This is a genomic window from Streptomyces sp. NTD91, assembly GCF_059510455.1.
The window spans coordinates 57,672-113,769 of sequence record NZ_JCAJZW010000012.1 but is presented as its reverse complement, the minus strand read 5'-3'; the positions used below and the strand labels follow the sequence as shown (position 1 = coordinate 113,769).

The following is a 56,098-nucleotide window of genomic DNA, read 5'->3' as shown; positions in this document are numbered from 1 at the left end:
TGTTCGTCACACCGATCGCGGGCCGGCTGGTGGACCGGCACGGCGCCGACGCGGTGAACCTGGTCTGCTTCCTGACGGTCCTCGTCGCCGCGGCCGCGCTCCCTGCCGGCGCCCTCGGCCGCACCCCCGGGCTGCTGTCGCTGGTGGCGGGCACGCTGCTGCTGGACGTCGGCATGCAGTCCGGCATGGTCGCCAACCAGGTGCGCGTCTACGCCCTCGCTCCCGACGCCCGCAGCCGCCTGAACACGGCCTACATGACCTGCGCCTACCTGGGCGGCAGCCTCGGTTCCTGGCTCGGTGCCCGCGCCTACGGGTGGTGCGGCTGGGCGGGGGTCTGCGCGCTGGTCGCGGTGCTGACCGGGCTGGGCCTGGTACGGCACCTGGGAGCGTGGGCCGGCGCTCGGACGGCGGGTCGCGCCGGGGCCGAGGAGACGGCCCGGCGGCGCCTGCGCGCAGCCGCCCACGGCATCCGGCCGAAAACCGCACGCCCGCCCGAATCCGACGTTACCGTTCGGTAGGACATCGTTCCCCGAGTCTCCCGGAGGCCGCGCCCATGACGTACGACCGTTCCCCCGGTCTCGTGGAGACCCGCCGTGCGCTCGCCGACGGGGAGGTCACCTCCCGTGCCCTGGTGGAACGGGCGTTGGCCCGGATCGAGGCGACACAGGGGACGCTGAACGCCTTCCGGATCGTACGGGCCGAGGCCGCGCTCGCCGAAGCGGACGCCGCCGACCGGGAGTCGGCCGTCGGGACACGGCGTCCGCTGCTCGGGGTGCCGGTCGCGGTGAAGGACGACATGGACGTGGCCGGGGAGCCGACCGCGTTCGGCTGCGCGGGCGCCTTCCCGGCGGCCGCCGAGGACGGGGAAGCGGTACGGCGGCTGCGCGCGGCCGGTGCCGTGATCGTCGGCAAGACGAACACCTGCGAGCTGGGGCAGTGGCCGTTCACCGAGGGCCCGGCGTTCGGGGACACCCGCAATCCCTGGCACACCGGTCACACGCCGGGCGGTTCGTCCGGGGGGTCGGCCGCCGCCGTCGCGGCCGGACTCGTCCCCGCCGCGCTCGGCTCCGACGGCGCCGGGTCCGTGCGCATCCCCGCCGGGTGGACCCATCTGATCGGCATCAAGCCCCAGCGCGGCCGTATCTCCACCTGGCCGCGCGGCGAGTCCTTCCAGGGCATCACGGTCAACGGCACCCTCGCCCGGACGGTCGCCGACGCGGCGCTGCTGCTGGACGCGGCGAGCGGCAACCACGCACGCGACCCGCACCGTCCGCCACCGCTGACGGTGGCGGACGCGGTCGGCCGCGATCCGGGCCGACTGCGGATCGCCCTGTCCCTGAAGCCGCCGTTCACCGCCGTGCGGACCCGCCCGCACCCGGAGATCCGTGCCCGGGTCACGGAACTGGCCGAGCAGCTGGCGCGGTTGGGTCACGACGTGGAGGAGGCCGATCCGCCGTACGGGCAGATCGGGCTGACATTCGTGCCGCGGGCCACCGTCGGGATCGCCGAGTGGGTCCGGGACACCCCCGACCCGGCGCTGCTCGATCCGCGCACCCGGGACGCGGCCCGGCTGGGCCGGTTGCTCGAGGGGGTTCCGCTGCGGGCGGCGCGGCGCGCGGAGGCGGTGCTGCACCGGCGGATCGGCCGGTTCTTCGCCTCGTACGACCTGATCCTCGCGCCGACCACGGCCGCTCCCCCGCCCCGGATCGGCGACCTGTACCGGTTGCCCGGGCTGGCCACGGACCGGGCGATGATCGCCGCCTGCCCGTACGCCTGGCCGTGGAACGTGCTGGGCTGGCCGGGTGTGAACGTACCGGCCGGGTTCGTCGGCGACGGCCTGCCGGTGGGCGCACAACTGCTCGGCCCCGCCCACAGCGAACCGCTGCTGGTGTCCGTCGCCGCCCAGTTGGAGGCCGGGCTGCGCTGGCACGAGCGGTGGCCGCCGGAGCAGGGACCGGCGGCACGGGCCGCCTGACGGTTTCGTGGTCCGGGTCGGGGCCGGGTCAGCGGCGCGGCCGGGACGGTCCGGGCCGCGCCGTCACGCCGTGAGCAGAGCGATGCCCAGGGCGATCAGGGCCGCGACCTTGAGCAGTTCCAGCCCCACGTACCAGAGGTGGCTGCGGGAGCGGGGCAGTTCCTCGCCCGCGAGGACCCGGTCGGACCGGCGGTTGAGGCGGGGCCGGACGACGGCCAGCTGACCGAGGAGCAGCACCGCGACGACCGCGGTCAGCGCCGTGATGCCGGCCGGGGCGCCGCCCACGGCGATCGCGACGATCACGACGACGGCCAGCACCGCCTCAACGGCGTTCAGCGCACGGAAGACCAGCCGCCCTATGCCCAGGCCGATCGGCACGGTCACACCCGGTGCACGGAACTTCAGCGGGGCCTCCAGGAAGGAGATCGCCAGCACCATGCCGAGCCAGACAAAGGTGACCGCGCTCGCGGTGGCGGCGGACGTGACGTTCATCTGTGTGGGCCTTTCTCCGCCGGGGGCCGGCGGTGGAGCGGGTACGTACGAGGACTTCGGGTCGGCGCACCGGGAGCGCGCGCCGCGGTACTAGGGCGTGTTTCGAAAGTCCCGTCCGGTCCGCGACGCCTGGCACGGCACCTCGCCGCGTTGTCGGGATCGTCCACGTACGCCCGGTACGAGGACGACCCTCCGCCTTGCGATGCACCGCACCGGACGCCGCGGACCCCGCCCTCCGGGCGGACGACGCCACTTTCGAAACACGCCCTAGGCGGCGTCCGCCTCGGCCAAGTGGGCGACGCAGGAGTCCGGTTCGACGAAGGGCTCCAGGCCGGTCGCTGTCAGTGGGGCGTCCAGCCGGGCCAACGCGCCCTGCATCAGGCCCAGATGGAGTGGGCACACCAGTTTCCCGTGCTCCTCGGCGAGTTCGAGGAAGGGGCAGTGCCGCAGCCGGATCCGCCGGGGCGGTCCGCCGGTTCCGTCCGCCGTCTCGGCCTGCGGGGCGAAGCCCAACTCGTCGAGCAGGGCGAGGAGCGCGGCCACCGGCCGGTCCGCCGCCGGCTCCTCGTGCGGGGGCCGAGGCCGCACCAGGAGACCGCCCCAGGCCCGGCCGGTCTCCCGCGTCTCCTCGCGCGCCGCAGCCGGGTCGGCGGACGCCCAGCGGCTGAGCAGCATGCGCGCGAGGAGCCGGTAGGCGCGCATGCCGCCACGGTCCATCCCGGGCACACGGAGTAGACCGTACGGGGCCGGCCTGGCCCCGGTGACGGTTCGGTCCGGTGTTCGACCAGGTCCTCGGCGACCAGGGTGTCCAGATGGAAGCGCACAGTGTTCGGGTGGACGCCCATCCGCTCGGCCGTCTCCGCGACGCCGAGCGGCGAAGGGGCGGCGCGCAGCACGTCCAGCACCTCGCGGCGGCGCGAACTCTCCCGCCTGGTCACCTTTGGAAGCCCTCCCGCCTGCCTTCATTTTTCACGAATGCTACATGTATTAATTGTAGGGTGAGCCGGGGGGTCAGCAGCGGGTACGGTTCCGCGAGAAGGCGGACGAGTCGAGGGGAACAGCAGATGACGTCGCGGTCCGCGAGGAACACCGGGCCGACCGGCGGCGGCACGGCCGATGCTCGCGTGCTGTGCGACGCCCGGGAGCTGGCCGAGTCTCCGCCGCTGCCGGGCGGAGTGCTGTGGAAGCTGGCCGAGAGCGGACGGCAGCTCGACGCCAACCTGGTCCGGCTCGCCCCGGGCGACCGGATCTCGGCGCACACGGAGAGCCGGCTGGACGTGCTGGTCCTGGTGGTCTCCGGGGACGGCGCGCTCGACACGGGCCCGGCCGACGAGCCCCAGCCGCTCACCGCGGGCGCCCTGGTCTGGCTGCCGCACGGCGCGTCGCGCAGCATCAGCGCGGGCGACACGGGCATGACCTACGTGACCGTCCACCAGCGCCGCCCGGGCCTGCAGATCGGCACCCGCCCCGGCGCCTGACCGGCCACGGCACCCGGACCGGACCACTGGGGTGGGCGGGCATCGCCCCTTGCGCGTCACCCACTAGGGTTCCCCCGTGATCACGTCTACCGATGAGAACGTCCCCGGCCGGTACGGCCCCCACGCGACCGCCGAGGCGGACCCGCGCCAGGTCGGCCGGGTGCGCACCGAGTACTCCCCGGCCCATGACGGTGACCCCGATCCCGGCGAGATCGTGTGGACCTGGGTGCCGTTCGAGGAGAACGACGGCCGGGGCAAGGACCGCCCGGTGCTGGTCGTCGCCCGGGAGGCGACCGGCACGTTCCTCGCCGTACAGCTGTCCAGCAAGCGGCACAACGGCGTGACAGGGGGCGCGGCGACGCCGCTCGAGCGGCCCCGGGGCCTGCCCCGGTGGGTCGCGATCGGCAGCGGGCCGTGGGACCGGTCGGGCCGGGACTCATGGGTGGACGCGGGCCGGGTGCTGCGGCTGCACGAGGAGGGCATGCGCCGGGAGGCGTGCGCGCTGGACCGGATGCGGTTCAATCTCGTCCGGCAGCGCCTGCACGAGCGCTACGGCTGGACCTGACCCGCGTGCGGCGCGCCTGCCGTGAGTCCGCGCGACTCCGGGAACGCCTGTGCGAACGCCGCTCGCACCACCGTGCCCCGTGTCCGGTCCAGCACCCCGAACACCACCTGCTCGAAGGTCCCGGCGAACCGGCCGCCGGGCCCGAGCAGCGCCCGGAACGCACCCGCGACCTGCGCCGGGTCGTTCCGGAACACCCCGCAGCCCCAGGCGCCGAGCACCAGTCGGCCGTAGCCGTGGGCGGTGGCCGTCTCCAGCACCCGCTCGGCCCGCACCGCGAGGGTGCCGGGCAGTTCGGCGACCCGCTCCGGCGCGGTGCGCCGTACGACGCCCGCGTTGGGGGCGGCGGCGGTCAGGAAGCCCACGGGATGCGGCTCGGCCAAGCAGCCGGCCCCGGTCGTCGCGGAATACCGGGACGGCCGGTGAGTGGATCACCCGGTCGGTGTAGAACGGGTCGCGGTGGGCGCGGTGGTGGTCGTAGGAGGAACGGGCCGTCAACAGGCAGGTGTGGAGCGCGGATGCCCTGCACAGGGCTTCCTCCTGGGCCTGCGCGCCGTTGAGATGGCCGCCGCCGGGATTCCGGGCCGAGGCGAAGTTCAGCACGGCGACCGGTGCGCCGGACAGCCGCCGGGCAGCCTCCAGGCTGCTCTCCCCGGTGACTTCGAAGACGGTCTCACCGGTGGCGCCGCAAGCGGTTCCGGCGGCGGACGCCGTGTCGGCCACGGCGAGCGTTTCGGTGCCGGATCCACCCGTTTGCCGTACCGACACCGGTTCCGGACCGAACATCCGGGTGCCGGCCCGCGCGGCCTCGATCCGCGCGGCCAGGGACACCTCACGGCCGTCCGGCGCGCGATAGCCGCCCGCCGCCACGATCCGTTCCGTCTCGGCCGCGATCCCGCGCAGGCGCGCGCTCATGGCGCCACCCCCGTGGGCGCCATGAGCACCGCCTGCGCGGTCTCCCCCGTCGTGCTCATGCACGCATCCTGAGTGATGCTGGTGGTGCCGTGCAACGGAGTTTCGCGCCCCCGGAACGCACCGAGAACGCCTACGGGAAGGGAGATGACCGAACCGTGACGTCCGCGGGGGCGCCCTTGTGCCGAAAGGCTCGAGGGTCTTGGGTGGAACGCACGCCTGCCCGGCCCCACGTCCGAACCGGGCCGGCGACATGGTGGAATCTCAGGAGGATCCCGACATGTCCGATTCACGGAGTGGCGGTGGCGACGGTACGAACCACCGGACCGCCGTCACCGAAGCCGAGGTGGAGGCCCTGGTGAGGGGCATCTGCTTCAAGACAGGACCGCCGCGCGCGCTCGGTGTCGAACTGGAGTGGCTGGTCCATGAGTTGCGGATGCCGCAACTCCCTGTGACACCCGAACGGCTCGAAGCGGCGTACGCGGCGCTGCGGGCGGTGCCCCTGCACTCGCCGCTCACCGTGGAACCCGGTGGCCAGCTGGAGCTGAGCTCGCCGCCCGCCGCCTCCCTGATGGAGTGCGTCGCCACCGTCTCCGCCGACCTGGACGCCGTACGCGCCGTCCTCGCGGAGCAGGGGCTCGGCCTGGTCGGCGTCGGCCACGACCCCTGGCACAGCCCGCGCAGGTTCCTGCGCGCCCCCCGCTACGACGCGATGGAGACCTGTCTGGACCGCACCGGTCCCGCGGGTCGCCACATGATGTGTGCCTCGGCCTCCGTGCAGGTGTGCGTGGACGCCGGTCACGAGGAGCCGGGCCCGCTCGGGCACCGGCGTCGCTGGTGGCTGGCCCATCAGCTGGGGGCGGTCCTGGTGGCCGCGTTCGCCAACTCCCCCCTGCTCGGCCGCGAGCCCACGGGCTGGATGTCCACCCGCCAGCTGATGTGGATGGAGATCGGTGCCGGCCGGGCGGGCGCTCCCCCGCTGGACGGCGATCCCCGAGCCGCCTGGGCGCGGCACGTGCTGGACTCGCCGGTGATGTGCGTACGCCGGGACGGCGGGCCGTGGGAGGTGCCCGACGGGCTCACCTTCCGTGAGTGGACCCGTTCCCGCTCACCCCGGCCGCCCACCCGGGCGGACCTGGAGTACCACCTGACCACGCTGTTCCCGCCGGTGCGGCCGCGCGGCCACCTGGAGTTGCGGATGATCGACGCGCAGCCCGGCGACGACGGCTGGATCGTGCCGCTCGCGGTGACGGCGGCGCTGTTCGACGACCCGGCGGCCGCCGAGACGGCGTACCGGAGCGTGAAACGCCTCGCGGAGCGGGCCCTTGACCTGCCCGCCCCGCACAATCCGCTGTGGACCGACGCGGCCCGGCTCGGCCTTGCCGACCGGGAGTTGTGCGAATCCGCCGCCGTGTGTATCGCGGCGGCGCTGGAGGCCCTGCCCCGGCTCGGCGCCACCGCCGAGGTGATCGGCGCGGTGGCCGCGTTCCGGGACCGCTACGTCGCCCGGGGCCGCTGCCCGGCCGACGATCTGCTCGACGTGCAGGCCGGCCGCGGGACGCCCGCGCACCCGCCCGGCCGTACCGCCCACGGGAGGAAGGACATCCGCACATGACCGCCCCCGAGACCGACGCCGCGACGACCGAGGTGGACAGCGAGACGCTGCGGGAGCAGGTGCTGGCCTCCCTCACCACCGCCCGTGACCGCACCACGCTGCTGACCACCTGTGTCGAGGATCCGGACCTGACCGCCCAGCACTCGCCGCTGATGTCTCCGCTGGTGTGGGACCTCGCACACATCGGCAACCAGGAGGAGCTGTGGCTGCTGCGGGCGGTCGGCGGCCGGGACGCCATGCGGCCCGAGATCGACAGCCTGTACGACGCCTTCGAGCACCCGCGCGCCGAGCGGACCTCGCTGCCGCTGCTGCCGCCCGCCGAGGCCCGGCACTACGCCGCCGAGGTGCGCGGCCGGGTCGTCGACCTGCTGGCGGGCGCGGACTTCCACGGCAGCCGGCTGACCGAGGCCGGGTTCGCCTTCGGGATGATCGCCCAGCACGAACAGCAGCACGACGAGACGATGTTGATAACCCATCAACTCCGGAAGGGCCCGCAGGTCCTGACGGCCCCGGACCCGGAGCCCGTCCCGCTGTTCACCGGCTCGGCCGAAGTCCTCGTCCCCGGCGGCCCGTTCACCATGGGAACCGACACCGAGCCATGGGCACTGGACAACGAACGCCCGGCCCACGTCCGGGAGGTCGCCCCCTTCTGGATCGACACCACTCCGGTGACGAACGCGGCCTACCAGGCGTTCATCGAGGACGGCGGCTACGACACCGAGCGCTGGTGGACCCCGGAGGGCTGGGCGCACGTCAGGCAGCACGCGATCACCGCGCCGCTGTTCTGGCGGCGGGACGGAGACCGCTGGCTGCGGCGCCGCTTCGGGATCACCGAGGCGGTTCCGCCCGACGAGCCGGTGCTGCACGTGTGCTGGTACGAGGCCGACGCCTACGCCCGCTGGGCCGGGCGCCGGCTGCCCACCGAGGCGGAGTGGGAGAAGGCCGCCCGGCACGACCCGGCCACCGGCCGCTCCCTGCGCTACCCGTGGGGCGACGCCGACCCGGCGCCACACCACGCCAACCTCGGCCAGCGGCACCTCGGGCCCGCGCCCGCCGGCAGCTATCCCGCCGGTGAATCCCCGCTCGGCGTCCGGCAGTTGATCGGGGACGTGTGGGAGTGGACGGCGAGCGACCTCCTGCCGTACCCCGGCTTCCGGGCGTTCCCGTACAAGGAGTACTCGGAGGTGTTCTTCGGCTCCGAGCACAAGGTGCTGCGCGGGGGCTCGTTCGCCGTGGACCCGGTGGCCTGCCGGGGCACGTTCCGCAACTGGGACTACCCGGTCCGGAGGCAGATCTTCTCCGGGTTCCGCACCGCCCGCTCGGAGACCGTCTGATGTGCCGTCACCTGGCCTATCTGGGCCCGGAGGTGCCGCTCGGGCAGATCCTGACGGAACCCGAGCACAGCCTGCTGCGCCAGTCGTGGGCGCCCCGGCGCCAGCGCTACGGCACCGTCAACGCCGATGGCTTCGGGGTCGGCTGGTACGCCCCGGACGACCCCGTACCGGCCCGGTACCGGCGCGCCGGGCCGATCTGGGCGGACCTGTCCTTCGCCGACCTGGCCCGGGTGGTGCGCTCCGGCGCTGTCCTCGCCGCCGTGCGGGACGCGACGCTGGCGGGCGCGGACGACGAGGCCGCCGCGGCACCCTTCGCCTCGGGCCGGTGGCTGTTCAGCCACAACGGCGCGCTCGCGGGCTGGCCCGGCTCGGCGGCCCCGCTGCTCTCCGCCCTGCCCCCGGCCGACCTGCTGTCGCTGCAGGCCCGTACCGACTCGGCGTTCGTCTGGGCGCTGGTCCTGCACCGGCTGCGCTGCGGTGACGAACCGGACCTGGCGCTCGGCGAAACGGTTCGCCGGCTGGCCGGAGTCACCCCCGCCTCCCGGCTCAACCTGTTGCTGACGGACGGGACGACGATCGCCGCCACCGCCTGGGGCGACACCCTCTGGTACCGCACGGAGCCCGGCCGGAGCACGGTCGTCGCCTCCGAACCCCACGACGACGACCCGCTCTGGCAGGAGGTACCCGACCGCACCGTGCTCACCGCGAGCCGCGCCGGCGTGCTGCTCGCACCGCTGGATGATCCGGCGTCCTCCCCCACGCTCGACTCCGCTCGAGCGGGGGCGCCCCCATCGTCGAAGGAGCCCTGTACGTGAGCCCCTTGCTCGTCACCCGCACACTCCCCGAGGACGCGACGGACGCCGCGCTGCGCGCCGACGTCCTGCACGGCCTCACCGTCCAGCCCAAGTGGCTGCCGCCCAAGTGGTTCTACGACGCACGCGGCAGCGAACTGTTCGAGCAGATCACCGAACTGCCCGAGTACTACCCCACCCGCGCCGAGCGGGAGATCCTCGCCGGCCGGTCCGGTGAGATCGCCACCGCGAGCGGCGCCCGCACGCTGATCGAGTTCGGCTCGGGCTCCTCCGAGAAGACCCGCTTCCTCCTCGACGCGCTCACCCCCGCGGCCTACGTCCCGGTCGACGTGAGCGAGAGCGCCCTCACCCAGGCCGGGCAGGCACTCGTCGACGACCGACCGGACCTCGAGGTGCACGCGCTGATCGCCGACTTCACCGCCCCGCTGGCCCTGCCCGCCACGCCGGGCCCGCGACTGCTCGCCTTCCTCGGCGGCACCATCGGCAATCTGCTGCCCGCCGAACGCGCCGGGTTCCTCGCCTCCGTACGCTCCCTGCTCGCACCGGGCGACGGGCTGCTGCTCGGCACTGACCTGGTCAAGGACGAGCGGGTGCTGGTCCGGGCGTACGACGACGCGGCCGGGGTGACGGCCGCGTTCAACAAGAACGTGCTGGCCGTCGTCGACCGGGAACTGGGCGCCGACTTCGATCCGGACGCCTTCGACCACGTGGCGCTGTGGGACGCCGAGCGGGAGTGGATCGAGATGCGGCTGCGCTCCCGTACCGCGCAGACCGTGAAGGTGCCCGCGCTCGACCTGGCCGTGGACTTCGCGGCCGGGGAGGAGCTGCGCACCGAGGTGTCCGCGAAGTTCCGCAAGGAGGGCGTGTCCACCGAACTGGCCGCCGCCGGGCTGGAGTTGACCCACTGGTGGACGGACGCGCAGGGTCGCTTCGCGCTGTCGCTGAGCGTGGTGCGATGACTCAGACGTCCGGCGCGAGCTCCTGGGTGATCCTCGTGGAGGCCCGGCGGGCCTCCGTCGCCGGGTCCGCCCCGCTCAGCACCCGGGTCATGTACTCCTTGATCGGGTTGTCGGCCTCGACGTCCGCCCACTGAGGGGTGCTGGGGGTCGCCCGGCCGTGGGCCGCGCCCGCGGCCATGGCGGCGACCCCCTCCTCCCCCGCGACCGCGCCCGCCAGTGTGGTCTTGTTGGGCACGTAGTTCATGGTGCGGGCGAGTTCGGTGTCCCACTTGGCGCCGACGAGGGCTCCGACGACGGCGGTCGCGGCGAACTGGTCCTCGGTGTTCGCGGGGACGACGAGGTCGGAGCCGCCGGTGAACACGGTGCCGGGCCGTGCGGCGGTCTTCCCGGGCACCGGGAAGAAGCCCAGCTTGCCCTTCAGGTCCGGATTCTGCCGCACGACGGCCTGGGCGAGCCCGGGTACGGCGATGATCTGCGCCACCTTGCCGCCCGCGAACACCCCGGCCTGGGGCGGGTGTTCCTCGTCGGCGCCTACGGGGCCCCGGCCCAGCGCCTGCAGCCGCCGGTAGAAGTCCATGCCGCGCAGCGCGGCCGGGCTGTCGAGGGCGCCCTGCCACCGGTAGTCCTTGCGCCGCGCGAGGTCGCCGCCCTCGTCCCAGATGAACCCCGACAGCGTGTACCAGTCCTGGCCGGCGAGATAGATGCCCTGGTCGCCTCCGGAGTCGAGCTTCTCGGTGTCGGCGAGCCATTCGTCGCGGGTCCGCGGCGGGCGGGTGATGCCGGCCTGCTCGAACAGGTCCTTGCGGTAGATGACGACCCGGTTGGCCGCGTACCAGGGGATGCCGTACTGCCCGTCGGCGTCCTCGCCGGGATCGGCGAGGGCCGGCAGCCACTGGTCCTTGCCCCAGTCGCGCATCGACTCCATCGTGAGGTCGGCGAGCCTGCCCCCGTCGGCGTACAGCGGCACCTGGGTGTTGCCGACCTCGATGACGTCGGGTCCGTGGCCGGAGTCGTCCTTGAGCACCGCGCGGACCTTGTCGACGACGCCGGTCCATTGCTGGATGCGGATGTCCAGGCGCAGGTCCTTGTGGGTGCGTTCGAAGTCGGCGGTGAAGCGCCTGAGGAAGTCCTCGGAGGCGCTGTCCTTCATGAGCCACACGGTCACGGTCTTGCGCTCGCGCCCGCCGGGGAGCATCCCGCAGGCGCTCACGAGGGAACAGGTGACACACACCATGGCGATCAGACGACGTCTCACGAGGGGTCCTTGTTCTGTCTGGCAGGCGAGTGCGCACAGGCGTGGGGGGCCCGACGTGGGGGGACGAGCGGTACCGCTCGTACGGGTGTGCTGGATTTTGGTATGGACCAATGCGGAGGGTCAAGGGGGCCGGGGCTACCCGCGGTACCGGCGCGGACACCGTGCGGACGGAGCGGGGATGGGGCACGGTGGAGTACGGCGTGACACGAGAGGAGCACCCTCATGACGAACCACACCTACCGGGTCACCGAGATCGTCGGCACGTCGCACGAGGGCATCGACCAGGCCATCCGCAACGGCATCGCGCGCGCCGACCGGACCCTGCGCAACCTCGACTGGTTCGAGGTGACGCAGGTCCGCGGGCAGCTCGAGAACGGACGGATCGAGCACTACCAGGTGGGGCTGAAGGTGGGCTTCCGTATCGAGGACCAGACCTGAGGGCCGCCCTCAGGTGCGGCCCTCCCGTTCCTGGGCTTCCTGAAGCGCCTCGGACTTGGCGGCCCAGCGGGCCCGTACGACGGTGAACCCGGCCCGCTCGGCGTCGTCGCATACCAGTTCGTCGTCGTCCACGAGGACCCGGATCCCGCGGCTGCGGGCGAGCCGGCGGAGGATCTCCAGCTTGGTGAACCGGGCGGGCCTGCGGTCCGCGTCGCTCCGCATGTGCACCCGCCCCTCGGGCAGCCCGTGGGCCGCGAGCCAGTCCAGCGTGTCGCGCCGGCACCGTTCGGGGCGGCCCGTGAGATAGACCACCTCGCACTCCCGGGCGCTCTCCAGGGCCAGCGCGACGCCCTCGGCGAGGGGCGGATCGGCGGGCGCGGCCGCGAAGAAGGCGGCCCAGTTCTTGGGTCTCGCTTCCAGGAAGTGCTGCCGGTGGGCGGTGTCGGCCAGGGTGTTGTCGAGGTCGAACACGGCGAGCGGACGCCGGGTGCTGTCGGTCACGGACTCACCCTAGAGGGTCTGTCCGACGATTCGCGTCGGCGCCCGAAGGGCGGCCGCGCGGCGCTCAGGTACGTGCTCCAGGTGTGCCGGCCCCGGCCCGCGTACTGGACCGTACTTGGGTCTGGGGGCCGGTAGGGCGCGTGGGGGCACCTCCCACGCCGCCCGGGCAGTGGGGGGAGCGTGCAGGGCATCGCGCGGCGGACGGGAATGGTCAGACAGGCCCTAAAGCCGCGCAGGCGACGTTCGGCCGTCGAGGAGCGGCGTCCGGTGCGTGCTCCCGGTGTGCCGGCCGGAGGCCCTCGTACTGGACGTACGGAGCACGTGCCGGGCGTCGCGACGGGGCGAACGTCGCCTGGTGCGGCACCGGCCGTCACGGGGTCCGGCGGGGAATCCCCGGCCCGACAGGGCGTTGAAGCCTGTGTGAGCAGCACACTGATCGCCCGGACCCCGTTCTCCGTCCTCGACCGCTCCCGCACCCGCAAGGGGCGTCCGCCCGGCGAGGCGCTGCGGGACACCGTCGCGCTGGCGCGGGAGGCGGAGGCGCTCGGCTACCACCGGTTCTGGGTGTCCGAGCACCACGGGGTGCCCGGCGTCGCCGGCTCCGCGCCGACCGTACTGGCCGGCGCCGTCGCCGCGGCCACCCGGACGATCCGGTTCGGCACCGGCGGGGTCATGCTGCCCAACCATCAACCCCTCGTCGTCGCCGAGCAGTTCGGTGTCCTGGAGTCGCTGTTCCCCGGCCGGGTCGACATGGGGCTCGGGCGGTCCGTCGGCTTCACCGACGGGGTGCGCAAGGCCCTCGGCCGGGACAAGGAGGTCGCCGAGGACTTCGCGGCACAGCTGGGCGAGCTGCTGGCCTGGTTCGAGGGCGGCTCGCCGACCGGGGTGCACGCCCGCCCCTCGGAGGGTCTGCGGGTGCCGCCGTTCGTGCTGGCCATGGGCGAGGGCGCGCGGATCGCGGCGCGCGCCGGGCTGCCGATGGTGATCGGCGATCTGCGCGGCCGCGAGCGGATGCTGCGCGGCATCGACCAGTACCGCTCGCTGTTCCGCCCGTCCCCGTGGGCGTCCGAACCGTACGTCGTGATCTCCGGCACGGTCGCGGTCGCCGGCACCGAGGAGGAGGCGCGGCGGCTGCTCGTCCCGGAGGCGTGGGCGATGGCGTACTCCCGCACCCACGGCACCTTCCCGCCCCTCGCGTCGGCCGAGGAGATCGAGGGCCGCCCGATGACCGCGAAGGAACGTGACCGCTACACCTCCGCTCTCGCCGGGCACATCGCCGGCACCGGGGAGCAGGTGGCGCACGAGCTGGAGACGGTACTGGGGGAAACCGGCGCCGACGAGGTCCTCGTCACCACCAGCTCCTACGACCGTACGGCTCTGGTGGACTCCTTCCGGCGGCTCGCCGCGCTCTTCGCGCCCGGCCGCTGACGGGCTCCGAGATGCGCATCCTGCCGCGCGCGGGGAACCTGGCAGGGGAAGCCGCAAGCGACGAGGAGGGCTGCCATGTCCTTCATGGACAAGATCAAGGGCATGTTCAAGGGTCATGAGGGCGTGGCCGACAAGGGCATCGACAGGGGCGGTGACTACATCGACCAGCGCACCGCGAACAAGTACCAGTCGCAGGTCGACACCGCTCAGGACAAGCTGAGGGACGAGTTCGGTACCCGCCCGAACCGGGACAACCCGCCGCAGTCCTGATGCACGGGGGCGGATAGAGTCTCCCCCCTATGCGCAGCCCACATGATCCCTGCGTCCGTGTCCGAGGCGCGTGCGAGCACAACCTCAGGGGCGTCGACGTGGACATCCCACGGGACGTACTGGCCGTGTTCACCGGGGTGTCCGGCTCGGGAAAGTCGTCCCTGGCGTTCGGCACGATCTACGCCGAGGCACAGCGGCGGTACTTCGAGTCGGTCGCGCCGTACGCGCGCAGGCTGATCCACCAGGTCGGGGCGCCCAAGGTCGGCGAGATCACCGGGCTGCCGCCCGCGGTCTCGCTGCAGCAGCGGCGCGCGGCCCCCACCTCGCGCTCCTCGGTGGGCACGGTCACCAATCTCTCCAACTCCCTGCGCATGCTGTTCTCCCGCGCCGGGGAGTATCCGCCGGGCGCCGAGCGGCTCGATTCGGACGCGTTCTCGCCGAACACCGCGGCCGGCGCCTGCCCTCGGTGCCACGGCCTGGGCCGGGTGCACGACACCACCGAGGAGTCGCTGGTCCCGGACCCCTCGCTGTCCATCCGTGAGGGCGCCGTCGCCGCCTGGCCCGGCGCCTGGCAGGGCAAGAACCTGCGCGACATCCTCGACGCGCTCGGGTACGACGTGGACCGGCCCTGGCGCGAGCTGCCCGCCGGCCAGCGGGAGTGGATCCTGTTCACGGACGAGCAGCCGGTCGTCACCGTGCACCCCGTGCGCGACGCCGACCGCATCCAGCGGCCGTACCGGGGCACGTACACGAGCGCCCGCCGGTATGTGCTGAAGACCTTCTCCGACACCAAGTCCGCGTCCCTGCGGGCGAAGGCGGAACGGTTCCTGACCAGCGCCCCCTGTTCCCTGTGCGGGGGCAGCCGGCTGCGCCCGGAGGCGCTCGCGGTGACCTTCGGCGGCCGGACCATCGCCGAACTGGCCGCGCTGCCGCTGACCGACCTGGCCGCCCTGCTGCACGGCCCGGACGAGACCGCACGGGTCCTCACCGAGGACCTGAAGTCCCGCATCGCACCGGTGGCCGAGCTGGGCCTCGGCTACCTCAGCCTCGACCGCTCCACCCCCACCCTGTCGGCGGGCGAGCTGCAACGACTACGGCTCGCCACGCAGTTGCGGTCCGGGCTGTTCGGCGTGGTGTACGTGCTGGACGAGCCGTCCGCCGGACTGCACCCGGCGGACACCGAGGCGCTGCTGGCCGTGCTGGACCGGCTGAAGGCCGCCGGCAACTCGGTGTTCGTGGTGGAGCATCATCTGGACGTCGTGCGCGGCGCCGACTGGCTGGTGGACGTGGGCCCCGGCGCGGGCGAGCACGGCGGACGCGTGCTGTACAGCGGGCCGCCGGCCGAACTGGCGTCGGTGGAGCAGTCGGCGACCGCCGCGTACCTCTTCGACGAGTCACCGGGGCCGGCGCGTGAAGTCCGTGCGCCCCGCGGCTGGTTGAAGGTGGGTCCGGTGACCCGGCACAACCTGCGCGCGGTGACGGCCGAGTTCCCGCTCGGCACCTTCACCGCCGTCACCGGGGTCTCCGGGTCGGGGAAGTCCACGCTGATCGGCGAGCTGACGGAGGAGTCGGCGGGCGTGGACCGCCTGGTCAGGGTCGACCAGCGGCCGATCGGCCGCACCCCTCGTTCCAACCTGGCCACCTACACCGGCCTGTTCGACGTGGTGCGCAAGGCGTTCGCCGGCACCGAGGAGGCACGGGCACGCGGATACGGCGTCGGGCGGTTCTCCTTCAACGTCGCCGGGGGGCGCTGCGAGACCTGTCAGGGCGAGGGGTTCGTCAGCGTGGAGCTGCTGTTCCTGCCGAGCACGTACGCGCCCTGCCCGGACTGCGGCGGCGCCCGCTACAACCGCGAGACGCTGGAAGTGGCGTACCGGGGACGGAGCATCGCCGAGGTGCTCGACCTGACGGTGGAGGCCGCGGCGGAGTTCTTCACCGGCGTCCCGGCCGCCGCCCGGAGCCTGGGCACCCTGCTCGACGTGGGCCTCGGTTATCTGCGGCTCGGGCAACCGGCGACCGAGCTGTCCGGCGGCGAGGCCCAGCGGATCAAGCTGGCGAGCGAGTTGCAGCGCGCCCGGCGCGGCCACACCCTCTACCTGCTGGACGAACCGACCACCGGGCTGCACCCGGCCGACGTCGAGGTCCTCATGGACCGGCTGCACGGGCTCGTCGACGCCGGGCACACGGTGATCGTGGTCGAGCACGACATGACGGTGGTGGCCGACGCGGACTGGGTGATCGACCTGGGCCCGGGCGGAGGTGACCGGGGCGGGCGGATCGTGGCGGTGGGTACTCCGTCCCGAGTGGCCCGGACCGGGGGCAGTGTCACGGCGCCCTATCTGGCGCGGGTCATGCCCTGAGCCGTGCGGGTGGTGCGCAGGCGGCGCCCTGCCGCGTCCGGGGCTGAAGGACGGCGCGCAAGGACCGGACCGGCGCACCACCCGGGCGTGTCCGCCTCCTGTGGCACGAGGACGGCGTGTGTCCGGTCCGGTCCGCCCACGCGCCCCGGCTGGGCGGCCCGGGCCAGGGACTTGCGGGTGGTGTGGCGGCCGGCCGGGATGACCGGGAGTATCTGCACCTCGGCGATCAGGCCCCGGGTGCGGGCAACCCGCCACAGGGAGGCGAACAGGGAGTCCTCGCCGACGAACGCAGCCGCCGTGCTCGGTCCGCCGTCCGCCTGCCGGTAGCGCAGGCCGACGGGCTGCACCGGCACGCCCGCGTCGAGCGCGGCCTGGAAGACGGCCCGGTGGAAGCGGCCGTGGGCGCGCCCGCACCAGGTGCTGCCCTCGGGGAACGCGGCCACGGCCGCGCCCTCGCGCAGGGCCCCGGTGATCCGGGCGACCGTCTCCGGCAGGGCCCGGATCCGGTCCCGCTCGATGAACAGAGCACCGCCCCGGGCGGCCAGCGCGCCCGCCACCGGCCACTGCCGGATCTCGGCCTTGGCGAGCATCCGGGCGGGGCGTACGGCGGCCAGCAGCGGGATGTCCAGCCACGAGACGTGGTTGGCGACCAGCAGCAGTCCGCCGGCCGGTGCGGCGGTGCCGGTGACGCGGACCCGGACCCCGACGGCCCACACGATCGCCCGGCACCACCGCCTGACCCACTCGGCGGGGATCCTCCCCCGCCGGCGGGGGCACCCCCAGCAGAGCGGGGACAGCGCGATCCCGGTCAGGACCAGGAGCACGACCGCCGTCAGCCGCAGCACGGCACGGGGTACGGCCGCCACGGCCCGGGCCTGCTCCACACAGCCGCCCGGGGTGCAGGGCGCGCTGGGCAGCCAGACGCTCATCAGGCCGGCACGAGGGAGAGGAAGTGCCGCAGATAGCGCGGGTCGACCCGGCGCATCGACAGCAGCACGTACAGGTCGGCCACCCCGAAGTCCGGGTCGTGGGCCGGCTCGCCGCACACCCAGGCGCCCAGGCGGAGATAGCCGCGCAGCAGGGCGGGTAGTTCCCCGGGCCCGGCGGGGGCCTCGGCGTTCGGGATCCAGGGCAGCAGCGGCCGCACCCGGAACTCCTCGGGGGCCAGGTGCTTGGCGCGCACCCGCTCCCAGGTCGCCGTCGCGAGGGTCCCGCCGTCGGCGAGCGGCACCGAGCAGCAGCCAGCGAGCCACTCGTGCCCGCGGTCGACCATGTAGCGGGCCATTCCGGCCCAGATCAGGCTGATGACGGCGCCGTCGCGGTGGTCGGGGTGCACACAGGAGCGGCCGACCTCGACCAGCCCGGGCCGGATCGCGTCGAGCGCCCCCAGTTCGAACTCGCCCTCCGAGTAGAGCCGGCCGGCGACGGCGGCCCGCTCCGGCGGCAGCAGCCGGTAGGTGCCGACGACCTGTCCGGTGACGGTGTCGCGCACCAGCAGGTGGTCGCAGTAGGCGTCGAAGGCGTCGATGTCGTGTCCCGGCTGCGGCGTGGCCAGCAGGGCCCCCATCTCACCGGCGAAGACGTCGTGCCGCAGCCGCTGCGCGGCCCGCACGTCGTCCTCGTCACGGGCGAGGGTGACGGTGTAGCGGGTCGGCGCGGCGGGCTGCGGGGGGCGGTCGAGGGTGGAAACGCCGGTCATGGCTCTCTCCTGGTCACGGGCCGGGTCGGCGACGGCGGCGGCGGGCGCTGCGTACGGCCCGCCGCTCCTGTTCTTCCGACGCCGGTTGGCGTGCGCGTGACGTGTGCCGGGAGAGGGGATGTGGGGATGTTGAACGCCGGGGTGCCGGCGCTGACGGGAAACCAGACGGGGCCGGTGAGCACCACCCCCGGCCCCGCCCGTTCGCCCGTGCGACGAACGTCCTCTTCCCCGTGGGGCGCTACCGCTTCCCCGCCTTACGGGTGGCCCGCAGCCACTCCCTGTTCATGTTCGTGATGGACATCAGCGGAATGCCCTTCGGGCAGGCGGTCGCGCACTCCCCCGTCAGCGTGCACCCGCCGAAGCCCTCCGCGTCCATCTGCGCCACCATGTCCAGCACCCGCGTCTCCCGCTCGGGCGCGCCCTGCGGCAGCACGTTGAGGTGGTTGACCTTGGCGGAGGTGAACAGCATCGCCGCGCCGTTGGGGCAGGCGGCCACGCACGCCCCGCAGCCGATGCACTCGGCGTGCTCGAAGGCGTAGTCGGCGTCGGACTTCGGCACCGGCGTGGCGTGCGCCTCCGGCGCGGACCCGGTGGGCGCGGTGACGTAGCCGCCGGCCTGGATGATCCGGTCGAACGCGGACCGGTCGACGACCAGGTCCTTGATCACCGGAAACGCGGCGGCCCGCCACGGCTCGATGTCGATCGTGTCGCCGTCCTTGAAGGACCTCATGTGCAGCTGGCAGGTGGTGGTGCGCTCCGGCCCGTGCGCCTCGCCGTTGATGACGAGGGAGCAGGCGCCGCAGATGCCCTCGCGGCAGTCGTGGTCGAAGGCGACCGGCTCCTCGCCGGACAGGATGAGCTGCTCGTTGAGGAGGTCCAGCATCTCCAGGAAGGACATGTCGGACGAGATGCCGTCCACCTCGTACGTGGACATGGCGCCTTCGGCGCCGGCGTTCTTCTGGCGCCAGACGCGCAGGGTGAGCTTCATGCGTAGCTCCGCTGGGTGGGGTGGACGTACTCGAAGACCAGGTCTTCCTTGTGCAGGACGGGAGCATCGCCGGTGCCGGTGAACTGCCAGGCGGCCGCGTAGCCGAACTCGTCGTCCTTGCGGGCGGCCTCGCCGTCCGGGGTCTGCGACTCCTCGCGGAAGTGGCCGCCGCAGGACTCGGTGCGGTGCAGCGCGTCGAGACACATCAACTCGGCGAGCTCCAGGTAGTCGACGATCCGGTTGGCCTTCTCCAGCGACTGGTTGAGCTCCTCGCCGGTGCCGGGCACCTTGATGCGCCGCCAGAACTCCTCGCGGATCTGGGGGATGCGCTCCAGGGCCTTGCGCAGCCCGGAGTCGGTGCGGGCCATGCCGCAGAACTCCCACAACAGCTCGCCGAGTTCGCGGTGGAAGGAGTCGGGGGTTCGGTCGCCGTCGACGGACAGCAGCCGCCGCAGCCGGTCCTCGGTCTCGGCCAGCGCCTCCTGGACCACCGGGTGGTCGGGGGCCACCGGGTCCTGGTGCGGGTTGCGGGCCAGGTAGTCGTTGATGGTGGCCGGCAGTACGAAGTAGCCGTCGGCCAGGCCCTGCATCAGCGCGGATGCGCCGAGCCGGTTGGCGCCGTGGTCGGAGAAGTTGGCCTCGCCGATCGCGAACAGGCCCGGGACGGTGGTCTGCAGGTCGTAGTCGACCCACAGGCCGCCCATCGTGTAGTGCACGGCCGGGTAGATCCGCATCGGCACCTCGTACGGATCCTCGTCGGTGATCCGCTGGTACATGTCGAAGAGGTTGCCGTACTTGGCCTCGACCGCCTCCCGGCCCATCCGCCTGATCGCGTCGGCGAAGTCCAGGTAGACGCCCTGGCCGCCGGGGCCGACCCCCCTGCCCTCGTCGCAGACGTTCTTCGCGGCGCGGGAGGCGATGTCACGCGGGACCAGGTTGCCGAAGGACGGGTAGATGCGCTCCAGGTAGTAGTCGCGTTCGTCCTCGGGGATCTCGTTCGGCGGGCGGGTGTCGCCCTTGGCCCTGGGCACCCAGATCCGGCCGTCGTTGCGCAGCGACTCGCTCATCAGCGTCAGCTTGGACTGGTGGTCGCCGGTGCGCGGGATACAGGTCGGGTGGATCTGTGTGAAGCAGGGGTTGGCGAAGTACGCGCCGCGCCGGTGCGCCCGCCAGATGGCGGTCGCATTGGAGTTCATGGCGTTGGTCGACAGGTAGAAGACGTTGCCGTAACCGCCGGAGGCGAGCACGACGGCGTCGGCGAAGTACGTGTCGATCTTCCCGGTGACGAGGTCCCGGGCCACGATCCCGCGCGCCCGGCCGTCGACGACGATCAGGTCCAGCATCTCGGTGCGCGGGTGCATCTCCACGTTCCCGGCGGCGATCTGCCGGCTGAGTCCCTGGTAGGCGCCGAGCAGAAGCTGCTGGCCCGTCTGGCCGCGGGCGTAGAAGGTGCGGGAGACCTGGACGCCGCCGAAGGAACGGGTGTCGAGCAGGCCGCCGTACTCGCGGGCGAAGGGCACGCCCTGCGCCACGCACTGGTCGATGATCTCCACCGAGATCTGCGCGAGCCGGTGGACGTTGGACTCACGGGCGCGGAAGTCGCCGCCCTTCACGGTGTCGTAGAACAGGCGGTGGATCGAGTCGCCGTCGTTGCGGTAGTTCTTGGCGGCGTTGATGCCTCCCTGCGCGGCGATGGAGTGGGCGCGGCGCGGGGAGTCCTGGTAGCAGAACTGGACCACGTGGTAGCCCTGTTCGGCCAGGGTGGCGCCCGCGGAGCCGCCGGCGAGGCCCGTACCGACGACGATGATCGTGTGCTTGCGCCGGTTGGCCGGGTTGACCAGCTTGGCCTCGAAGCGGCGCTTGTCCCAGCGCTCGTGGACCGGGCCGGCCGGGGCCTTGGTGTCGGTGACCGGCTCGCCCGTCGTGTAGTTCAGGTATTCGGTCATGTCAGCTCACCACTCCGGTCATGACGCCCACGGGTACGGCGATGAATCCGGCCGTGAGCAGCAGCGCGAGGACGTTGGCGACGGTCTTCAGGGCGCGGTCGCGGGCGCGGCTGCCGACGCCGAGGGTCTGGGCGGCGCTCCAGAAGCCGTGCCGGATGTGCAGGCCGAGCGCGAGCATCGCGACGATGTAGATGACGTTGCTGTACCAGTGGGAGAAGTCGTCGACGACGTTCTGGTACGGGTGCCCGCTGCGGAAGTGGCCCGGGTGCACGGTGCCGGTGGTCAGGTCCAGGAGGTGCCAGACGATGAACAGGCCGAGGACGATCCCGCCCCAGCGCATGGTGCGGGTGGCGTAGCTCGCCCGGGGCCTCGCGTGCACGTACTTGCTGGGCCGGGCCCTGATGTCGCGGCGGCTGAGCTGGTAGGCGGAGGTGGCATGGGCGACCACGGCGACGACCAGCACGATCCGGATGAGCCAGAGCGTCCACTCGTAGTGCATGAAGGGTTCGCCGACGGTGCGCAGCCAGTGGGCGTAGTGGTTGAACTCGCCCGCGCCGAAGAAGATCTTCAGGTTGCCGATCACATGGGCGACCAGGTACAGCAGCATGATCACGCCGCTGACGGCCATCACCGTCTTCTTGCCGACGGAGGAGTCCCACATCGTGCGCGCCATGGACGGCCGTCGGTCCGTCCGCGTTGCCAGAGCCATGACCAGCACGCTAGGGCCGAAGGACCCCATCGGTCCAAGACATGGTGTGGCTTGTTTCCATAGGTGGAAGCTATTCTCGCAGGATGCAGTTCCAGCAGCTCCAGTACTTCGTCGCCGTCGCCGAGACCCGGCACTTCACCCGCGCCGCCGAGCTGGTCCATGTCGCCCAGCCGTCGCTGTCGCAGCAGATCAAGGCGCTGGAGCGGGAGCTGGGCGCGGATCTGTTCCTGCGTGCCCGCGGCAACATCGCGCTCACCGACGCCGGTGAGGCGCTGCTGCCGCTGGCCCGGCGGATCCTGGCCGACGCGGACACCGCCCGGCACGAGGTGCAGGAGCTGGTACAGCTGCGGCGGGGCCGGGTGCGGCTGGGCGCGACGCCGAGTCTGTGCACGGGCCTGCTGCCGGACGTCCTGCGCGCCTTCCACGACCGCTACCCCGGAATCCAGCTGCTGATCGAGGAGGGGGGCTCGCACGACCTGGTACGGCACCTGGCGCGCGGAGCCCTCGATCTCGCGCTGGTCGTCCTGCCGCTGCCGACGCCGGCGCCCGCGCTGTCGACGGTGGAGCTGCTCCGGGAGGACCTCGTCGTGGTGTCCTCACCCGAGGCGACGGCCCCGGGGCGGGGCGGGCGGGTCGTGCACGTCGCCGACCTGGAGGGCGAGCGGCTGGTGATGTTCCGGCACGGGTACGACCTGCGGGAGCTGACCGTGGCGGCGTGCCGCTCCGCGGGGTTCGAGCCGGAGTTCGCCGTCGAGGGGGGTGAGATGGACGCGGTCCTGGGGTTCGTCCGAGCGGGGCTGGGCGTGGCGGTGGTGCCGCGGATGGTGGCGACGCGGGCGGGACTGGGGTTGCGGGTCACTGCGCTGGCCCGGCCGGGACTGCACCGGACCATCGCCCTGGCGCACCGCAGCGACGTCGCGCCGCCACGGGCCGCGCGGGAGCTTCAGCGGATGCTGCTCGAGCGGTGACCGGTGTCCGGGTGCGCATGCGCGTGGTGGCCGGCCACGGGCTCCCCAGGGGCGCGGGGAGCCCGTGGCCGGCCACGACGGATCCGTGGCCCGAAGGGGCCGGTCAGCCCGTGGCGTCGACCAGGGCCAGGTCGTGCAGCCGCTCCGGTGGGCCCGGGCGGGCGTAGTACCAGCCCTGGGCCGTGTCGCAGCCCAGTATCCGCAGCTGTTCGGCCTGGGCGCCGGTTTCCACGCCCTCGACGGTCACCGCGAGGTCGAGGCTGTGGGCGAGGGAGACGATCCCTTCGACGATCTTCAGATCGACGGGATCGGCGGGGAACCTCTGCATGCCCTGGGTGAAGGAGCGATCCAGCTTGAGCACCCGCACCGGCAGGCGGCGCAGGTTGGCGAGGTTGGAGTAGCCGGTGCCGAAGTCGTCCAGGGCGATGTCGACGCCCATCTCGGCGAGCCGGTGCAGCGGTTTGAGCAGGTCGTCGTCGGCGCCGATGAGCGCGGACTCGGTGACCTCCAGGCACAGGACGTCGGGGGTGACGCCCGCGCGCTCCAGGATGTCGACCGTGTCCTGCACCAGGCCGGGATGGCTGAGCTGGCACGGCGACAGGTTGACGTTGATGCGCAGCGGCCCGGCGGCTTCCTCCTGGGCGTGCCGTTCCCGCCAGGCGCGCGCCTGCCGGATGGACTCCTCCAGCACCCAGCGGCCGAGCGGGACGATCAGGCCGGTGTGCTCGGCGAGCGGGATGAAGCGGTCGGGGCCGAGGACGCCGTGCTGCGGGTGCAGCCAGCGGACCAGGGCCTCCGCACCCCGGACGCTGCCGTCCCCGAGGTGGACGAGGGGCTGGTACTCGATGAAGAACTCACCGCGCTCCAGGGCCGTCGGCAGGGCCGTGGTCAGGCCGTGCCGGGTGATCGCACGGGCGTCGGCCTCCGGGTCGGCGAGTTCGGACCGGTTGCCGCCCGCCGATTTGGCCCGGTACATGGTGATGTCGGCGCTGCGGAGGACCTCGGCCGCCGTACGCTCGCCCGCCGGGCCCTCGACGATGCCGAGGCTGCCCCGCACCAGCAGGTCACGCCCGTCGATGCTGACGGGCGTGACGAGGGCGTTCATGATGCGCTCGGCGAGTTCGTCGACCTCGCGCTCGGTGCCCGGCCCGGTGGTCAGGGCCACGAACTCGTCGCCGCCGAGCCGGGCGACCATCTCGCCGGGCGCGGTCGCGCAGGACTGCAGCCGGTCGGCGACCTCCACCAGCAGCCGGTCGCCGGCCGCGTGCCCGAGGCTGTCGTTGATGGTCTTGAAGCCGTCCAGGTCGAGGTAGCACAGGCCGAAGCGCTGGCCCTCGCCCGCGTTCAGCGCCTTCTCCAGGCGCTCGAAGAACAGGCTGCGGTTGGGCAGGCCGGTGAGCGCGTCGTGGGTGGCCTCGTAGCGCAGCCGCAGGTTGAGCAGGCGCCGCTCGGTGGTGTCCTCCATGAGCGCGAGCTGGTACTGCGGATCGCCGTCGGCGTCGCGCAGCAGGGAAACCGTCAGGTTGGTCCACAGGACCGTGCCGTCTGGGCGGTTGAAGGCCTTTTCGAGGTGGTAGTGCTCACGCTCGCCGCGGACGAGTTCGTCGTAGAGCTTCCACGTCTGCGGCGCGTCCTCGGGGTGCACCCAGTCCTGGACGCGGCGGCCGCGCAGGGTCTGGTCGGAGAGCCCGAACATGCGCAGCAGCGCCTCGTTGACCTGCAGCACGTTGCCGTCGAGGTCGGCGATTCCGATCCCTATGGCCGCGCCCTCGAAGACCGCCCGGAAGCGGGCCTCGCTGGCGTGCAGGGCCTGCGCCACCACCCCCTGGGCGCGCAGTGCGGCCTGGGCGATGGACTCCTGCTCGGCGAGGGTCCGCGCGCGCAGCGCCTCGGCGTATCCGGCGGCCATCGCGTGCTGCAACCGCGAGCAGCGCAGGCGCGGTTCTTCCTGGGGGCCGTCCTTCGCGCAATACAGCACCAGATAGGCGTCGACGCAGTCCAGGGTGCGGGTGAGCGCCTCGGGGTCGGTGCAGTGCGCGGCGACCAGGGCGGCGCCGATCGCCTTGGCGCGGTCCCCGTCGAAGCCGCGTGCCCGCAGCAGTTCGCTCAACCGGCGTGCGAGCGGGAGGAGTTCCTCCTCGAACTCCGCACGGGTCAGCGACGTCGAGGTCACCGGGTAGACCGCCCGGCTCCAGATCGTCGTGAACCGGCGCAGTCTGTCCTCCGGCCCGTCCGGCCCGGCGCTCACGCCGTACGCCCCACGCCGGCGAATCCGGAGAAGGCGAACGGGTCCTCGTCCTCCGGCGCCGACTCCGGCCGCCACTGCGGCATCGGCACCAGTCCGGGTTCCACCATGTCGTACCCCTCGAAGAACCGCGCGATCTCCTCGCGCGAGCGCATGATGAGTGGATTGCGAATGTCCTTGTATACGTCCACCGCACCCTCGGCCCGCTCGGCGGGCAGCGGGATTCCCTCGTACGAGGCATGGGTGAGGATCAGCAGGCTGCCGGGCGCGAGCGCGTCGCGCAGCTCGGCGACCGCAGCATAGGGGGCGTCCGCGTCTTCCACGAAGTGCAGTATGGCAACGAGGAGGAGGGCGACCGGGCGGTTCAGGTCGATCAGCCGCTCCACCTGGGGGCTGGCGAGAATCTCCCGCGGCTTGCGCAGGTCCGCGGCGACCACGTCGGCGTCGGCGTTGTCCGCCAGAACCGCCTGGCTGTGCGCGACGGCGACCGGGTCGTGGTCGACGTAGACCACGCGGGCGCCCGGCACGGCCGCCTGGGCCACTTCGTGGACGTTGCCGAACGTCGGGATGCCGGAGCCGACGTCGAGGAACTGGCTGATGCCCTCGGCGGCCGCGAACCGCACGGCCCGGCGCATGAACGCCCGGTTGGCCTGCATGACCTTCGGCAGGCCCGGCATGAACTCCATCGCTTTGCGGGCCGCTTCCCGGTCCACCTCGAAGTTGTGCGAACCGCCCAGGTAGAAGTCGTAGATCCGCGAGACGCTCGGCACCGAGATGTCGATGCTCCGGGGGGCCCAGGCGGGGCGCTCCATGTGTCTCTCCCAGGGTAGGCGACAGGGACAGGCGATCCGGTGTTCGAGCTGAGGCTACTGATCGCCCGCCAACGGAGCGACCCGAACCGGAAATTGCCCGTCCGTTCCCCGCCACTGCCTGCGCGTCGACTGTCGCGTGTGCCGGGGTTTGCCCGTGTTGCGTGTGCCGTTCGCCGGAGGCAGGACCACGCACAACGGTCCGCCCCCTCCGTGCGGTGCGGAGGGGGCGGACCTTCGGTGGCGCTCCGGGTCGGGCGGGGCGATCGACCCTGGGGAGGTGATCTAGTGGCCCGGCGCGCCGACCGGCTTTCCGTCGGGCGAGACGGCGTACCAGGTGCCGCCCACGCCCTGACCGTTGGTGTCTCCGGGGGCCTTGTCCCCGGAGAAGGTGTAGATCGGCCAGCAGTTGACCGTCATCTGCCGCACGCCGTCGGGACGGGTGAAGCCCATCAGGCCCTTCTTCTTGACGCCCTGGGTGTCGTCGGGCCTGACGATGCCCACGGCCGGCCACTTCTCCAGGCAGGCCCCGGTGCAGTTGGAGACGGACTTCGGCCAGGCCTTGTCCTTGAGGAAGCGGTAGACCGTCATGCCGTTCTTGTCGACGACGATGTCGCCGAGCTTGGGGTCCTTGCGGACGGACAGGCCGGGCAGGGAGGCCAGGGAGGCCTTCTTCCCGGTGGGGGCGAGCGCGAACCACTTGCCGCCCACGCCCTGGCCGTTGACGTCACCGGCCTTGACGTCCTTGGCGTAGCGGTAGGCGGGCCAGCCGGCGATGGTGAGCTGCTTGGTCCCGTCGGGGCGCGTGACCTCGCCCAGCAGCGCCTTGTCGATGCCGGCACCGGCCGTGGCGTCGTTGGCCGGCACCGGCGGCCAGGTGGTGGCACAGGCGCCCTCGCAGTTCGACTTGGGCGGACTCGCGGTGTCCTGGTCGAACCGGTACAGGGTGATGCCGGAGCCGTCGGTGAGGACCTTGCCCAGGTTGGCGTTGGTGGCCACGGTCAGCTTGCCCGCGGGGGCGGCCGGGGCCGGCGAGCCGGAGCTCTGGTTCCCGTCGGCGCCGTAGCCGTTGCCGGCTCCGGTGCCGGCGGTCGGGCTGCCCGCGGGCGCGGTGGCCCCTACGTTCTGCGCCGCCGAGGACGGGGTGCCGTTGTCCTGACCGCACGCCGTCGTCAGCGCCAGCACCGAGATGGCTGTGGCCACCATCGAGGCGGTCCGCCAGGAGGTCTTCATCTCCAACTCCCCATGTCTGCCTGGTTGTTGCAGCGCCTTGCCGCGCCGCCGCACGGTCATGGGTACGCAGCGAGGGGGCGGGAGCGTTCAACGGCGAGGGAAGTTCTTACGGAATTTCTTTGCGGGCCCTGTGATCCGTGCCGCCGGTGCGCGGCTCGCAGGGGCGCGCACATCCGGCCAGGCGCACGGCTCACCCTGTCAAACCATTGATCGCGACATTCCCTCCTTTCGGAGCAATCAGGGGCCACCACGGCGTACGACCGGTTCGCGCGACACATGATCTCCGCGTGCATGGACCCGAAGTGACCCGATGCGCGTCCGCCTCACGGCTGTTGGCCCTGATGACGCTGACCTGGACGCTGCTCGGCTGCCCCGTGGGCAGCGCGTCGGCCGACGCCTGTGCGTACGCCTCGACGGGCCCGGACGGCACGGTGGCGGCGGCCTACGCGGGGGACGACCACCGGCCGTCCCCGCCGCCCTGTCCGGCGCCCATCCCGCCCCCGTGCCCGCCCACGCCGACTCCGACACCGCCCCCGAAGCCGCCACCGCCGACGCCCCGGCCGGAACCGACACCGGGGCCGCGGTCACCCAGGCCCAGGCCGGTGCCGCGGCCCGCTCCGAGACCGCGCCCGCAGGCCCGGCCGGCCCCGGCACCGCCCGCACCGCGGCCCACCCAGACCCCTGCGCCCGTTCCACCGCCGAAGCCGAGACCGGCCCCGCGGCCCTCGGTGACACCGGTGACCTACCCGGCCTACCACCCGCGTCCCGCCGCACACGTCCCGCCCGGTCGTACCACGCCGGTCGCCTACGTGCTGCTCATCACCGTTCCGGCGATCGTCGCCGTCGCGGCCCTGCGCCCGCGCTGACGCGCAGGCCCCTCACCTCTGGAGGTATCCGTTGCCGGATTGGCTTGTTCTCGTCATCGCGATGCTCGCGGCCTGTGCCGTGGTGGTGGCCGTCACCGTCCTGCGGCACAAGCGGGCTCCCGAGGACGAGGACCCCAGCGAGACCCCGGACGTCATCGAGTACATGACGATGTGGATCGGCGTCGTGTACGCGATCGTCCTGGGTCTCGCCATCGCGGGTGTGTGGGAGGCCCGCGGCGCCGCGCAGGACCACGTGCAGTCCGAGGCGCAGGCCCTGCACGAGATCTCGGAGCGGGTCCGGGTGTATCCGCCGGACGTCCGCGACCGGATCCGCGCCGACGTCAACACCTATGTCGGCTATGTCGTCCATCACGAGTGGAGGACGATGGCCCACGACGAACGCGTCACCGACCACGGCGCCGAGCTGTTGCAGAAGGTCCGTCAGGACGTCACCGACTACCGGCCGAAGAGCGACTTCGAGGCGCAGGCCTACCAGCCGCTGCTGGACCAGATGACCGCCGCCGACCAGGCGCGAAACGCCCGCGCCGACTCCACCGGGGCCACCATGCCGCCGGTGGTGTGGTGGGGGCTGCTCACCGGGGCGCTGGTCACCGTGGGCATGGTGTTCGCGCTGCAGATCCGGCGCACGAGACGCGAACTGGTCCTGGCCGGGCTGTTCTCCGCGACCATCGCGTTCATGCTGTTCCTCATCTGGGAATTCGACTCCCCCTTCAGCCGCGGCATCGCGGTGAGCGCGGAACCGTTCGTCAGTCTCTTCCGAGGTGTCGCCGGGTAGTCGCCGGCCGTACGAGCGTTCGCCCCCGAACGGCGGCACACCCGCGTCCCATGGGGCCTGCCCCCGCACACGGGTGTGCGGCCGTTCCCCCACGGACGGATGCCGGAACGTCAGGTGCGCTTCTCGCTCCGGCGGCGCAGCCAGTGCCCGCCGCCTCCGACGACCGACAGGGTCACGAGCCCCGCGCCGATGGCCATGTCGGCCGGCGTGGCGCCGGTGGATCCGGTGCCACCGACACCGCGGAGCACGGCGAAGGCGTCCGGGCCGACCGGCCTTCTGCCGTCGCAACGGACGGTGGGACGGCCGGGTCGGGCGGCACGGTCGAGCCGGATGCCGGCCCGCGAGGAGCCGTCGCCGAACCCGTCGAGTCCGGTGGTGGGCAAGGCGCGGGAGGACATCGTGCCGCCGTCGGGACAGCTGTCCGGGCCGACGGTGGGCCGCCCGCCCGGCGGGAGCACGCCAGGCGTGGCGACGACGCCGCGCGGTCCGCCCTCGCCGCTGTCCGTGAAGCCGTCCGGGCGATCTGCGGATTCGCTGTCCCGGCCGCCGTTTCCGTCGTCGTCCGCCCGGCCGCTCTTCCCGTTGCCGTCCTCTCGGCCGGACTCGCCGGCCCCGCCCGGGTCGTGCCCGCGGTTCCCCTCGTCGTAGGCGCGACTTTCAGGGGAACCGCGGCCGGCGCCCGTGCTGGTGTACGGGACGCCTCCGTCGCCCATGCCGTCCGCGACGGCCACCGGGGTGGCGAGCCCGAGCACGGCTGCCGTCGCCCAAGCAGCCGCCAGGGCACGTTGGTTGCGCATGTGAACCTCCGCGGGAGGCGCCCGGGGCTTTCCCCGGTCGATCGGCGAGAAAACACCTCCCGGGACGACACTCGATCGCACGGAACACGCCCGCACGTCGAGAATCGTCTGTTCTGGTGACACAACAGGCGACAAGAAAAGCACACAATCGGATATTGTCGCAGATCACGTACCGTCAGGAAGTTCCCGTGAACGGCAACTCGGATGGCGCACCGCCCAGGCACCGCGGCCACCCGTTCGCCGCTCACCCCGTCGCCCGCCGTGCGCGTGGGGACTTAGCGTTCTCCCATGCGCGAGGGACGTGGTGACGGCCGCGCGGAGAGGGGATGGCGAATGTCTGCGTCCGAGCTCTACGGAATGGGCGAGGAGGAGCGGCGAAGGAGGCGTGCCCCGTGGGGCGTGACAGCGCTGCTTCTGCTGACCGGCATCGCGCTCATCCGCAACGGTTCGGGCGAGTTCGACGTCGGCCCGCCGCAGCCGGCTTCGGCGGCCGCCCCGGACAGCCGGCCCGGCCCGGGCACCCCCGCGGGGGACACCTCCTCCACGGCACCGGCGCCGCTCGCGTTCTCCGCCGCCGCCCGGGTGCGGATCCCCGCGATCCGGGTGGACGCGCCGGTGATGCCGGTGACTCTGGGCGAGGACGGCCGGATCGACGCGCCCCCGCCGGACAACCCGGACCTGGCGGGCTGGTTCACCGGCGCGGTCTCCCCCGGCGAGAAGGGCACGGCCGTCGTCGTCGGCCACGTGGACAACAAACAGGGCCCCGCCGTGTTCTACGGACTCGGGACCCTCAGGAAGGGAAACCGGATCGAGGTTCTGCGCAAGGACGGAAAGACAGCGGTGTTCGAGACCTATGGCGTCGAACTCTTCCCCAAGAGCGGTTTTCCGGGCGACCGCGTCTACGGCTCGAAAGGAACTCCGGAACTGCGGGTCATCACCTGTGGCGGGGGCTTCTCCAGGCAGCACGGTTACGACGGGAACGTGGTCGTCTTCGCCCGCCTGGTCGCGGTGGGGTGAACCACCGCGACCAGGCGGGCCGAGGTCGGGGAACAGACCCCGAAGACGATTACGCGCGCCGTTTCGGCACGGTCATGCGATATCCGGAATCGAGGAGTCGGGGCAGCCATTCACGCATCGCGCGAACGGTCTGCGAACGGTCGCCCCCGGCATCGTGGGAGAGCACCACGACACCGGGGGCGGCGCCGCTCTCCACCCGGCGGACGATGGTCCTGACCCCCGGCGTCATCCAGTCGGTGGTGTCGACGGTCCAGGCCAGCGGCTCCATGCCCATCTCGGCGCCCAGCTGGAACACGGCCCGGTTCCAGGCGCCGTAGGGCGCGCGGAACCACTGCGGGCGCTCCCCGTAGGCGTCCTCGATGACGTCGCTGGTGCGCTTCATCTCGTCGTGGATCTCCCTGCGGCTGAGGGTCGTCAGCAGCGGATGCGTCCAGGTGTGGTTGCCGACGACATGACCCTCGTCGGCCATCCGGGCCACCAGCTCTCGGTTGTCGGCGACACACTCGCCGCACAGGAAGAACATGGCGCGTACGCCGTACTCGGCGAGGGTGTCCAGGACGTGCGGGGTGTAGTCCCGGTCGGGTCCGTCGTCGAAGGTCAGCATCATCCGCCGGCCGTTCCCCGGGATCCGCACGAGGGGTTCCGTGTGGATCCGCAGCGTGTGCGGCGCGGCCGACGGCGGTCCGTAGCCGGTTTGCGGCTGGAGCCGGAACGCGGAGGGTCCGCGCGCCTGACGGGCCTGCGGGCCGGGGACGGGAGGGGCGGCGGCCGTGTGACCGTCCCCGGCGCCGCCCGCCAGGACGGCTCCGGCGGTACCCGCGGCCCCCAGCGCGGCGGCGCCGGCCAGGAGCATCCGGCGCCGCGTGAACAACTGATCCTTCTGCATGACTCACCACTCGCCCACACACCGCTCCGGCGCACCGCAACGACACCGGTACGGGCGTGGGAACTGCACCCGGACGGCCCAGCGCGGCGGCCCTGAGGACGGAAGACGCGGGGCTCAGCGGCGGCGCACCAGCGGGAACGGCAGGGTCTCCCGGATCGTCAGGCCGGTGAGGAACATGACCAGCCGGTCGACGCCGATGCCGAGTCCGCCGGTCGGGGGCATGGCGTACTCCAGCGCCTGGAGGAAGTCCTCGTCCAGCTCCATGGCTTCCGGGTCGCCCCCGGCGGCCCGCAGTGACTGCTCCGTCAGCCGCCGGCGCTGCTCCACCGGGTCGGTCAGCTCCGAGTAGGCCGTACCGAGTTCGATGCCGAAGGCGACGAGGTCCCAGCGCTCGGCGAGCCGCGGGTCGGCGCGGTGCTGCCGGGTCAGCGGGGACACGTCGGTGGGGAAGTCCTTGTAGAAGGTGGGGGCCCCGGTGCGTTCCTCGACCAGCCGCTCGTACATCTCCAGCGCGATGTCGCCGGGCCCGTCGTCGGCGGTGTACGGTACCCCCGCCCGGTCGCACAGCCGGTGCAGCCGCAGCAGTTCGGTGCCGGGGCCGATCTCCTCCCCCAGCACCTCGGAGATCGCGCCGTACACGGTCTTGACCGGCCACCGGCCGGAGAGGTCGTACTCCTGCCCGTCCCGGCGGGCCACCGGGGCGCCGAAGGCGGCGGTCGCCGCGCCCTGGATCAGCTCCCGGGTGAGGTCCAGCATCACCTCGTAGTCGGCGTACGCCTGGTAGGCCTCCAGCATCGTGAACTCGGGGTTGTGCTTGTAGGAGACGCCCTCGTTGCGGAAGGTGCGGCCCAGTTCGAAGACCTTCTCCAGGCCGCCCACACACAGCCGCTTCAGATACAGCTCGGGGGCGATGCGCAGGTGCAGGTCGAGGTCGTAGGCGTGGATGTGGGTGGTGAAGGGGCGGGCGTTGGCGCCGCCGTGGATCTGCTGGAGCATCGGGGTCTCGACCTCTATGTACCCGCGGTCCAGCAGTCCCTGCCGCAGCGCCTGTACGGCGGCCGAGCGGGCCCGGATCACGGCGCGGGCGGCGGGGCTGGTGGCCAGGTCGACATAGCGGCGGCGGACCTTCGCCTCGGGGTCCGCGAGGCCCCGGCGCTTGTCGGGCAGCGGGCGCAGGCACTTGCCGGTGAGCTGCCAGGAGGTGACGAAGACGGTGGGCTCGCCCTTGTCGCTGAGATCGGCGCGGCCGGTGACGATGATGTGGTCGCCGATGTCGCATCCGGCGGTGAAGCGGTCGAGGGCGTCGCCGCAGCGGTCGCGGGTGAGGGCGATCTGGTGGTCGCCGGACCAGTCGCGCAGCACGGCGAAGACGATGCCGCCGAAGTCGCGGACCAGCATGAGGCGTCCGGCGACGGTGACGTCCGCGCCGGGGGGCACGTCGGCGAGGGCGTGGGTGGGGGCGGGGACGCCGACCGGGTAGGGGTCGGTGCCGGTGGCGCGCAGCCCGGCGAGCCTGCGGTGCCGGACGCGGACCTGGTCGGGCAGACCCGCCTGTGGTGCGGCGGCCCCGGCCCGCTGCCCTCGGTCGAGGCCGAGCGCGGCCAGGGACGGCAGACCGTGCGTGGTCGTGGGCCGCTGCCCGTTCCTCGGGTGCCCCTTTCCCCAGAGCTTGCGCAGCGACGGCACGGAGACGAAGCCCTCGGCGATGCCGGAGGCCAGGCCGATGCGGGCGAGGGCGGCGGCGTCGCCGTAGCAGAGGAACCTCGGATACCACTCGGGGTGGTACTTCGCGTTGGAGCGGTACAGGGCCTCCAGCTGCCACCAGCGGGAGAAGAACAGCAGCAGCCGGCGCCACAGCCGCAGCACCGGTCCGGCGCCGATGCGGGCGCCCTCCTCGAAGACCGACCGGAAGACCGCGAAGTTCAGCGAGATCCTGCGGATGCCGAGCTTGGGCGCCGCGGCGCACAGTTCGGCGACCATGAACTCCATGACTCCGTTGGGGGCGGCGCGGTCGCGGCGCATCAGGTCCAGGGAGACGCCGTCGCGGCCCCAGGGCACGAAGGAGAGCAGGGCGAGCAGCCGGCCGTCCTCGCCGAGAGCCTCCACCAGCAGGCAGTCGCCGTCCGCGGGGTCGCCGAGGCGGTCCAGCGCCATGGAGAAGCCGCGCTCGGTCTCGGTGTCGCGCCAGGCGTCGGCCTTGTCGACGGTCTCCTCCATCTCCCGCTCGGTGAGGGTGGCGTGCCGGCGGATCCGGCAGGTGGCGCCGGTACGGCGGACCCGGTGCACGGCCTGCCGCGTCACCCGCATGTCCCGGCCGTTCAGATCGAAGGAGGCCACGTGCACGATCGCCTCGTCACCGAGCTGGAGGGCGCCCAGCCCGGCGCGGCAGTAGGTGCGGGCACCGTCCTCGGAGGCGCCCATCACCGCGGGCACCCAGGCGTAGCGGCGGGCCACGTCCAGCCAGGCGGCGATGGCGTGCGGCCACGCCTCCGTGTCGCCGACGGGGTCTCCGCTGGCGAGGCAGACGCCGGCCTCGACGCGGTAGGTGACGGCGGCCTTGCCACTGGGCGAGAAGACGGCGGCCTTGTCGCGGCGGGTGGCGAAGTAGCCGAGGGAGTCCCGTTCGCCGTAGGCCGCGAGGAGGGCGCGGATGCGGGCCTCCTCGTCGCCGTGCAGGGCCGCCTCGAGGCGCTGCGAACGGAACAGGGTCGCCGCGGCGTTGAGCAGGGCGAGGGCACCGAGCAGGCCGAGCACGAAGGTGACCTCGCGGGGCGGGCGGCCGGCGAAGGAGCTGCTCGAGGCCAGTCCGCCGCAGACCCGGTCGGCCGCCCAGGCCAGGCGCTGGCTCGCCGGCAGCGTGCCCGGGAACATCTCGACGAGCGCCCAGCCCAGCAGGATGGCCAAGACGAGGCCGCCCAGCAGCACGGCGAGCGCCCGCCAGACCGCTCCGCGGCGGGAGGCGGCGTAGAACTCCCGGCGGGCCACGACGAGCAGGACCAGCAGCAGGCCGCACAGCACCAGCGACGGCAGTGACTCGGCGTACATGCCGAGGCCCACGCCGAGGGCGTCGGTGAGGACGACCAGGCCCAGATAGACGACGACCAGCCACCAGGCGACCTTCTTGCGGGCGGCGGTGGCGGCGGCGAGCAGGAACAGGAAGACGGCGTAGGCCAGGTTGGCGCTGATGGGCACCAGCACCAGGTCGAGGGCGTGGGCGACCGGGCGGAGCAGCCGGCGCAGCGGTTCGACGAGCGCCAGCAGGGCGCACAGCAGGCCGAGCGCCGCGAAGAGGGTCGCGAAGGCCTCGGGCGCCCAGCCCAGCCGCCGGCCGGCGGGCGGGCGCATCGAGGCCGTGACGTCCCTCCGTGCGGCGGGCTCCGCGCTGGCGGTCATGGTTCCGACTGTAGAAAGGCGCCGCCCGGCTCGCCCGTCGAGAGGGCTCCGGGAGGGCCCGGGCGTGGGGTGCGGGCGGGCGGGACGGCGCGGGCGGCCCTCCCGCGCCCCGAACCGGGCCTGCCCGCCGCACGAGCGGTGCGCCGCCGATGCCGTCCCACCTGGCTCGGACGGCCGCCGCGGCTCAGCGGGAAGCGGGGATTCCGATAACCTCACGGCCGTGACGGAACAGCACTCGCACTCCTCCTCGCAGCCGCACCGGTTCGAACGTGGTACGGACGGGCCGAAGGTCATCGTCGTCGGCGTGGACGGCTCCGACTCCAGCTTGCGTGCCGCGGCCTACGCGGGCGGGCTCGCCCGGCGCCAGCGCGCGCTGCTGGCCGTCGTGTACGTGCAGCCGGTGCTGGCGGCAGGGGCGGCGCTCGGGGCGCCGGTGGCGGAGACGACCGACGAGATCGCCGAGGACCTGGTCACGTACATCCGGGAGGCGGCCGAGCGGGTCAGGGGGATATTCGAGGTGCGCTGGGAGTTCCACACCTTCCGCGGCGACCCCTACAGCGGGCTGGTGAAGGCGGCCGACGAGCTCAAGGCGGACGCGGTGGTCGTGGGCGCCTCCGAGCAGGCCGGCCACCGGATCATCGGCTCGGTCGCGATCCGGCTGGTCAAGGCGGGGCGCTGGCCGGTGACGGTCGTGCCGTGACCTCCCGCGTCGCCCGCAGCAGCAACGGTGGCGTCGCCAGGAGCAGGACGCCCGCCACGGCGATGGCGGCGCGGGGACCGGCGAGGCTCGCGAGCAGGCCCCACAGGGCGGTCAGGGCGGCCGTGGTGGCCTTGCCGGTGACCGACCAGGCGGACAGGGTGCGGGCGACCCGGTCGTCGGGGGTGCACTCCAGGCGGCGGGTGGCGTACACGGGGCTGTAGACGCCCGAGCAGGTGATCAGCCCGAACTCCAGGACCATCACCAGCAGCAGGCCGGGCAGCCCGGGCCGGACGAAGGCCAGGCCGACGGGCCAGACGGCCCGCAGGGTGCCCGCGGCGCGCAGCACCCGCAGCTGCCCGTGGCGGGCGACCAGCGGGCGGGCCAGCCGGGAACCGAGGAGGCCGCCGAGGCAGGGCACGGCGAAGGCGAGGCCGTACTGCCAGGGGGCGAAGCCGAGCGGACCGAGCATGAGGACGGCCAGCGGCGGCGCGGCGACCATGATCAGGGCGTTGGCCGCCAGGTTGTTGAAGAACAGCGGCCGCAGCTCGGGACTGGTGAGGATGTGCCGCCAGCCGTCGAGCAGGTCGGCGGCGCACAAGCGCCGCACGCGGGTGTGTCCGGGGCTCGGCTCGCCGCCGCCGACGGCTCGGATGCCCAGCGCCGACAGCAGGAAGCTGACCGCGTTCGCCGCGACGGTCGTCACCGGGCCGAACAGGCCGATGGCGGCGCCGCCGAGGGGCGGTCCGAGGACCAGGGCGGTCCAGTTCGTGGCCTCGAACCGGGCGTTCGCGGTGAGCAGCCGGTCGGTCGGCACGAGCGACTTCAGGAAGGCGCCGGAGGCCGCGTTGAAGGTGATGTCGGCCGCCGCGACGACGACGGACACGAGCAGCAGCTGGCCGAGAACCAGGCCGCCGAGCGCGTAGGCGGCGGGGACGGTGAGCAGTGCGGCGCAGCGGACCAGGTCCATCGCCATCATCACCGGCCGTTTGCGCCGGAACTCCACCCACGGCCCGAGCGGTGTCGCGGCCACGGCGCCCACCGCGGGCCCCGTCGCGGCGAGCAGCGCCACCTCGGCCGGGCCGGCGTGCAGCGCGATGACCGCGATCACCGAGAACGCGTCGAAGGCGAGGTAGGTGCCGAGCGCGCTCACGGCGTACGCGGCCCACAGCCGTCCGAACCGTCGACCCAGCCCCATGCACAACCTCCCGTTGACCCCGGACATGAAAACCAGCAGGCCGGGGCCGGAGCAAACAACCGGAAGGGCATCAGCCACAACCACTGGTTGTACGAGTAGGGTGGCGGCGTGGACCTCAAGGCCGTGCGCACCTTCGTCACCGTGGCGGACACCGGGCAGTTCCAGGAGGCCTCGGCGGTCCTCGGGGTCACCCAGCAGGCCGTCTCCAAGCGGATCGCGGCGCTGGAGAGGGAGCTGGGGGTGCGGTTGTTCACCAGGAGCGCCCGGGGCGCCGAGCTGACCGTCGACGGCCATGCCTTCCTGCCGCACGCGCGTGAGCTGCTGGTGGCCGAGGAGCGCGCGGCCGCCTCCGTGCGGCGCGGGCGGCGGCCCCTGCGGGTCGACGTGGTCGGTGCGCGGCTCGCGCCGGCGGGGCTGTTGCGCGACTTCCACGAGGCGCACCCGGACATCGCCCTGGACGTCGTCACGCTCTTCGACGTGGATTCGGCGCTCGCCGCCCTGCGCTCGGGTTCGGTCGACGCGTCCTTCCGCGCCGTGGCCATGCCGGGCCGACCGCTGCCCAGGGGCATCGAGGCCGCGCCGGTGTACGACGAGCCGATCCAACTGCTCACCGGCCCGGGACACGCCCTGGCCGGCCTCGGCTCGGTCTCGCCCGGTGAGCTCGCCGGGCATCCGATCTGGATGCCGGGCATCGTGGAGGGCACCGAGTGGGCCGCCTTCTACGCCTCCCTCGCCGCCGAGTTCGGGCTCACCATCGACTCCTCGGGACCGAACTTCACCGGGGCGGTGCAGGACGCCGTCGCCGGTTCCGACGTCCTGGCGACCCTCGTCAGTGAGCGGACCCGGCCGGCCTGGCCGGCCGGACACGATCTGCGCCGCATCCCGCTGCGCGAGCCGACACCCGTCTACCCGCACTCCCTGTTGTGGGTCACCGCCAACCCGCATGCGGCGCTCCCCGTCCTGCGCGCCCACCTCACCGGCGGGCCGTCCGCCCGGCCCGCCGGCGGCCGCACCTGGGCGCCCGCCTGGGCCGTGCGTGGCGTCTTCCCTGTGCCTCGGCCCTGAGCCATCATGATCCGGCGTCAGCCGTTGCCGTCGGCGAAGAGGTGAGGGGCATGGCCAGGCTCCGTGCGGGCGAGGGGATTCTCCGGCGCAAACCGATCGAGCACATCGAGGAGACCGAGGTCGGTGAGGGCACCCGGCTGGACCGCTCGCTCGGGCTGTGGCAGCTCACCGCGATCGGGGTGGGCGGCATCATCGGCGCCGGCATCTTCACGCTCGCGGGTACGGTGGCCAACGGCACGGCGGGCCCCGCGGTGCTGGTGTCGTTCCTGATCGCCGGTATGGCGAGCGCCTGCGCGGCGCTGTCGTACGCCGAGTTCGCCGGGCTGATCCCGAAGGCGGGGTCGGCGTACACCTACGGCTATGCGGTGCTCGGCGAGTTCGCGGGCTGGTTCATCGGCTGGGACCTGCTGCTGGAGTACACCGCGATCGTGGCGGTGGTGGCCATCGGCATCTCGGGCTACTTCGGCTTCCTGGTCGAGGAGATGGGCGCGAAGCTGCCCGCCTGGATGCTGGGTGCGCCCGACACCGGCGCCGGGCACCGGGTCGATCTCTTCGCGGTGATCCTGTGTCTGCTGATCGCCTGGCTGCTGAACCTGGGCATCCGCAGCGCGGCCCGCTTCGAGACCCTCGTGGTGGCGCTGAAGGTGCTGGTGGTGCTGCTGGTGATCGGTGTGGGCGTGTTCCACATCGACTCGGCGAACTACCACCCGTTCTTCCCGTTCGGCATCGGCGGTGCCTTCACCGGCGCGGCGACCGTGTTCTTCGCGGTGTTCGGCTACGACGCCATGTCGACGGCGGCCGAGGAGTCCAAGGACGCCCAGCGGCACATGCCGAAGGCGATCATCTACTCGCTGGTGATCTCGATGATGCTGTATGTGGCGGCCTGTCTGGTGCTCACGGGCATGCAGGACTACCGGCGCATCGACCCGGAGAGCGGATTCTCCTCCGCGTTCAAGTCCGTGGGTCTGCAGGCCCTTGCGGACGTGATCGCGGTGGGCGCGATCATCGGCATCCTCACGGTGATGTTCACGTTCATGCTGGGTGTGACCCGGGTGTGGTTCTCCATGTCCCGTGACGGTCTGCTGCCCCGGTGGTTCGCCAAGACGCACCCGACGCGGCACGTGCCGACCCGGGTGACCTGGATCGTCGGCCTGGCCTCGGCCGCCATCGCCGGGTTCGTCCCGATCGGCTCGGCGGCCGAGCTGACCAACATCGGCATCCTGCTGGCGTTCGTGGTGGTGTGCGTGGCGGTGATCGTGCTGCGCTACCGGCATCCGGAGCTGCCGCGCACCTTCCGTACGCCGTGGATGCCCTTCGTGCCGGCCCTGGGGTGCGTCTTCTCGGTCTGGCTGATCACGTTCCTGCACTGGGAGACCTGGGTGCGGTTCGCGGTGTGGTTCACGATCGGGTGCCTGATCTACTTCGGCTACTCCTACAAGCGCTCGGTGCTGGCCCGGGTGCGGCCCGCCGAGTGACCGGGCGGGGCCGGCGGTGCCCTGGCGGACCGTTCGTCCGACCGTTCGCCGACCCGATCGACCGTCCGTCGCTCCGGCGGCGCCGCGCCCTGTCCCCCGGCCGCCCCCCGCGCTGCCATACGGCCATGACGGCCGGAACCTCCCTCACCCGCACGGCGGCGGCACCCCCACGGTTCGACGACCGCCGAGCACGAACTGGCCGCGCTCCAGCGCGAGCACGGCGGACCGCTCTTCGCCCTGCTGCCCAGGCTCTGCGACGGCGACCGGCAGCGGGCCGAGGACCTCGTCCAGGAGACCCTGGTGCGCGCCTGGCTGCATCCCGAGGCGCTGCACGCGGAGGACTTCGACTCCGTACGGCCCTGGCTGCCGACGGCCGCCCGCCGGCTCGCCATCGACGCCCGGCGGGCCGCCGGGTCCGGCCGCCGGAGACCGGTGCCGAACTGCCCGAGGACGCGCGGGTGACCGCCGATAACGCCGAACGGGCCGCCGCGATGCTCGATGTCCGCCGGGCTGTGAAGACACTCACGCCGGAACACCGTGACGTCCTCGTACTCGTGTATTTCCTCGGTGCCAGTGTGGCGGAAGCGGCGCGGACCCTGGGTGTCCCACCCGGTACCGTGAAGTCCCGCGCGTACTACGCGCTGCGCGCGCTGCGCCGGGTCCTTCCGGATTATGCGGCCGACCTGCACTGAAACCGGAAGCGAAGCAAAGCCTTCGCAAAGCGCCTTGCTGTGGCCCCCGTCGGGGCAATGGGCTGTCCTCATCCGCGTTCCCGGGCGGGCCGGGGCTGCGATCCCGGCGGGGCTCGGGGGACGAGGGCACGTACCGGAGGAAGGGCAGGAAGGGATGCAGCACAGAGGGCACGAGAGCACGGACGGCACCGACGGCGGTGAACTGACCGTCCCCATGGCCTGGTTCTACGCCGAGTACATCGCCGACGAACTGCTGCGCACCGGCGATCTGATGCCGCCGACGTCCTTCGAGTTCCGGGCCGGCCGGGACGCGCTGGCGCTCACCGTCTTCCTTTCCGACACCGACGGCGAGCTCTCCGGTATCCGGGTGATCTCCCAGCTGGAGAACTGGCTGTCCCTGACCGCCTACGACCAGCCGTGGCGGGAGTGGGTGCACGCACGCATGAGCGAACTGACCGAGCAGGCCGACCGGTCCGGCACCCGCTCCCCCGATGCGGCCCTCGCCGCGGACGCCTGGCGCTGGCTGGAGGAGACCGAACTGCTCGCCCCGGACCTGGACGCGGTGCCGGGCGGCGGCGCGCCGGCCGGTGAGGACGAGGGGCCGAAGGTGTGGACGCCGGCCTGGCGGCTCGGGCTGCCCCTCGGGCACCTCGCCATCCACCTGTTCTGACCGCGCGCCGCGGCCCCGGCGAAGTTTTCCGGAAACCGACCAATCCGCGTGCGGCGCCGCTCCGAATCTCTCGTCCGGGATTCTGTGGGTGGCTTGAGTGATTCCGCTGTCGGCTGCGTACGGGTGGGAGCACGGAGTAACCCCACCCGCACCCATCGGCACGAGGATTCGGCATGAGGTCCCAGGAAAGGCATCGCGACGTCGGCGCGTACGCGCTCGGCGTGCTGGACGAGGCGGAGGCCTTCCGCTTCGAGGACCACCTCATGGAGTGCCCTCAGTGCGCGGCACAGGTGACCGAATTCGGTCCGGCCACACGGCAGATGATGCTGTACCGGCGCGCCACGCCGCGCTTTGTGCACCCCATGGCACAGCCCGGTCCCCGGCTGCTGGACCGGCTGCTCGGCGAGGTCGCGCACCGGCACCGGGCGCGCCGCAGACGCCTGCTGTACGGCCTGGCCGCCTCAGTGGTGCTGGCCGTGGCCGGTCCGGGGATCGTCGCCCCCGCCGGCCATGCGCGGCCGGCCACGCACGTGACCGCGGCGACGGATGCGCGGACCGGGGTGTGGGCCGAGGTCACCGCCGACGACGGGGACACCGGCAGCCGGCTGTTGCTGAAGGTCAAGGACGGCACGGGGCCGCACGCCTGCCGGCTCGTCGTCGTCGGTCGCGACGGCTCCGAGGAGACCGCCGGAACCTGGCTGGAACCCGGCCACGCCACCCGCACGTTCACCACGCTCGGGTCCTCGACGATGCACTCCGACCAGATCGCCCGCTACGACGTGCGCACCACGGACGGACAGCACCTGGTGTCCGTGGACGCGCCGTAGCCCGCCCGGCACCAGCGCCTCGGCACCACCACGGGGCACGCCGCCCCATCGGCGCCGCCTCACTTCAGCAGGCGGGACAGTCTGCGGTCGGCCAGGGGCTTGCCGCCCGTCTGGCAGGTGGGGCAGTACTGCAGCGAGGAGTCGCTGAAGGAGACCTCGCGGATGGTGTCCCCGCACACCGGGCAGGGCTCCCCGGCGCGGCCGTGGACCCTGAGGCCGCTCTTCTTCTCGGCCTTCAGCCGCCCGGCGGCCACCTTGCGGGAGCGCTCGACCGCCTGGGTGAGCGTCGAGCGCAGTGCCTCGTGGAGCCGGTGGGTCTCCTCCGGGGTCAGGGAGGCGGCGAGCTTGAACGGGGACATCTTCGCCGCGTGCAGGATCTCGTCGCTGTAGGCGTTGCCGACTCCCGCGATCAGGGACTGGTCGCGCAGGGCGCCCTTCAATTGCCGTCTCTCGTCCTTGAGCAGACCGGCGAGCCGGTCCTCGTCGAAGTCGGCGGCGAGCGGGTCCGGGCCGAGACGGGCGATGCCCTCGACCTGACGCGGATCGCGGACGACGTACACCGCGAGGCGTTTCTGGGTACCGGCCTCGGTGAGGTCGAAGCCCTCGCCGGTCTCCAGGGCCACACGCAGCGCGAGCGGGCCCTTGCCCGGCTTGGGCGGGCCGGACGGGAGCCGGTCCTTCCACTGCACCCAGCCGGCCCGGGCCAGATGGGTCACCAGGTGCAGCCCGCTGTCCGCCACGAGGTCCAGGAACTTGCCGTGCCGTCGCACGGCCGTCACCTCGCCGCCCTCGAAGGCGGTGACCGGAGGGTCGTACGTCTTCAGGACACTGACGGCGACCGGCAGCACCCGCGCCACCCGGCGGCCGACCAGGTGCTCGGCGAGGAAGTCCTTGAGCGCTTCTACCTCGGGCAGTTCCGGCATACGTCCAGAGTGCCATCCGGCACCGACACCGCCCCGTGGTGACGCGCGTCAGCCGTCCCGGCGGAACTCGCACCACACCGCCTTGCCACCGCCCCGCGCCTCCACGCCCCACCCGTCGGCGAGCATGTCCACGAGCAGCAGGCCCCGGCCGGAGACGCCGTCCTCGCCCGGCTCGCGGCGGCGCGGCAGGGCGCTGGAGGAGTCCTCGACCTCGATCCGCAGCGTGCGCTGGCCCCTGTCCAGGGCGCGCAGGGTCACGATCGCCGATCCCTCGGTGTGCATCAGCGCGTTGGTGATCAGCTCGTCGGCGACCAGTTCGATCTCGTCGGCGCGGTCGCGGTAGCCCCAGGAGCGGACGGCGGCGCGGATCAGGTGCCGCGCCTGGGTGAGGGCCTCGGAGTCGCCGGGTGCCACATGCTGCTGGAGTCGTCCGCCGGCCGGCGGCGCCTCCGGGGTGCGCCGTCGCAGCAGGAGCAGCGCCACGTCGTCGTCGCCGCCTCGCTCCTCGGCCTGCTGGATCAGCAGGTCGGCGAGCGCGCGCACGTCCTCGGGGCCCGCCGCGACGAGCTCCGAGAGGCGGCGCATGCCGTCGTCCAGGTCGGCGCCGGGCTGTTCGACCATTCCGTCGGTGCACAGCAGCAGGGTGTGTCCGGGGTCGAGTTCGAGGGTGGAGACGGGGTACTCCAGCCGGCCGAACTGGGCGGACAGGCCGAGCGGCAGCCCGCCCTCGACCGGGATCCGGGAGCAGCTGCCGTCGCCGTGCCGGATCAGGGGGTCGATGTGCCCGGCGCGGACCGCCTGGACGACTCCGGTGGCCAGGTCGGCCTCGGCGTACAGGCAGGTGGCGAAGCGGTCGGTGTCGAGTTCGTGCAGGAAGACGGAGGCGCGGGCCATCACGGCGGCCGGGGTGTGTCCCTCGGCGGCGTACGCGCGCAGCACGATCCGCAGCTGGCCCATGACGGCCGCCGCGTGGGTGTCGTGGCCCTGGACGTCGCCGATGACCGCGCCGACCCGGCCGCCGGGCAGCGGGATGAGGTCGTACCAGTCGCCGCCGATGTTCCGGCCCACGGCGGCCGACCGGTAGCGGACGGCGACGTCGGCGCCGCGGACGCTGGGGATGGTGCGGGGCAGCATGGCCTGCTGGAGGCCCTGCGCGAGGTCTTTCTCCTGTTCGTAGAGCATGGCCCGCTGCAGGCTCTGCGCGACGCTGCTGCCCAGTGCGACCAGGACGGCGCGCTCCTCGGTGGAGAAGCCGCGCCGGTCGCTGTAGAGCAGCCCCATGGCGCCGATCGGGCGGGCCTGGGCGATCAGCGGCAGATAGGCGGCCGACGTGATCCGCAGCTCGGTGAGGTGCGGCCACAGGACGGGGTAGCACTCGGCGAACTCCTCCGGGGACTCGATGAACCGCGGCAGGAGGGTACGGACGACATCGCTCATCGGGTAGGGCTCGTCGATCCGGGTGATCTGGGTGCCGGGCACGGACGCGTCGACGGGGCCCTCGGCGACCAGCCGGATGCGGCCGGCCTCCACGAGTCCCATCACGAGACTGGCCGCGCCGAGATGGCGGATGCCGCGGGTGTCCTTGAGGGAGTCGATGACGTCCTGGACGCTGCGGGCGTGGGCGAGGGCGGCGGAGACGGCCTGGACGACGTTCGTCTGCTGACGGAAGGCCTCGTCCTGGGCGGCGCGCAGACTGCGTGCCTCGCTGTCGGCGAGTTCCTGGGTGGCGTCCCGGACGATGCCGATGACCCGGCGCGGGCGGCCGTTGTCGTCCCGGCGGATGTAGCCCTGCGTGTGGGCCCAGCGGAGGGCGCCGTTGCGGCAGCGGATGCGGAAGTAGCCCCCGTAGTTCTCCCTGCCGTCCTTGATGGCCCGGGCCACCATGGCGTCCACCCGGGCGGCGTCGGACCGCGGCACCCGGACGGCGAGGGACTCGGGGCGTCCGTCGTACTCCCCGGGCACCAGGTCGAACACCTCGTGCGCCTGGGCGTCCATGTGGAACAGGCCCGTGTCCAGGTCCCAGTCGAAGCTGCCCATGCGGTTGAGCGCCAGGACCGGATCCGGGTGGGCGGGCCAGTCTTCCGGGAGTGACACGGCACTCGCTCCCCGAACTGCCATGCGCCCACCTTGCCAGCATTCATCCGATTCTTCGACCCGTTCGGCCCCGTGGGCTCCCGGGCCCGGGCGGACGGGCTCGGGCCCGGGCTCAGCCGTCGGGGACGTGGGCCGTGGCGCCGCCGTCCGCGGTGCCGGGGGGCGTTCCCGGAGGCAGGCCCCGTGTGCCGTACGGCACAGGGGTGTCCGGCGTGGCGGGCGGGCCCGTCCCGGCGAGGGAGCCGGTCCGGGGCGGGTCCGGGACTCCGGGGGCGTTCGCTGTGGCGCCGGGGGACGGACCGGCCCACGGGACGCTCGCACCGGGGCCCGGGGTGCTCCGCCCCGCGGGCCGGTCAGGTGCCGTCGGGACGGTGGGCGCGAGCGGGCCGGCGGTCTCGCCCGAAGAGGACTCCGGGCCGCTCGGCCGGGGCGTGGGCAGAGTGGTGTACAGCGGTGCGGCACCCGGCGCGTCGAGGTCGTCGTCGGGCGTGGCGGTGGCCCAGGCGGGCACCGGTACGACCCGGTCTCGGCGCACGTCATGGCCGATCCGGCGTTCGATCCAGGTCCGGGTGTCGGTGTTGACGAGCGTGATGCGGGTGACGGCCCGGGGCGCCGGGGCCACGGCGATCACCTGGCTCGGCCGGTACGCGGACCAGCTGCTGCCGCGGGCCCCGAAGCCGCCGCCGGCCTGGGCGGGCGGCGCCAGCGGGTTGCCGCAGGCGCAGCGCACGCGGGGCAGGCCCCGGTTGTCGACGAGGACCGCGGTGCCGGCCTGGAGCACGGCCTGGTAGCCGACGGCCCGTCCGGCGCGGTAGCCGTGGTCGGTGACCCGGGTGTCGGCACGCAGGACGACCGGGGTCAGGCCGCGCAGATAGCGGCGCAGGCTGCTCGCGGCGACGCCGGCCACGCGGGCGAAGGCGTCCCCCTTGGCACGGTCCGCCGTGAGATAGGCGATCTGCCGCCCGACGTCGCAGCCGGAGACGCCTGCCGTTCCGCCGTACAGGCCGGGCGTCGCGCCGGACACCACTCGCACCGCGCGCAGGGGTACGGCGACGAGCGCGGCGGGCAGGGCCGGCGCGGAGGACCCGAAGCCGGGTGGCCCGGTAGGGGCGGGATCGGCGGTGCTCGCGGCAGGTGTCGCGGGCCCGGATGCCGTCCTCCCGGTGACCGTGGAACCGGTGAAGGGATCGGGTCCCCGGGCCGCGGCGGGCAGGAGATAGACGTCCTCGCCCATCCGGGCCGCCTTGACACCGTGGCCCGCGCAGCCGGCGACGAGGAGCGCCACCGAGAGCGCCCAGGCCGTGACGATGGATCCCGTGGGTATCCGCACCGTACACTCCGCATCACTGTGGGTGATTTCTCTCCATTGTCTGCATCGCTCCCGTCCGGCTGGCAACTCGGGAGCGGGTCATGAGGGGCCGACACCGGCGGTTCGGCCGTGACGAAGGGCACGCACAGCCGTGAACTGGTTCACCGCTCCCGACTACTGGCTGAGCCGGCTGGTCTTCCAGCGGGCTCTGGCCGCCGTGTATCTGGTCGCGTTCCTGGCCGCGGCCCGGCAGTTCCGGGCACTGCTGGGCGAGCGCGGCATGCTGCCGATCCCACGGTTCGTCGCACGGGTGCCCTTCGAAAGCGCCCCCAGCCTCTTCCACCTGCACTACTCCGACCGCTTCTTCGCCGGATGCGCCTGGGCCGGCTGCGCGGTGTCGGCGGCGCTGCTCGCAGGCGCCGACCGGCTGCTGCCGCTGTGGGCCGGGCTCCTGCTGTGGCTGGTGCCGTGGGCGCTGTACCTGTCGATCGTGAACGTGGGCCAGACGTGGTACGCGTTCGGCTGGGAGTCGCTGCTGCTGGAGACGGGCTTCCTGGCCGCGTTCCTCGGCAACGACGAGGTGGCCCCGCCCACCGTGGTGCTGTTCCTGCTGCGCTGGATCCTGTTCCGGGTGGAGTTCGGCGCGGGACTGATCAAGCTGCGGGGCGACGCGTGCTGGCGGAAGCTGACCTGCCTGTACTACCACCACGAGACCCAGCCCATGCCGGGCCCGCTGAGCTGGTTCTTCCATCATCTGCCGAAGCCGCTGCACCGGGTGGAGGTGGCCGCCAACCACATCACCCAACTCGTCGTGCCGGCGCTGCTGTTCACCCCGCAGCCGATCGCCTCGGCCGCCGCCGCCCTCATGATCGTCACCCAGCTGTGGCTGGTGCTGTCCGGCAACTTCTCCTGGCTGAACTGGATCACCGTCGTGCTGGCGCTGTCGGCGCTGCTGATCCCGGCCTCCGCGCCGTCCGCGCCGGCGGCGCCGCTGTGGTACGAGGCCCCGGTGCTCGCGGTCGGCGCGCTGCTGCTGTTCCTGAGCTACCGCCCGGTGGTCAACATGGTCTCCCGACGTCAGGTCATGAACCGCTCCTTCGACCCGCTGCACCTGGTGAACACCTACGGCGCGTTCGGCAGCGTCAGCCGGGTCCGCTACGAGGTGGTGGTCGAGGGCACGCTCGACGACGTGCCCCGCGAGGACTCCGACTGGCGGGAGTACGAGTTCCGGGGCAAGCCCGGGGACATCCGGCACTGGCCGCGCCAGTTCGCGCCCTACCATCTGCGCCTGGACTGGCTGATGTGGTTCGCGGCGCTGTCCCCGGCGTACGCGGGCGAATGGTTCGGCGGCCTGGTGGAACGCCTGCTGGAGAACGACCGTGACACCCTGCGGCTGCTGCGCCGCTCCCCCTTCCCGCCGGGCACGCCGCCCCGCTTCGTCCGGGCCCGCCTGTTCCGCTACCGGTACACGAGCTGGCGGGAGTTGCGGGAGTCGGGCGCCTGCTGGGAGCGGACGTACGTGCGCGAGTATCTGCCCCCGACCAGGCTGGCGACATGAGGTGCGCAGGCGGTGGCGAACCCGGCCGATGGCCCGGCAACGGTGAGCGGCCGCCCGTACGGCGCGGTCCGCAGTGGCCGGCCGGGGCCGAGGCGCTGGGGCCGGTGCGCACCCTCAGCCCGCTGGACGCCTGCCGTGCGTAGCCGCACCAGGCCCGCGCGGCGCCGGCGAGGCAACCGCGGCGGAACGCGTCCGCGCTCGCGGCGCGCGCGAAGGCCACCGCGGGGGCGAGGGCCCGGCGGCGCCCGCGGCCACGACGGCCGCCTCGCAGCGGGCGTGACTCATGGCGTCCAGCGGCACGGCGGGGACCCGCCGAGCCGAAGGCCGGTGCCCGGTAGAGCTGGGCTGCGCTCCGTTCACAGGCCGTAGACCCGGGTCGCGGTCCCGGCGAAGATCCGCGTTCGCTCGTCGGCGGTGAGCTCCGCGGTGAGCGTGCGGGCGGTGTCCACGACCCGCTCGTAACGCGCGGCGAGGGTGCACACCGGCCAGTCGGAGCCGAACATCAGTCGGTCGGGGCCGAAGGCCTCCAGAGCGGTCTCCGCGTACGGCCGCAGGTCTGCCGCCGTCCACGTGGCGGGGTCGGCCTCGGTGACCAGGCCGGAGAGTTTGGCGACGGTGTTCGGGTGCGCGGCGAGCGTGCGCAGGGCGCTCGCCCAGGGTTCGCGCTCCCCGGCGGCGATCGGCGGCTTGCCCAAGTGGTCCAGGACGAAGGTGAGGTGGGGAAGCGACGCGGCGGCCTCCGCGCAGGCCGGGAGCTGGTGGGGCAGGACGACGAGGTCGTGGACGAGGCCCGCGCGGGCCACCGCCGCGAGCCCGCGCCGCACCGGGGGCCGCAGCAGCCACTCCGGGTCCGGTTCGCCCTGCACCTGGTGCCGTACGCCCTTCAGGAAGGTCCCGCCGGGGAGTGCCCGCAGCCGCGCCAGTTCCTCGTCGATGTCGGGCCGGGTGAGGTCGGTCCAGCCGACCACTCCGGCGACCAGGTCGTGTCCGGCCGCGAGTGCGAGGAGCTCGGGTGTCTCCTCGGCGACGGTGACCGTCTGGACGAGGACCGTACGGTCCACCCCGGCCGCGCGCGCCTGCGGGGCCAGGTCGGCAAGAGTGAAGTTCCTTCGCAGCGGCCGCAGTTCCGGGCCCTTGATCCAGTCCTGGTCGCGGACGGACAGGTCCCAGACGTGGTGGTGGGCGTCGACGGTCATGCCGGCTCCCCGACACGGTGGTGGGCGGCGAGGGTCACGGCAGCTCCCAGACGACGGGCAGTGCGGCGTCCGCGCCGGAGCGCGAGTAGTCGTGCACGACGTCGAGCAGCTCGGCCATCCGGGCCTGCCAGGCCACGTTGACCGGCAGCTGGTCCAGTTCGGCGAGCAGGCGGGCGTAGTCCTCGCACTCCAGCAGGTGGAACAGATCGGTGCCGCTGCGCCAGATGGTCCAGGAGCCTGCGCCGGCGGCCCGGATGGCCTGGGTCAGTTCCTCGGGGACCGCGCGGTGGGCCGCCTCGTACTCGGCGATCCGGTCGGCACGGACCTTGGTGTGCAGGGCGACTCTCATGACGGTCCTTCCTCTCGGGGCAGCAGACCGCACTGCCGCAGCTCCTGCCAGAAGGCGGCCGGGACTGTGGCGGCGAACCGGTCGGCGCAGTCGTGGACTTCGGCGGCGGAACGGGGACCGGGCAGCACGCTGACCACGGCCGGGTGCGCGGAGGCGAAGGCCAGCGCGGCGGCCCGCAGGGTGGTACCGTGCCGCTCGGCGACGGCCTTCATGCGCAGGGCGCGGTCGAGCAGTTCCGGCGGTGCCAGGGTGTAGTTGTACGTCGACGCGGGCGTGGGGTCGGCCAGCAGCCCCGAGTTGAAGACGCCGCCGAGCACGACGGACACCCCGCGCTCGGCGGCCGCGGGCAGCAGGTCGGCTCCGGCGCTCTGGTCGAGCAGGGTGTAGCGGCCCGCGCACAGGACGACGTCCACGTCGGTGTCGCGGACGAACCGGGTGAGCATCGCGGCCTGGTTCATGCCCGCGCCGATCGCGCCGACGACGCCTTCGGCGCGCAGCTTCTCCAGGGCCGGGTAGCCCTCGCGGAAGGCCTGCTCGGCGTGGTCGTCGGGGTCGTGCAGATAGACGACGTCGACCTGGTCCAGCCCGAGGCGGTCAAGGCTCGCCTCCAGGGAGCGGCGCACGCCGTCGGCGCTGAAGTCCCACACGCGCCGGTGGGTCGCTGGCACGGCGAACCCGTTCGCCAGGTCGTCGCCCGTGCTCCCGGCCGCTTCGAGGCGGCGGCCGACCTTGGTGGACACGGTGTAGCGGGCGCGGTCGTGGGTGCGCAGGGCGGCGCCGAGCCGGCGTTCGGACAGGCCGAGCCCGTAGTGCGGGGCGGTGTCGAAGTAGCGGATGCCGCGCTGCCAGGCGGCCCGTACCGCCGCGGCCGCCTGCTCGTCGTCCATCGGGGTGTAGAGGTTGCCGAGCGTCGCGGCGCCGAAGCCGAGCGGGGTGACCTCGACGCGGCTGCGGCCGAGCCTGGTCATCGGCCCGCCCGGCGCAGCCTCAGGCCCTGCATGCCGCCGTCGACGGCGAGGGCGGTGCCTGTGGTGGCGCCGGACAGGGGGCTGGCCAGGTAGGCGATGGCGCCCGCCACCTCGGCGGCGGACACCAGGCGTCCGGTGGGCTGGCGCGCCTCCAGGGCCGCGCGCTCGGCGGCCGGGTCGTCGGCCGCGTCGAGCAGCCGGCCGATCCACGGGGTGTCCGCCGTACCGGGGTTGACGCAGTTGACACGGATGCCCTCATGGACGTGGTCGGCGGCCATGGCGAGGGTCAGGGAGTACACGGCGCCCTTGGTCGCGCTGTAGAGGGCGCGTTGCGGCAGGCCGGCGGTGGCGGCGACGGAACAGGTGTTGACGATCGCGGCGTGCGCCGAGCGCCGCAGGTGCGGCAGGACGGCGCGGGCGGTGCGGACCATGCCGAGGACGTTGACGTCGAAGACGTGCCGCCACTCGGCGTCGTCGTTGTCCTCGACCGTGCCCTGGGCGCCGATCCCGGCGTTGTTGACGAGGACGTCGAGGCCGCCCAGGTCCTCGGTTGCCTGTGCGACGGCGGCACGTACCGAGGCGTCGTCGGTGACGTCGGCGCGGTGGGCGAGGAGCGGCTTGTCGACGCCCGTCGTGTCCCGGTCGAGGACGGCGACCCGGGCGCCGCGGTGGGCGAGGAGGTCGGCGGTGGCCCGGCCGATACCGGACGCGCCTCCGGTGACCAGGGCCCTCAGGCCCTCGAAGTCGCTCATGCGGCCTGTCCTTTCCGGGTGTCGGGATCGGCGGCCCAGTAGGTGCCGCCGGGGAAGGTGTACCGCGCGACCGACTCCGGGCGCAGGGCGGCGGAGAAGCCGGGCGCGGTGGGTGCGGTGTAGTGGCCGTCGCGGATGACGACGGGGGTGACGAAGTGCTCGTGGAGGTGGTCGACGTACTCGATGACCCGGTCCTCGGTGGTGCCCGAGACGGCCAGGTAGTCGTACATCGACAGGTGCTGGACGAGTTCGCACAGTCCGACGCCGCCGGCGTGCGGGCACACGGGGACGCCGAACCGGGCGGCGAGCAGCAGGACGGCGAGGTTCTCGTTGACACCGGCGACGCGGGCCGCGTCGAGCTGGACGATGTCGACGGCGCCGGCCTGGAGCAGCTGCTTGAACATGATCCGGTTGTGCACGTGTTCCCCGGTGGCGACCTTCACCGGGGCCACCGCTCGGCGGATCGCGGCGTGGCCGAGGACGTCGTCGGGGCTGGTGGGCTCCTCGATCCAGTACGGGTCGAACGCGGCGAGGGCCTTGGTCCAGCGGATCGCCTCGTCCACGTCCCAGCGCTGGTTGGCGTCGACGGCGAGCCGGATGTCCGGTCCGACGACGGCGCGGGCGACCGCGCAGCGCCGGACGTCGTCGTCGAGGTCGGCGCCGACCTTCAGCTTGATCTGTGTGAAGCCGTCGGCGACGGCCTGTGCGGCGAGCCGGCCGAGCTTGTCGTCGTCGTAGCCGAGCCAGCCCGGGGAGGTGGTGTAGGCGGGGTACCCGCGCTCCAGCAGCCGGGCCTGCCGCTCCTCGGTGCCCGCTCTGCCCCGCCGGAGCAGGTCGAGGGCCTCTTCGGGGGTGAGCGCATCCGCGATGTACCGGAAGTCGATCTGCTCGACCAGCCACTCGGGTTCTGCGTCGGCGAGCAGCTGCCACAGCGGTTTGCCGGCCCGGCGGGCGGCGAGGTCCCAGACGGCGTTGACGACGGCCCCGATCGCCATGTGCATCACGCCCTTCTCGGGGCCGAGCCAGCGCAGTTGGCTGTCGCCGATCAGGTCGCGCAGGAGCGAGCCCGGGTCGGCGCACAGCCCGGCCACGTCACGGCCGAGCACATGGTCCCTGAGCGCGTCGATGGCGGCGACCTGGACGTCGTTGCCCCGCCCGATGGTGAAGACGAACCCGTGTCCCTCGTGCCCGTCGCCGGCGTCGGTGCGCAGCACGACGTAGGCGGCCGAGTAGTCGGGGTCCGGGTTCATCGCGTCGGAGCCGTCCAGCTCTCGGGAGGTGGGGAAACGGAGGTCGTGGGTGTCGACCGCGATGACGCGGGCGGGGGCCTGGGACACTGAAGTCCTTTCGGTCATGGGGCGGATGGCCGGACGTCAGTCCTGGGCGCGACCCGTGGTCACGCGGGCGAGGACGAGGGCGACGAGGATGATCCCGCCGTAGATGGCCTGGATCCAGAACGAGGGGACCTGGGCGAGGGTGAGCAGGTTCTGTACGACGCCCAGGAGGAGGACACCGGTCAGGGCGCCGAACATGGTGCCCTTGCCGCCGTCCAGGCTGATCCCGCCGATCACCGCGGCAGCGAACACGGTGAAGATCATGTTCTGGCCCTGGTTGGCGCTGATGGCGCCCACGTACCCGGTCTGCAGCAGGCCGCCGAGCGAGGCGAGGACGCCCGCGATCACGTACACGCCGAGCATGACCCGGTCCACGCGGATACCGGCCGCGCGGGCGGCGTCCGCGTTGCCGCCGATCGCGTACAGGGCGCGGCCGGTGCGGTGGTACTTCAGGACGAACCCGGCGACGGCGAAGGCGACCGCGGCGAGCCACACGGACATCGGCACGTCGAGGAAGGTGGTGGTGGCCAGGGAGTAGAAGCTGTCGGGCATGCCGAAGAGCGTCTTGCCCTTGGTGGCACCGACCAGCAGGCCGCGCAGCACGATGAGCATCGCGAGGGTGACGATGAAGGCGTTGAGCCGGAACCTCACCACGAGGACGCCGTTGAAGGCGCCGATGACCGCGCCGATCACGGGGACCGCGAGCAGCGCGAGCGCGGCCGGGAAGCCGGTGCCCCAGCCGGACTGGCTCGCGGGCAGCACCAGCAGGGCGCCGACCGCGGGCGCGATGCCGACCACGGACTCCAGGGACAGGTCGAACCTGCCGGTGATCAGCACGAGGGACTCGGCGAGGACGACCATCGCGAGCGCGGCGGAGGCGCCGAGGATCGAGATCAGGTTCCGCTCGGTCAGGAAGGAGTCGTTGACCACCGCGCCGAGCACCATCAGCAGCAACAGGGCGGGGACCAGGGCGAGTTCGCGGGCGCGGCGGAGCAGCACGGTCCTGGCCGACCGGGCGTCCGGGGTGTTCGGGGGTGCGAGCGGCGGGGCGGCCCGGGTGTCAGCCATGGTCAACTCCTTCGATGGAGGCGATCAGCTCGTGGTCGCGCCAGCCGTCCGGGTGCTCGGCGACGACACGGCCGTGGAAGAGGACGAGGACCCGGTCACAACGGCGCAGGTCGTCGAGTTCGTCGGAGACGACGAGGACGGCGGTGCCGTCCTCGCGGGCGCTGTCCATGCGGGCGAGCAGCGACTCCTTGGACTTCACGTCGACGCCGGCGGTGGGGTTGATCAGGACCAGCAGGCGGGGGCCGGAGGCGAGGGCACGGGCCATGACGACCTTCTGCGCGTTGCCGCCGGACAGGTCGGACACGGGCTGGTCGGGGCCCTCGGCGTGGATGTCGAGGCGGTCGATCAGGTCGGCGGCGAGGCGCCGCCGGCTGTCGGGGGCCACGAACCCGAACCTGCCGAGCCGGTCCAGCACACTGAGCGTGGCGTTGTCGCCGATGCTCATACCGGACACCAGCCCCTGCTCGTGCCGGTCGCGCGGGACACAGGCCACCCCGGCTCGCAGGGCGGCCCGTACGTCCCCGAACGGCAGCCGTTCACCGTCCAGCTCGACGCTGCCACCGGTCGGTGTGTGCAGTCCGGCGAAGGACTCGGCCAGTTCGGTCTTGCCGCTGCCGCTGGAGCCGGAGAGTCCGACCACCTCGCCCCGGCGTACGGTGAGGTCGACGTTCTCGTACGCCGGTGAGGTGAGCGCGTGTACCGCGAGCAGGACGGGGGCGCGCTCGTCGGCCTGCCCCGCCCGGCCGGGCTGTTCGGCGACGGACTCCCCGGCCATGGCCTCCACCAGGGCCGCCTTCGGCAGGCCGGCGACCGGCGCGGTGGTGATCCAACGTGCGTCGCGCAGCACGGTGACCGTCTGGCAGACCTCGTAGACCTCCCGGAGGTGGTGGGAGATGAACAGGAAGGTGACGCCCGATTCCTGCAGGGACCGCATGCGGGTGAAGAGGCGCTCGATCTCCCGGTTGTCGAGCTGGGCGGTGGGTTCGTCCAGCACGATGAACCGGGCACCGAAGCTCAACGCCCGTGCGATCTCCACCATCTGGCGGTCCTCGACTCTCAGCTCTGCGGTGCGCGCGTCGGGATCGACGCGCACGTCCCAGGTGTCGAGGAGGTCGGCGGCCTCCCGGCGCAGCCGACGCCAGCTGACGAGGCCGCGGCCGGTCGGCTGGCGGTTGAGGAACAGGTTCTCGGCGACGGTCAGTTCGGGGACGACCGTGGGCTTCTGGTAGACGCAGGCGACCCTGCGGCGCCAGGCGTCCCGGTCGGCGAGCGGGGGCGCGGGCTCGCCGTCGAAGCGGACGGTGCCGGCGTCCGGTGCCTGGAGTCCGGTGAGGACGTTGACGAGGGTGGACTTGCCGGCGCCGTTGCGGCCGACCAGGGCGTGGGACTCGCCGGTCAGCACGGTGAGCCGGCCGTCGGCCAGGGCGACGGTGGGGCCGTACCGCTTGACGATGCCCTCGGCTTCCACAAGTGGCGTACTCATCGGACCGTGTTGCCCCACAGCTTGGGGTCGTCCACGTTGGCCTTGGTGACCAGCGGCGCCGGCAGCTGGTCCTCCAGGATCCCGCCGGGCAGCCTGACGATCACGGAGCCGTGGTCGGTCGGACCGGGCTTGAACGTCTTCCCGGCCATCGCCGCCTTGATGTAGTACAGGCCGTACCTGGCGTAGGCGTCGGCGGGCTGGGAGACGGTGGCGTCGATCTGGCCCTTGCGGATGGCGTCGAACTCCTGCGGGATGCCGTCGTTGGAGACGATGGCGATGTGGCCCTGCTGTCCGGCCGGTTTGAGCATGTGCTTGGACTTCAGGGTCTGCAGGGTCGGCGCGAGGTAGACACCGCCGGCCTGGAGGTAGATGCCCTTGATGTCGGGGTTGGCGTTCAGGAGCGTGTCCAGTTTGGCGGCCGCGGTGTCGGATTCCCATTTGGCGGGGATCTCCAGCACCTTGAGCCTCGGGTACTTCTTCTTCACGCAGGAACGGAAGGCCTCGGAGCGGTCGCGGCCGTTGACCGAGGCGAGGTCGCCCATGATCTGCACGACCTTGCCGCTGCCGATGTGCTGTCCGAGGTAGTCGCAGGCCTTCTCGCCGTACGCCACGTTGTCGGCGCGCACCACCATGGCGACCTTGCCCTTGTCGGGTGCGACGTCCACGGCGACCACGGGGACACCCTTGCGCTCGGCCTGGTCGAGTCCGGCCTGGATGGCGGCGCTGTCGAGCGGGGCGACCACCAGTCCCTTGACGCCCTGGGTGAGTTCGTTGTCGATGTCGGTGATCTGCTGCGAAGGGTCGCTGTTGGAGTTGACCGTCTTCAGCACCTGGACGCCCTCGGCCTTGGCCATCTTGGGCACGTAGTCGTTGTACGACTGCCAGAACGGCGAGGTCAGCAGCGGCAGGATGACGCCGACCTTCCCGGTGCCGCCACCGCCCGCGCTCGGGGTGTCCTTGGTGCTGCCGCAGGCGGCGAGCATGAGCGAGGCGCAGGCGGCCAGGGCCGTCGCGCCGATGATCGGGGACCTGCTGCGCTTCCTCACAGTGATGGCGGGCATCTCGCGGCTCCTCGTCGAGGGTGTTCGAGCAGACGCCGCATACTTATCAGACCAATAAGCCGTGACAACACCCTCGTGCAGGGGAAAATCGCGTATCGACGCCGTAGTGGTCGGACCACTCTGCTGGCTAGACTGCGGCTCACCCGGGGGAAGGAGGAACGGCGTGGACGAGGAAGCCCCGCAGAAGGGGACGGTGACCCAGCGCGCCATCGAGGCGATCAAGACGATGATCGCCGAGGGCCGGCTGGAGCCGGGCGAGCGGCTGCCCACCGAGCGGGACCTGGCGGCCCGTCTGGGCATCTCCCGCAGCTCGATGCGGGAGGCGATCCGCGCCCTGACCGTGATGGGCGTCCTGGAGGCCCGGCACGGCTCCGGGATCTACGTCACCGCCCTGGAGGCCGGCGACCTGCTCGAGACGTTCGGGGTGGTCGCCGACCTGTCCCGGGGCCCGCGCCTGGTGGAGCTCCTACAGGTGCGCCGGATCCTGGAGTCGACGGCGACCGCGCTGGCCGCCGCGCGCATCACCGAGGACCAACTCGCCGCCGTGGCGGCGCACTTGGCGGCGATGAACGCCACCGACGACCCCGAGGAGATCCTCGCCCACGACCTCGCCTTCCACCGCGAGATCGCCGCCGC

50 protein-coding genes and 3 pseudogenes (2 of these 53 only partly in view) are annotated in these 56,098 nt (G+C 72.8%); 24 read left to right on the top strand and 29 right to left on the bottom strand.

The window, feature by feature from the left end; all coding sequences use genetic code 11:
- Both AC5WRT_RS15585 and AC5WRT_RS15580 read left to right on the top strand, forming a co-directional pair.
- Positions 1–518: the 3' portion of an MFS transporter gene (locus AC5WRT_RS15585; RefSeq protein ID WP_496093878.1), read on the top strand. 796 nt of this gene lie to the left of the window's left edge; 518 of the gene's 1,314 nt are visible here — the last part of the coding sequence; the start codon falls outside the window, past its left edge; it ends in the stop codon at positions 516–518.
- A 35-nt stretch (positions 519–553) separates the two neighbouring features.
- Positions 554–1,975, top strand: a complete 1,422-nt coding sequence (locus AC5WRT_RS15580) for an amidase (RefSeq protein ID WP_496100319.1) — start codon at positions 554–556, stop codon at positions 1,973–1,975.
- A 63-nt stretch (positions 1,976–2,038) separates the two neighbouring features.
- Here AC5WRT_RS15580 and AC5WRT_RS15575 read toward each other — a convergent pair whose 3' ends face one another.
- The 3 genes and pseudogenes from AC5WRT_RS15575 to AC5WRT_RS15565 all read right to left on the bottom strand — a co-directional run.
- Positions 2,039–2,467, bottom strand: coding sequence for a hypothetical protein (locus tag AC5WRT_RS15575; RefSeq protein ID WP_496093876.1), 429 nt, complete (start codon positions 2,465–2,467; stop codon positions 2,039–2,041).
- Positions 2,468–2,734: 267 nt separating this feature from the next.
- Positions 2,735–3,169, bottom strand: a complete 435-nt coding sequence (locus tag AC5WRT_RS15570) for a helix-turn-helix domain-containing protein (RefSeq protein WP_496093939.1) — start codon at positions 3,167–3,169, stop codon at positions 2,735–2,737.
- Positions 3,170–3,300: 131 nt separating this feature from the next.
- Positions 3,301–3,363, bottom strand: a pseudogene (locus AC5WRT_RS15565) (hypothetical protein); the annotation flags it as partial.
- 168 nt (positions 3,364–3,531) lie between these two features.
- Here AC5WRT_RS15565 and AC5WRT_RS15560 point away from each other — a divergent pair.
- Both AC5WRT_RS15560 and AC5WRT_RS15555 read left to right on the top strand, forming a co-directional pair.
- Entirely contained in the window at positions 3,532–3,945 is a 414-nt protein-coding gene (locus tag AC5WRT_RS15560; RefSeq protein WP_496093875.1) for a cupin domain-containing protein, read from the top strand.
- 76 nt (positions 3,946–4,021) lie between these two features.
- A complete protein-coding gene (locus AC5WRT_RS15555; RefSeq protein ID WP_496100318.1) occupies positions 4,022–4,510 on the top strand; it encodes a type II toxin-antitoxin system PemK/MazF family toxin in 489 nt (162 codons plus the stop codon).
- Here the strand turns inward: AC5WRT_RS15555 and AC5WRT_RS15550 are convergent.
- A pseudogene (locus AC5WRT_RS15550) lies at positions 4,495–5,422 on the bottom strand (TIGR02452 family protein). The gene AC5WRT_RS15555 and the pseudogene AC5WRT_RS15550 overlap by 16 nt on opposite strands.
- Positions 5,423–5,699: 277 nt before the next feature.
- Here AC5WRT_RS15550 and egtA point away from each other — a divergent pair.
- Genes egtA through egtD form a run of 4 tightly spaced genes read left to right on the top strand, consistent with a single transcriptional unit; the run spans position 5,700 to position 10,139 of the window.
- Positions 5,700–7,034: an ergothioneine biosynthesis glutamate--cysteine ligase EgtA gene (gene egtA / locus AC5WRT_RS15545; protein WP_496100317.1), complete on the top strand. Its 1,335-nt coding sequence runs from the start codon at positions 5,700–5,702 to the stop codon at positions 7,032–7,034.
- Entirely contained in the window at positions 7,031–8,368 is a 1,338-nt protein-coding gene (gene egtB / locus AC5WRT_RS15540; protein ID WP_496093872.1) for an ergothioneine biosynthesis protein EgtB, read from the top strand. Before egtA ends, egtB begins: the two co-directional genes overlap by 4 nt.
- Positions 8,368–9,183, top strand: a complete 816-nt coding sequence (gene egtC / locus AC5WRT_RS15535; protein ID WP_496100316.1) for an ergothioneine biosynthesis protein EgtC — start codon at positions 8,368–8,370, stop codon at positions 9,181–9,183. Before egtB ends, egtC begins: the two co-directional genes overlap by 1 nt.
- Complete coding sequence (gene egtD / locus AC5WRT_RS15530; RefSeq protein ID WP_496093870.1) at positions 9,180–10,139, top strand: L-histidine N(alpha)-methyltransferase; 960 nt, start codon at positions 9,180–9,182, stop codon at positions 10,137–10,139. Before egtC ends, egtD begins: the two co-directional genes overlap by 4 nt.
- A 1-nt stretch (position 10,140) precedes the next feature.
- On the opposite strand, the gene AC5WRT_RS15525 is transcribed toward egtD, so the two are convergent.
- Complete coding sequence (locus tag AC5WRT_RS15525) at positions 10,141–11,394, bottom strand: extracellular solute-binding protein (protein WP_496093869.1); 1,254 nt, start codon at positions 11,392–11,394, stop codon at positions 10,141–10,143.
- A 222-nt stretch (positions 11,395–11,616) separates the two neighbouring features.
- On the opposite strand from AC5WRT_RS15525, the gene AC5WRT_RS15520 reads away from it, so the two are divergent.
- Positions 11,617–11,832 carry a dodecin gene (locus tag AC5WRT_RS15520; protein WP_496093868.1) on the top strand — a complete coding sequence of 72 codons (216 nt, stop codon included), beginning with the start codon at positions 11,617–11,619 and terminating at the stop codon, positions 11,830–11,832.
- A 9-nt stretch (positions 11,833–11,841) separates the two neighbouring features.
- Here the strand turns inward: AC5WRT_RS15520 and AC5WRT_RS15515 are convergent, their stop codons facing one another.
- Entirely contained in the window at positions 11,842–12,333 is a 492-nt protein-coding gene (locus AC5WRT_RS15515) for a phosphatase domain-containing protein (RefSeq protein WP_496093867.1), read from the bottom strand.
- A 420-nt stretch (positions 12,334–12,753) separates the two neighbouring features.
- Here AC5WRT_RS15515 and AC5WRT_RS15510 point away from each other — a divergent pair, with 420 nt between their 5' ends.
- The 3 genes from AC5WRT_RS15510 to AC5WRT_RS15500 all read left to right on the top strand — a co-directional run bounded on the left by AC5WRT_RS15510 (position 12,754) and on the right by AC5WRT_RS15500 (position 16,391).
- A complete protein-coding gene (locus AC5WRT_RS15510) occupies positions 12,754–13,761 on the top strand; it encodes an LLM class flavin-dependent oxidoreductase (protein WP_496100315.1) in 1,008 nt (335 codons plus the stop codon).
- Between the two features lie 75 nt (positions 13,762–13,836).
- Entirely contained in the window at positions 13,837–14,031 is a 195-nt protein-coding gene (locus AC5WRT_RS15505) for an antitoxin (RefSeq protein WP_496093865.1), read from the top strand.
- A 29-nt stretch (positions 14,032–14,060) separates the two neighbouring features.
- Positions 14,061–16,391: an excinuclease ABC subunit UvrA gene (locus tag AC5WRT_RS15500; RefSeq protein ID WP_496093864.1), complete on the top strand. Its 2,331-nt coding sequence runs from the start codon at positions 14,061–14,063 to the stop codon at positions 16,389–16,391.
- Here the strand turns inward: AC5WRT_RS15500 and AC5WRT_RS15495 are convergent.
- From AC5WRT_RS15495 to AC5WRT_RS15475, 5 genes are all read right to left on the bottom strand, one after another.
- Entirely contained in the window at positions 16,367–17,320 is a 954-nt protein-coding gene (locus AC5WRT_RS15495) for a lysophospholipid acyltransferase family protein (protein WP_496093863.1), read from the bottom strand. The genes AC5WRT_RS15500 and AC5WRT_RS15495 overlap by 25 nt on opposite strands.
- Positions 17,320–18,090, bottom strand: coding sequence for a GNAT family N-acetyltransferase (locus AC5WRT_RS15490; RefSeq protein ID WP_496093862.1), 771 nt, complete (start codon positions 18,088–18,090; stop codon positions 17,320–17,322). Before AC5WRT_RS15490 ends, AC5WRT_RS15495 begins: the two co-directional genes overlap by 1 nt.
- A 238-nt stretch (positions 18,091–18,328) precedes the next feature.
- Entirely contained in the window at positions 18,329–19,078 is a 750-nt protein-coding gene (locus AC5WRT_RS15485; protein ID WP_496093861.1) for a succinate dehydrogenase/fumarate reductase iron-sulfur subunit, read from the bottom strand.
- The gene (locus AC5WRT_RS15480; RefSeq protein WP_496093860.1) at positions 19,075–21,024 is read right to left on the bottom strand and encodes a fumarate reductase/succinate dehydrogenase flavoprotein subunit; all 1,950 of its coding nucleotides are present in this window, start codon (positions 21,022–21,024) and stop codon (positions 19,075–19,077) included. Before AC5WRT_RS15480 ends, AC5WRT_RS15485 begins: the two co-directional genes overlap by 4 nt.
- 1 nt (position 21,025) lies before the next feature.
- The gene (locus AC5WRT_RS15475) at positions 21,026–21,697 is read right to left on the bottom strand and encodes a succinate dehydrogenase (RefSeq protein WP_496093936.1); all 672 of its coding nucleotides are present in this window, start codon (positions 21,695–21,697) and stop codon (positions 21,026–21,028) included.
- Between the two features lie 119 nt (positions 21,698–21,816).
- Between AC5WRT_RS15475 and AC5WRT_RS15470 the strand changes: the two genes are divergently transcribed.
- A complete protein-coding gene (locus AC5WRT_RS15470) occupies positions 21,817–22,701 on the top strand; it encodes a LysR family transcriptional regulator (RefSeq protein ID WP_496093859.1) in 885 nt (294 codons plus the stop codon).
- Positions 22,702–22,804: 103 nt separating this feature from the next.
- Here AC5WRT_RS15470 and AC5WRT_RS15465 read toward each other — a convergent pair whose 3' ends face one another.
- From AC5WRT_RS15465 to AC5WRT_RS15455, 3 genes are all read right to left on the bottom strand, one after another.
- Positions 22,805–24,949: a putative bifunctional diguanylate cyclase/phosphodiesterase gene (locus tag AC5WRT_RS15465; protein ID WP_496093858.1), complete on the bottom strand. Its 2,145-nt coding sequence runs from the start codon at positions 24,947–24,949 to the stop codon at positions 22,805–22,807.
- A complete protein-coding gene (locus AC5WRT_RS15460; protein ID WP_496093857.1) occupies positions 24,946–25,758 on the bottom strand; it encodes an SAM-dependent methyltransferase in 813 nt (270 codons plus the stop codon). The genes AC5WRT_RS15465 and AC5WRT_RS15460 overlap by 4 nt, the downstream gene beginning before the upstream one ends.
- 282 nt (positions 25,759–26,040) lie before the next feature.
- The gene (locus tag AC5WRT_RS15455) at positions 26,041–26,988 is read right to left on the bottom strand and encodes an SCO0930 family lipoprotein (RefSeq protein WP_496093856.1); all 948 of its coding nucleotides are present in this window, start codon (positions 26,986–26,988) and stop codon (positions 26,041–26,043) included.
- Positions 26,989–27,725: 737 nt separating this feature from the next.
- On the opposite strand from AC5WRT_RS15455, the gene AC5WRT_RS15450 reads away from it, so the two are divergent.
- Entirely contained in the window at positions 27,726–27,854 is a 129-nt protein-coding gene (locus AC5WRT_RS15450) for a hypothetical protein (protein ID WP_496093855.1), read from the top strand.
- Between the two features lie 31 nt (positions 27,855–27,885).
- Positions 27,886–28,650 carry a bestrophin-like domain gene (locus tag AC5WRT_RS15445; RefSeq protein WP_496093854.1) on the top strand — a complete coding sequence of 255 codons (765 nt, stop codon included), beginning with the start codon at positions 27,886–27,888 and terminating at the stop codon, positions 28,648–28,650.
- A gap of 110 nt (positions 28,651–28,760) precedes the next feature.
- On the opposite strand, the gene AC5WRT_RS15440 is transcribed toward AC5WRT_RS15445, so the two are convergent.
- Entirely contained in the window at positions 28,761–29,447 is a 687-nt protein-coding gene (locus AC5WRT_RS15440; RefSeq protein WP_496093853.1) for a hypothetical protein, read from the bottom strand.
- Positions 29,448–29,780: 333 nt separating this feature from the next.
- Between AC5WRT_RS15440 and AC5WRT_RS15435 the strand changes: the two genes are divergently transcribed.
- Complete coding sequence (locus AC5WRT_RS15435) at positions 29,781–30,464, top strand: class F sortase (protein ID WP_496093852.1); 684 nt, start codon at positions 29,781–29,783, stop codon at positions 30,462–30,464.
- A 49-nt stretch (positions 30,465–30,513) separates the two neighbouring features.
- On the opposite strand, the gene AC5WRT_RS15430 is transcribed toward AC5WRT_RS15435, so the two are convergent.
- Complete coding sequence (locus AC5WRT_RS15430) at positions 30,514–31,350, bottom strand: polysaccharide deacetylase family protein (protein ID WP_496093851.1); 837 nt, start codon at positions 31,348–31,350, stop codon at positions 30,514–30,516.
- Between the two features lie 114 nt (positions 31,351–31,464).
- A complete protein-coding gene (gene lysX, locus AC5WRT_RS15425; protein ID WP_496093850.1) occupies positions 31,465–34,743 on the bottom strand; it encodes a bifunctional lysylphosphatidylglycerol synthetase/lysine--tRNA ligase LysX in 3,279 nt (1,092 codons plus the stop codon).
- 220 nt (positions 34,744–34,963) lie between these two features.
- Here lysX and AC5WRT_RS15420 point away from each other — a divergent pair, with 220 nt between their 5' ends.
- Positions 34,964–35,443 carry a universal stress protein gene (locus tag AC5WRT_RS15420; protein WP_496093849.1) on the top strand — a complete coding sequence of 160 codons (480 nt, stop codon included), beginning with the start codon at positions 34,964–34,966 and terminating at the stop codon, positions 35,441–35,443.
- On the opposite strand, the gene AC5WRT_RS15415 is transcribed toward AC5WRT_RS15420, so the two are convergent.
- Positions 35,406–36,638, bottom strand: coding sequence for an MFS transporter (locus AC5WRT_RS15415; protein WP_496093848.1), 1,233 nt, complete (start codon positions 36,636–36,638; stop codon positions 35,406–35,408). The two genes, AC5WRT_RS15420 and AC5WRT_RS15415, sit on opposite strands and share 38 nt — an antisense overlap.
- A 108-nt stretch (positions 36,639–36,746) precedes the next feature.
- On the opposite strand from AC5WRT_RS15415, the gene AC5WRT_RS15410 reads away from it, so the two are divergent.
- From AC5WRT_RS15410 to AC5WRT_RS15390, 5 genes and pseudogenes are all read left to right on the top strand, one after another.
- A complete protein-coding gene (locus AC5WRT_RS15410; RefSeq protein WP_496093847.1) occupies positions 36,747–37,703 on the top strand; it encodes a LysR family transcriptional regulator in 957 nt (318 codons plus the stop codon).
- A gap of 50 nt (positions 37,704–37,753) precedes the next feature.
- The gene (locus AC5WRT_RS15405) at positions 37,754–39,178 is read left to right on the top strand and encodes an amino acid permease (protein ID WP_496093846.1); all 1,425 of its coding nucleotides are present in this window, start codon (positions 37,754–37,756) and stop codon (positions 39,176–39,178) included.
- A gap of 125 nt (positions 39,179–39,303) precedes the next feature.
- Positions 39,304–39,870: pseudogene (locus tag AC5WRT_RS15400) on the top strand (sigma-70 family RNA polymerase sigma factor).
- A gap of 154 nt (positions 39,871–40,024) precedes the next feature.
- Positions 40,025–40,540 carry a hypothetical protein gene (locus tag AC5WRT_RS15395; RefSeq protein ID WP_496093845.1) on the top strand — a complete coding sequence of 172 codons (516 nt, stop codon included), beginning with the start codon at positions 40,025–40,027 and terminating at the stop codon, positions 40,538–40,540.
- Positions 40,541–40,713: 173 nt separating this feature from the next.
- The gene (locus AC5WRT_RS15390) at positions 40,714–41,367 is read left to right on the top strand and encodes a zf-HC2 domain-containing protein (RefSeq protein ID WP_496093844.1); all 654 of its coding nucleotides are present in this window, start codon (positions 40,714–40,716) and stop codon (positions 41,365–41,367) included.
- Between the two features lie 59 nt (positions 41,368–41,426).
- Here the strand turns inward: AC5WRT_RS15390 and AC5WRT_RS15385 are convergent, their stop codons facing one another.
- The 3 genes from AC5WRT_RS15385 to AC5WRT_RS15375 all read right to left on the bottom strand — a co-directional run bounded on the left by AC5WRT_RS15385 (position 41,427) and on the right by AC5WRT_RS15375 (position 45,714).
- The gene (locus AC5WRT_RS15385) at positions 41,427–42,290 is read right to left on the bottom strand and encodes an Fpg/Nei family DNA glycosylase (RefSeq protein WP_496093843.1); all 864 of its coding nucleotides are present in this window, start codon (positions 42,288–42,290) and stop codon (positions 41,427–41,429) included.
- 48 nt (positions 42,291–42,338) lie between these two features.
- Positions 42,339–44,408 carry a SpoIIE family protein phosphatase gene (locus AC5WRT_RS15380; RefSeq protein WP_496093842.1) on the bottom strand — a complete coding sequence of 690 codons (2,070 nt, stop codon included), beginning with the start codon at positions 44,406–44,408 and terminating at the stop codon, positions 42,339–42,341.
- Positions 44,409–44,496: 88 nt separating this feature from the next.
- Positions 44,497–45,714, bottom strand: a complete 1,218-nt coding sequence (locus tag AC5WRT_RS15375) for a DUF6777 domain-containing protein (RefSeq protein ID WP_496093841.1) — start codon at positions 45,712–45,714, stop codon at positions 44,497–44,499.
- A 130-nt stretch (positions 45,715–45,844) separates the two neighbouring features.
- Here AC5WRT_RS15375 and AC5WRT_RS15370 point away from each other — a divergent pair, with 130 nt between their 5' ends.
- Positions 45,845–47,251, top strand: a complete 1,407-nt coding sequence (locus AC5WRT_RS15370) for a lipase maturation factor family protein (RefSeq protein ID WP_496093840.1) — start codon at positions 45,845–45,847, stop codon at positions 47,249–47,251.
- Between the two features lie 356 nt (positions 47,252–47,607).
- Here the strand turns inward: AC5WRT_RS15370 and AC5WRT_RS15365 are convergent, their stop codons facing one another.
- From AC5WRT_RS15365 to AC5WRT_RS15330, 8 genes are read right to left on the bottom strand one after another with little or no spacing between them, the layout of a single operon-like run.
- Entirely contained in the window at positions 47,608–48,447 is an 840-nt protein-coding gene (locus AC5WRT_RS15365) for an amidohydrolase family protein (protein ID WP_496093839.1), read from the bottom strand.
- 34 nt (positions 48,448–48,481) lie between these two features.
- Positions 48,482–48,796, bottom strand: coding sequence for an L-rhamnose mutarotase (locus tag AC5WRT_RS15360; RefSeq protein WP_496093838.1), 315 nt, complete (start codon positions 48,794–48,796; stop codon positions 48,482–48,484).
- Positions 48,793–49,764, bottom strand: coding sequence for an aldo/keto reductase (locus AC5WRT_RS15355; protein WP_496093837.1), 972 nt, complete (start codon positions 49,762–49,764; stop codon positions 48,793–48,795). Before AC5WRT_RS15355 ends, AC5WRT_RS15360 begins: the two co-directional genes overlap by 4 nt.
- On the bottom strand, positions 49,761–50,516 hold the full coding sequence (locus tag AC5WRT_RS15350; protein ID WP_496093836.1) for an SDR family NAD(P)-dependent oxidoreductase: 756 nt from the start codon (positions 50,514–50,516) through the stop codon (positions 49,761–49,763). Before AC5WRT_RS15350 ends, AC5WRT_RS15355 begins: the two co-directional genes overlap by 4 nt.
- A complete protein-coding gene (locus tag AC5WRT_RS15345; protein WP_496093835.1) occupies positions 50,513–51,853 on the bottom strand; it encodes an L-fuconate dehydratase in 1,341 nt (446 codons plus the stop codon). Before AC5WRT_RS15345 ends, AC5WRT_RS15350 begins: the two co-directional genes overlap by 4 nt.
- Before the next feature lie 36 nt (positions 51,854–51,889).
- The gene (locus AC5WRT_RS15340) at positions 51,890–52,918 is read right to left on the bottom strand and encodes an ABC transporter permease (RefSeq protein ID WP_496093834.1); all 1,029 of its coding nucleotides are present in this window, start codon (positions 52,916–52,918) and stop codon (positions 51,890–51,892) included.
- The gene (locus AC5WRT_RS15335) at positions 52,911–54,401 is read right to left on the bottom strand and encodes a sugar ABC transporter ATP-binding protein (RefSeq protein ID WP_496093833.1); all 1,491 of its coding nucleotides are present in this window, start codon (positions 54,399–54,401) and stop codon (positions 52,911–52,913) included. The genes AC5WRT_RS15340 and AC5WRT_RS15335 overlap by 8 nt, the downstream gene beginning before the upstream one ends.
- A complete protein-coding gene (locus AC5WRT_RS15330; protein WP_496093832.1) occupies positions 54,398–55,462 on the bottom strand; it encodes a sugar ABC transporter substrate-binding protein in 1,065 nt (354 codons plus the stop codon). Before AC5WRT_RS15330 ends, AC5WRT_RS15335 begins: the two co-directional genes overlap by 4 nt.
- A 163-nt stretch (positions 55,463–55,625) precedes the next feature.
- Between AC5WRT_RS15330 and AC5WRT_RS15325 the strand changes: the two genes are divergently transcribed.
- A protein-coding gene (locus AC5WRT_RS15325) for a FadR/GntR family transcriptional regulator (protein ID WP_496093831.1) crosses the window boundary here: on the top strand, positions 55,626–56,098 show its 5' portion. Its footprint extends 250 nt past the window's final position; only the first 473 of its 723 coding nucleotides appear in the window; its start codon is at positions 55,626–55,628; the stop codon falls past the right edge of the window.

Coding starts and splice junctions, on each gene's coding strand:
- AC5WRT_RS15460 (WP_496093857.1), bottom strand. CDS start 25,758: ATGGAGCGCCCCGCCTGGGCCCCCCGGAGCATCGACATCTCGGTGCCG.
- AC5WRT_RS15495 (WP_496093863.1), bottom strand. CDS start 17,320: ATGAGCGTCTGGCTGCCCAGCGCGCCCTGCACCCCGGGCGGCTGTGTG.
- AC5WRT_RS15470 (WP_496093859.1), top strand. CDS start 21,817: ATGCAGTTCCAGCAGCTCCAGTACTTCGTCGCCGTCGCCGAGACCCGG.
- AC5WRT_RS15520 (WP_496093868.1), top strand. CDS start 11,617: ATGACGAACCACACCTACCGGGTCACCGAGATCGTCGGCACGTCGCAC.
- egtC (WP_496100316.1), top strand. CDS start 8,368: ATGTGCCGTCACCTGGCCTATCTGGGCCCGGAGGTGCCGCTCGGGCAG.
- AC5WRT_RS15335 (WP_496093833.1), bottom strand. CDS start 54,401: ATGAGTACGCCACTTGTGGAAGCCGAGGGCATCGTCAAGCGGTACGGC.
- AC5WRT_RS15350 (WP_496093836.1), bottom strand. CDS start 50,516: ATGAGCGACTTCGAGGGCCTGAGGGCCCTGGTCACCGGAGGCGCGTCC.
- AC5WRT_RS15330 (WP_496093832.1), bottom strand. CDS start 55,462: ATGCCCGCCATCACTGTGAGGAAGCGCAGCAGGTCCCCGATCATCGGC.
- AC5WRT_RS15385 (WP_496093843.1), bottom strand. CDS start 42,290: ATGCCGGAACTGCCCGAGGTAGAAGCGCTCAAGGACTTCCTCGCCGAG.
- AC5WRT_RS15560 (WP_496093875.1), top strand. CDS start 3,532: ATGACGTCGCGGTCCGCGAGGAACACCGGGCCGACCGGCGGCGGCACG.
- AC5WRT_RS15440 (WP_496093853.1), bottom strand. CDS start 29,447: ATGCGCAACCAACGTGCCCTGGCGGCTGCTTGGGCGACGGCAGCCGTG.
- AC5WRT_RS15430 (WP_496093851.1), bottom strand. CDS start 31,350: ATGCAGAAGGATCAGTTGTTCACGCGGCGCCGGATGCTCCTGGCCGGC.
- AC5WRT_RS15475 (WP_496093936.1), bottom strand. CDS start 21,697: ATGGCGCGCACGATGTGGGACTCCTCCGTCGGCAAGAAGACGGTGATG.
- AC5WRT_RS15365 (WP_496093839.1), bottom strand. CDS start 48,447: ATGACCGTCGACGCCCACCACCACGTCTGGGACCTGTCCGTCCGCGAC.
- AC5WRT_RS15390 (WP_496093844.1), top strand. CDS start 40,714: ATGAGGTCCCAGGAAAGGCATCGCGACGTCGGCGCGTACGCGCTCGGC.
- lysX (WP_496093850.1), bottom strand. CDS start 34,743: ATGACCGCCAGCGCGGAGCCCGCCGCACGGAGGGACGTCACGGCCTCG.
- AC5WRT_RS15360 (WP_496093838.1), bottom strand. CDS start 48,796: ATGAGAGTCGCCCTGCACACCAAGGTCCGTGCCGACCGGATCGCCGAG.
- AC5WRT_RS15485 (WP_496093861.1), bottom strand. CDS start 19,078: ATGAAGCTCACCCTGCGCGTCTGGCGCCAGAAGAACGCCGGCGCCGAA.
- AC5WRT_RS15575 (WP_496093876.1), bottom strand. CDS start 2,467: ATGAACGTCACGTCCGCCGCCACCGCGAGCGCGGTCACCTTTGTCTGG.
- AC5WRT_RS15405 (WP_496093846.1), top strand. CDS start 37,754: ATGGCCAGGCTCCGTGCGGGCGAGGGGATTCTCCGGCGCAAACCGATC.
- AC5WRT_RS15490 (WP_496093862.1), bottom strand. CDS start 18,090: ATGACCGGCGTTTCCACCCTCGACCGCCCCCCGCAGCCCGCCGCGCCG.
- AC5WRT_RS15395 (WP_496093845.1), top strand. CDS start 40,025: ATGCAGCACAGAGGGCACGAGAGCACGGACGGCACCGACGGCGGTGAA.
- AC5WRT_RS15455 (WP_496093856.1), bottom strand. CDS start 26,988: ATGAAGACCTCCTGGCGGACCGCCTCGATGGTGGCCACAGCCATCTCG.
- AC5WRT_RS15480 (WP_496093860.1), bottom strand. CDS start 21,024: ATGACCGAATACCTGAACTACACGACGGGCGAGCCGGTCACCGACACC.
- AC5WRT_RS15380 (WP_496093842.1), bottom strand. CDS start 44,408: ATGGCAGTTCGGGGAGCGAGTGCCGTGTCACTCCCGGAAGACTGGCCC.
- AC5WRT_RS15500 (WP_496093864.1), top strand. CDS start 14,061: ATGCGCAGCCCACATGATCCCTGCGTCCGTGTCCGAGGCGCGTGCGAG.
- egtB (WP_496093872.1), top strand. CDS start 7,031: ATGACCGCCCCCGAGACCGACGCCGCGACGACCGAGGTGGACAGCGAG.
- AC5WRT_RS15415 (WP_496093848.1), bottom strand. CDS start 36,638: ATGGGGCTGGGTCGACGGTTCGGACGGCTGTGGGCCGCGTACGCCGTG.
- AC5WRT_RS15570 (WP_496093939.1), bottom strand. CDS start 3,169: ATGCGCGCCTACCGGCTCCTCGCGCGCATGCTGCTCAGCCGCTGGGCG.
- egtA (WP_496100317.1), top strand. CDS start 5,700: ATGTCCGATTCACGGAGTGGCGGTGGCGACGGTACGAACCACCGGACC.
- AC5WRT_RS15435 (WP_496093852.1), top strand. CDS start 29,781: ATGTCTGCGTCCGAGCTCTACGGAATGGGCGAGGAGGAGCGGCGAAGG.
- AC5WRT_RS15340 (WP_496093834.1), bottom strand. CDS start 52,918: ATGGCTGACACCCGGGCCGCCCCGCCGCTCGCACCCCCGAACACCCCG.
- AC5WRT_RS15580 (WP_496100319.1), top strand. CDS start 554: ATGACGTACGACCGTTCCCCCGGTCTCGTGGAGACCCGCCGTGCGCTC.
- AC5WRT_RS15355 (WP_496093837.1), bottom strand. CDS start 49,764: ATGACCAGGCTCGGCCGCAGCCGCGTCGAGGTCACCCCGCTCGGCTTC.
- AC5WRT_RS15505 (WP_496093865.1), top strand. CDS start 13,837: ATGTCCTTCATGGACAAGATCAAGGGCATGTTCAAGGGTCATGAGGGC.